At 69.6% G+C, this 56350-nt stretch carries 55 protein-coding genes and 1 pseudogene (1 of these 56 cut by a window edge); 28 read left to right on the top strand and 28 right to left on the bottom strand.

The genetic code is table 11. The features are described from left to right. From EJC77_RS07715 to purH, 3 genes are all read right to left on the bottom strand, one after another. On the bottom strand, window positions 1–1099 hold the 5' end (the start) of the coding sequence (locus tag EJC77_RS07715; protein ID WP_125611290.1) for an NADP-dependent isocitrate dehydrogenase. 1124 nt of this gene lie to the left of the window's left edge; the window shows 1099 of its 2223 coding nt (coding positions 1–1099); the start codon lies at window positions 1097–1099; the stop codon falls past the left edge of the window. Between the two features lie 192 nt (window positions 1100–1291). After that, complete coding sequence (locus EJC77_RS07710; protein WP_240629923.1) at window positions 1292–2224, bottom strand: hypothetical protein; 933 nt, start codon at window positions 2222–2224, stop codon at window positions 1292–1294. 186 nt (window positions 2225–2410) lie between these two features. Next, complete coding sequence (gene purH, locus EJC77_RS07705; RefSeq protein WP_125611288.1) at window positions 2411–4135, bottom strand: bifunctional phosphoribosylaminoimidazolecarboxamide formyltransferase/IMP cyclohydrolase; 1725 nt, start codon at window positions 4133–4135, stop codon at window positions 2411–2413. 17 nt (window positions 4136–4152) lie between these two features. Here purH and EJC77_RS07700 point away from each other — a divergent pair, with 17 nt between their 5' ends. From EJC77_RS07700 to EJC77_RS07690, 3 genes are read left to right on the top strand one after another with little or no spacing between them, the layout of a single operon-like run. After that, window positions 4153–5742 (top strand): glycoside hydrolase family 3 N-terminal domain-containing protein, encoded by a 1590-nt coding sequence (locus tag EJC77_RS07700; RefSeq protein WP_125611286.1) that lies wholly within the window; start codon window positions 4153–4155, stop codon window positions 5740–5742. Window positions 5743–5767: 25 nt separating this feature from the next. After that, window positions 5768–6718: an N-acetylmuramic acid 6-phosphate etherase gene (gene murQ / locus EJC77_RS07695; protein ID WP_125611284.1), complete on the top strand. Its 951-nt coding sequence runs from the start codon at window positions 5768–5770 to the stop codon at window positions 6716–6718. After that, entirely contained in the window at window positions 6715–7839 is a 1125-nt protein-coding gene (locus EJC77_RS07690; protein WP_125611282.1) for a serine hydrolase domain-containing protein, read from the top strand. Before murQ ends, EJC77_RS07690 begins: the two co-directional genes overlap by 4 nt. On the opposite strand, the gene EJC77_RS07685 is transcribed toward EJC77_RS07690, so the two are convergent. Continuing rightward, the gene (locus EJC77_RS07685; RefSeq protein WP_125611280.1) at window positions 7811–8275 is read right to left on the bottom strand and encodes a hypothetical protein; all 465 of its coding nucleotides are present in this window, start codon (window positions 8273–8275) and stop codon (window positions 7811–7813) included. The genes EJC77_RS07690 and EJC77_RS07685 overlap by 29 nt on opposite strands. A gap of 105 nt (window positions 8276–8380) precedes the next feature. Here EJC77_RS07685 and EJC77_RS07680 point away from each other — a divergent pair, with 105 nt between their 5' ends. Then, a complete protein-coding gene (locus tag EJC77_RS07680; protein ID WP_125611278.1) occupies window positions 8381–8683 on the top strand; it encodes a hypothetical protein in 303 nt (100 codons plus the stop codon). A 194-nt stretch (window positions 8684–8877) separates the two neighbouring features. On the opposite strand, the gene purN is transcribed toward EJC77_RS07680, so the two are convergent. The 4 genes from purN to EJC77_RS07660 form a co-directional block, all read right to left on the bottom strand. After that, window positions 8878–9450, bottom strand: a complete 573-nt coding sequence (gene purN, locus EJC77_RS07675; RefSeq protein ID WP_125611276.1) for a phosphoribosylglycinamide formyltransferase — start codon at window positions 9448–9450, stop codon at window positions 8878–8880. Between the two features lie 33 nt (window positions 9451–9483). After that, window positions 9484–10785: a cell division protein PerM gene (locus tag EJC77_RS07670; RefSeq protein WP_125611274.1), complete on the bottom strand. Its 1302-nt coding sequence runs from the start codon at window positions 10783–10785 to the stop codon at window positions 9484–9486. A 148-nt stretch (window positions 10786–10933) separates the two neighbouring features. Next, window positions 10934–11137, bottom strand: a complete 204-nt coding sequence (locus tag EJC77_RS07665; protein ID WP_038467205.1) for a cold-shock protein — start codon at window positions 11135–11137, stop codon at window positions 10934–10936. Window positions 11138–11470: 333 nt separating this feature from the next. After that, complete coding sequence (locus EJC77_RS07660; RefSeq protein ID WP_125611272.1) at window positions 11471–13114, bottom strand: acyl-CoA dehydrogenase family protein; 1644 nt, start codon at window positions 13112–13114, stop codon at window positions 11471–11473. Window positions 13115–13224: 110 nt separating this feature from the next. On the opposite strand from EJC77_RS07660, the gene EJC77_RS07655 reads away from it, so the two are divergent. The 3 genes from EJC77_RS07655 to EJC77_RS21330 all read left to right on the top strand — a co-directional run bounded on the left by EJC77_RS07655 (window position 13225) and on the right by EJC77_RS21330 (window position 18923). Beyond that, entirely contained in the window at window positions 13225–13710 is a 486-nt protein-coding gene (locus EJC77_RS07655) for a hypothetical protein (RefSeq protein WP_125611270.1), read from the top strand. Between the two features lie 27 nt (window positions 13711–13737). After that, the gene (locus EJC77_RS07650) at window positions 13738–16413 is read left to right on the top strand and encodes a M56 family metallopeptidase (protein WP_125611269.1); all 2676 of its coding nucleotides are present in this window, start codon (window positions 13738–13740) and stop codon (window positions 16411–16413) included. Between the two features lie 98 nt (window positions 16414–16511). Then, complete coding sequence (locus EJC77_RS21330) at window positions 16512–18923, top strand: DEAD/DEAH box helicase (RefSeq protein ID WP_276309053.1); 2412 nt, start codon at window positions 16512–16514, stop codon at window positions 18921–18923. Window positions 18924–18942: 19 nt separating this feature from the next. Here EJC77_RS21330 and EJC77_RS07640 read toward each other — a convergent pair whose 3' ends face one another. Beyond that, entirely contained in the window at window positions 18943–19455 is a 513-nt protein-coding gene (locus tag EJC77_RS07640; protein WP_205786981.1) for a cupin domain-containing protein, read from the bottom strand. 144 nt (window positions 19456–19599) lie between these two features. On the opposite strand from EJC77_RS07640, the gene EJC77_RS07635 reads away from it, so the two are divergent. Next, window positions 19600–20160, top strand: a complete 561-nt coding sequence (locus tag EJC77_RS07635) for a Dps family protein (RefSeq protein WP_125611265.1) — start codon at window positions 19600–19602, stop codon at window positions 20158–20160. A gap of 51 nt (window positions 20161–20211) precedes the next feature. On the opposite strand, the gene EJC77_RS07630 is transcribed toward EJC77_RS07635, so the two are convergent. Then, window positions 20212–20655: a DUF1810 domain-containing protein gene (locus tag EJC77_RS07630; protein WP_125611263.1), complete on the bottom strand. Its 444-nt coding sequence runs from the start codon at window positions 20653–20655 to the stop codon at window positions 20212–20214. Window positions 20656–20742: 87 nt separating this feature from the next. Between EJC77_RS07630 and EJC77_RS07625 the strand changes: the two genes are divergently transcribed. The 3 genes from EJC77_RS07625 to EJC77_RS07615 all read left to right on the top strand — a co-directional run bounded on the left by EJC77_RS07625 (window position 20743) and on the right by EJC77_RS07615 (window position 24095). Then, the gene (locus tag EJC77_RS07625; protein WP_125611261.1) at window positions 20743–22140 is read left to right on the top strand and encodes a mycothione reductase; all 1398 of its coding nucleotides are present in this window, start codon (window positions 20743–20745) and stop codon (window positions 22138–22140) included. Window positions 22141–22424: 284 nt separating this feature from the next. Beyond that, the gene (locus EJC77_RS07620; RefSeq protein ID WP_125611258.1) at window positions 22425–22838 is read left to right on the top strand and encodes a YciI family protein; all 414 of its coding nucleotides are present in this window, start codon (window positions 22425–22427) and stop codon (window positions 22836–22838) included. A gap of 15 nt (window positions 22839–22853) precedes the next feature. Continuing rightward, the gene (locus tag EJC77_RS07615; protein WP_125611257.1) at window positions 22854–24095 is read left to right on the top strand and encodes an RNA polymerase sigma factor; all 1242 of its coding nucleotides are present in this window, start codon (window positions 22854–22856) and stop codon (window positions 24093–24095) included. 234 nt (window positions 24096–24329) lie between these two features. On the opposite strand, the gene EJC77_RS07610 is transcribed toward EJC77_RS07615, so the two are convergent. Then, window positions 24330–24794 (bottom strand): GNAT family N-acetyltransferase, encoded by a 465-nt coding sequence (locus tag EJC77_RS07610; RefSeq protein WP_125611255.1) that lies wholly within the window; start codon window positions 24792–24794, stop codon window positions 24330–24332. Between the two features lie 115 nt (window positions 24795–24909). Beyond that, complete coding sequence (locus tag EJC77_RS07605; protein ID WP_125611253.1) at window positions 24910–25551, bottom strand: NADPH-dependent F420 reductase; 642 nt, start codon at window positions 25549–25551, stop codon at window positions 24910–24912. A 131-nt stretch (window positions 25552–25682) separates the two neighbouring features. Here EJC77_RS07605 and EJC77_RS07600 point away from each other — a divergent pair, with 131 nt between their 5' ends. Further along, on the top strand, window positions 25683–26111 hold the full coding sequence (locus tag EJC77_RS07600; protein ID WP_125611251.1) for a protein-tyrosine phosphatase family protein: 429 nt from the start codon (window positions 25683–25685) through the stop codon (window positions 26109–26111). Between the two features lie 53 nt (window positions 26112–26164). Here EJC77_RS07600 and EJC77_RS07595 read toward each other — a convergent pair whose 3' ends face one another. The 5 genes from EJC77_RS07595 to EJC77_RS07575 all read right to left on the bottom strand — a co-directional run bounded on the left by EJC77_RS07595 (window position 26165) and on the right by EJC77_RS07575 (window position 30819). Then, the gene (locus tag EJC77_RS07595) at window positions 26165–26389 is read right to left on the bottom strand and encodes a hypothetical protein (protein WP_125611249.1); all 225 of its coding nucleotides are present in this window, start codon (window positions 26387–26389) and stop codon (window positions 26165–26167) included. Continuing rightward, a complete protein-coding gene (locus tag EJC77_RS07590) occupies window positions 26376–26690 on the bottom strand; it encodes a hypothetical protein (protein ID WP_125611247.1) in 315 nt (104 codons plus the stop codon). Before EJC77_RS07590 ends, EJC77_RS07595 begins: the two co-directional genes overlap by 14 nt. 144 nt (window positions 26691–26834) lie before the next feature. After that, window positions 26835–27365 (bottom strand): hypothetical protein, encoded by a 531-nt coding sequence (locus EJC77_RS07585; protein ID WP_125611245.1) that lies wholly within the window; start codon window positions 27363–27365, stop codon window positions 26835–26837. Window positions 27366–27966: 601 nt separating this feature from the next. After that, complete coding sequence (locus tag EJC77_RS07580) at window positions 27967–29160, bottom strand: MFS transporter (RefSeq protein WP_125611242.1); 1194 nt, start codon at window positions 29158–29160, stop codon at window positions 27967–27969. A gap of 12 nt (window positions 29161–29172) precedes the next feature. Further along, entirely contained in the window at window positions 29173–30819 is a 1647-nt protein-coding gene (locus EJC77_RS07575) for an amidohydrolase (RefSeq protein WP_125611240.1), read from the bottom strand. Between the two features lie 389 nt (window positions 30820–31208). Here EJC77_RS07575 and EJC77_RS07570 point away from each other — a divergent pair, with 389 nt between their 5' ends. The 8 genes from EJC77_RS07570 to EJC77_RS07540 all read left to right on the top strand — a co-directional run bounded on the left by EJC77_RS07570 (window position 31209) and on the right by EJC77_RS07540 (window position 37351). Beyond that, complete coding sequence (locus EJC77_RS07570; protein ID WP_240629921.1) at window positions 31209–31604, top strand: YjgN family protein; 396 nt, start codon at window positions 31209–31211, stop codon at window positions 31602–31604. 82 nt (window positions 31605–31686) lie between these two features. Continuing rightward, a complete protein-coding gene (locus EJC77_RS07565; protein WP_125611238.1) occupies window positions 31687–31830 on the top strand; it encodes a sigma factor-like helix-turn-helix DNA-binding protein in 144 nt (47 codons plus the stop codon). Window positions 31831–31885: 55 nt separating this feature from the next. Continuing rightward, complete coding sequence (locus tag EJC77_RS20330) at window positions 31886–32041, top strand: hypothetical protein (protein WP_164520346.1); 156 nt, start codon at window positions 31886–31888, stop codon at window positions 32039–32041. 282 nt (window positions 32042–32323) lie between these two features. After that, window positions 32324–33673 (top strand): MFS transporter, encoded by a 1350-nt coding sequence (locus EJC77_RS07560; protein ID WP_125611236.1) that lies wholly within the window; start codon window positions 32324–32326, stop codon window positions 33671–33673. Window positions 33674–33739: 66 nt separating this feature from the next. After that, a complete protein-coding gene (locus EJC77_RS07555; protein ID WP_125611234.1) occupies window positions 33740–34423 on the top strand; it encodes a GntR family transcriptional regulator in 684 nt (227 codons plus the stop codon). Then, window positions 34420–35184, top strand: coding sequence for an aspartate/glutamate racemase family protein (locus EJC77_RS07550; protein WP_125611231.1), 765 nt, complete (start codon window positions 34420–34422; stop codon window positions 35182–35184). The genes EJC77_RS07555 and EJC77_RS07550 overlap by 4 nt, the downstream gene beginning before the upstream one ends. Window positions 35185–35193: 9 nt before the next feature. Next, window positions 35194–36615, top strand: coding sequence for an amidohydrolase family protein (locus EJC77_RS07545; protein ID WP_125611229.1), 1422 nt, complete (start codon window positions 35194–35196; stop codon window positions 36613–36615). 10 nt (window positions 36616–36625) lie between these two features. Then, on the top strand, window positions 36626–37351 hold the full coding sequence (locus EJC77_RS07540; protein ID WP_125611227.1) for a maleate cis-trans isomerase family protein: 726 nt from the start codon (window positions 36626–36628) through the stop codon (window positions 37349–37351). Here the strand turns inward: EJC77_RS07540 and EJC77_RS07535 are convergent. From EJC77_RS07535 to EJC77_RS07520, 4 genes are read right to left on the bottom strand one after another with little or no spacing between them, the layout of a single operon-like run. Then, window positions 37348–38193, bottom strand: a complete 846-nt coding sequence (locus tag EJC77_RS07535) for an ABC transporter permease (RefSeq protein ID WP_125611225.1) — start codon at window positions 38191–38193, stop codon at window positions 37348–37350. The genes EJC77_RS07540 and EJC77_RS07535 overlap by 4 nt on opposite strands. A gap of 10 nt (window positions 38194–38203) precedes the next feature. Beyond that, window positions 38204–39142, bottom strand: a complete 939-nt coding sequence (locus EJC77_RS07530) for an ABC transporter permease (protein ID WP_125611223.1) — start codon at window positions 39140–39142, stop codon at window positions 38204–38206. Window positions 39143–39173: 31 nt separating this feature from the next. Next, on the bottom strand, window positions 39174–40358 hold the full coding sequence (locus EJC77_RS07525) for an ABC transporter substrate-binding protein (RefSeq protein WP_125611221.1): 1185 nt from the start codon (window positions 40356–40358) through the stop codon (window positions 39174–39176). 44 nt (window positions 40359–40402) lie between these two features. Then, window positions 40403–41485: an ABC transporter ATP-binding protein gene (locus EJC77_RS07520; protein ID WP_125611219.1), complete on the bottom strand. Its 1083-nt coding sequence runs from the start codon at window positions 41483–41485 to the stop codon at window positions 40403–40405. 208 nt (window positions 41486–41693) lie between these two features. Between EJC77_RS07520 and EJC77_RS07515 the strand changes: the two genes are divergently transcribed. The 3 genes from EJC77_RS07515 (at window position 41694) to EJC77_RS07505 (ending at window position 45054) form a co-directional block, all read left to right on the top strand. After that, window positions 41694–42485, top strand: a complete 792-nt coding sequence (locus EJC77_RS07515; RefSeq protein WP_125611217.1) for a FadR/GntR family transcriptional regulator — start codon at window positions 41694–41696, stop codon at window positions 42483–42485. Continuing rightward, window positions 42482–43168: a cache domain-containing protein gene (locus tag EJC77_RS07510; protein ID WP_125611215.1), complete on the top strand. Its 687-nt coding sequence runs from the start codon at window positions 42482–42484 to the stop codon at window positions 43166–43168. The genes EJC77_RS07515 and EJC77_RS07510 overlap by 4 nt, the downstream gene beginning before the upstream one ends. Before the next feature lie 89 nt (window positions 43169–43257). Then, window positions 43258–45054: a hypothetical protein gene (locus EJC77_RS07505; protein WP_125611213.1), complete on the top strand. Its 1797-nt coding sequence runs from the start codon at window positions 43258–43260 to the stop codon at window positions 45052–45054. 90 nt (window positions 45055–45144) lie between these two features. On the opposite strand, the gene EJC77_RS07500 is transcribed toward EJC77_RS07505, so the two are convergent. Continuing rightward, a complete protein-coding gene (locus tag EJC77_RS07500; RefSeq protein ID WP_125611211.1) occupies window positions 45145–45960 on the bottom strand; it encodes an SDR family NAD(P)-dependent oxidoreductase in 816 nt (271 codons plus the stop codon). A 189-nt stretch (window positions 45961–46149) separates the two neighbouring features. Here EJC77_RS07500 and EJC77_RS20325 point away from each other — a divergent pair, with 189 nt between their 5' ends. Then, window positions 46150–46314, top strand: coding sequence for a hypothetical protein (locus EJC77_RS20325; RefSeq protein ID WP_164520345.1), 165 nt, complete (start codon window positions 46150–46152; stop codon window positions 46312–46314). Between the two features lie 300 nt (window positions 46315–46614). Here the strand turns inward: EJC77_RS20325 and EJC77_RS07495 are convergent, their stop codons facing one another. From EJC77_RS07495 to EJC77_RS07480, 4 genes are all read right to left on the bottom strand, one after another. After that, window positions 46615–49539, bottom strand: a complete 2925-nt coding sequence (locus EJC77_RS07495) for a glycoside hydrolase family 2 TIM barrel-domain containing protein (RefSeq protein WP_420820305.1) — start codon at window positions 49537–49539, stop codon at window positions 46615–46617. 42 nt (window positions 49540–49581) lie between these two features. Next, window positions 49582–50259: a hypothetical protein gene (locus EJC77_RS07490; protein ID WP_125611207.1), complete on the bottom strand. Its 678-nt coding sequence runs from the start codon at window positions 50257–50259 to the stop codon at window positions 49582–49584. 165 nt (window positions 50260–50424) lie between these two features. Beyond that, entirely contained in the window at window positions 50425–50625 is a 201-nt protein-coding gene (locus tag EJC77_RS07485; RefSeq protein WP_125611205.1) for a DUF6186 family protein, read from the bottom strand. Further along, on the bottom strand, window positions 50622–51395 hold the full coding sequence (locus tag EJC77_RS07480; protein ID WP_125611203.1) for a hypothetical protein: 774 nt from the start codon (window positions 51393–51395) through the stop codon (window positions 50622–50624). The genes EJC77_RS07485 and EJC77_RS07480 overlap by 4 nt, the downstream gene beginning before the upstream one ends. Window positions 51396–51625: 230 nt before the next feature. On the opposite strand from EJC77_RS07480, the gene EJC77_RS07475 reads away from it, so the two are divergent. Continuing rightward, window positions 51626–52195, top strand: a complete 570-nt coding sequence (locus EJC77_RS07475; protein ID WP_125611201.1) for an NADPH-dependent FMN reductase — start codon at window positions 51626–51628, stop codon at window positions 52193–52195. 61 nt (window positions 52196–52256) lie between these two features. Here EJC77_RS07475 and EJC77_RS07470 read toward each other — a convergent pair whose 3' ends face one another. Then, complete coding sequence (locus EJC77_RS07470) at window positions 52257–53297, bottom strand: class I SAM-dependent methyltransferase (protein ID WP_205786970.1); 1041 nt, start codon at window positions 53295–53297, stop codon at window positions 52257–52259. Between the two features lie 197 nt (window positions 53298–53494). On the opposite strand from EJC77_RS07470, the gene EJC77_RS07465 reads away from it, so the two are divergent. After that, window positions 53495–54481, top strand: coding sequence for a hypothetical protein (locus EJC77_RS07465; protein ID WP_125611197.1), 987 nt, complete (start codon window positions 53495–53497; stop codon window positions 54479–54481). Here EJC77_RS07465 and EJC77_RS07460 read toward each other — a convergent pair. Then, window positions 54466–55164, bottom strand: coding sequence for an FMN reductase (locus EJC77_RS07460; protein WP_125611195.1), 699 nt, complete (start codon window positions 55162–55164; stop codon window positions 54466–54468). The genes EJC77_RS07465 and EJC77_RS07460 overlap by 16 nt on opposite strands. Window positions 55165–55269: 105 nt before the next feature. Here EJC77_RS07460 and EJC77_RS21325 point away from each other — a divergent pair. Together EJC77_RS21325 and EJC77_RS20650 are read left to right on the top strand one after the other, a co-directional pair. Further along, window positions 55270–56054: pseudogene (locus tag EJC77_RS21325) on the top strand (DUF6318 family protein). 8 nt (window positions 56055–56062) lie between these two features. Then, a partial coding sequence (locus EJC77_RS20650) for a hypothetical protein (RefSeq protein WP_205786968.1) occupies window positions 56063–56350 on the top strand: 288 nt, incomplete at its 3' end.

Genomic DNA, 56350 nt, shown 5'->3' with positions numbered 1-56350 from the left:
TGCCGTCCCGGCCCCACATGTGCCCGGAGGTGCGGATCATGGCCGGCATGGACGCGTCGACGATGACGTCGGAGGGGACGTGCAGGTTCGTGATGCCCTTGGCGGAGTCGACCATGGCCAGGGCCGGGCCCTCGTCGTAGCCCTTCTTGATGGCGGCCTCGACGCCTTCCTGAACATCCTTGGGCAGCGAGTCCAGGCCGTTGAGGATGGAGGCCAGGCCGTTGGCCGGGCTCAGGCCGGCGGCGGCCAGCTGGTCGCCATACCGGGCGAACAGGTCGGGGAAGTATGCCCTGACCACGTGGCCGAAGATTACCGGGTCGGAGACCTTCATCATGGTGGCCTTCAGGTGGGCCGAGAACAGGATGCCCTCCTCCTTGGCCCGGGCCACCTGGGCCTTGAGGAATTCGTCGAGGGCGGCGGCGCGCATGACCGTGCCGTCCACGACCTCGCCGGCAAGCACCGGGAACGCGTCCTTCAGGACGGTGACGGTGCCGTCCTCGGCGACGAACCGAATGCTGACCAAGTCGTCGGCGGCCAGGACGACGGACTTCTCATTGTGGCGGAAGTCGTCAGCGCCCATGGTGGCGACGTTGGTCTTGGACTCGGGGCTCCAGGCGCCCATGGTGTGCGGGTTCTTGCGGGCGTAGTTCTTCACGCTCAGCGGCGCCCGGCGGTCCGAGTTGCCTTCGCGCAGGACCGGGTTGACGGCGCTGCCCTTGATCTTGTCGTAGCGGGCGCGGATGTCCTTTTCCTCGTCCGTGGACGGATCGTCCGGGTAGTTCGGCAAGTCGTAGCCCTTGGCCTGCAATTCGGCGATGGCGGCCTTCAGCTGCGGGATCGAGGCGCTGATGTTCGGGAGCTTGATGATGTTGGCTTCCGGCTTCTTGGCCAGTGCGCCCAGTTCGGCAAGGGTGTCGGGGACCCGCTGCTCTTCGGTGAGGTAGTCGTTGAAGACGGCGATGATGCGCCCGGAGAGTGAGATGTCACGGGTTTCCACGTCCACACCGGCGGTCGAGGCGAACGCCTCGACGATCGGCAAGAGCGAGTACGTCGCCAGCATCGGCGCTTCGTCGGTGTGGGTATAGATAATCTTTGCCATGGGTGAGGCGTCTCCTACGAAAAGTCGATGGATGGCTGTGGATCTTTCCGGATTTCAGCAGTCCCAGCTTACCCGAGGCGGGATTGGGGGCTCACACGCGATTCCCCAGATAATTCAGGTTTCGGGCCGGGAAACGTGCANCCGGATACGCACTACGTGCATTATCTGGGGAAACTCGGCACTGGGCGGCGCTCAGGGGCGCCAGCCGCGCGACCAGAGTGCCTGTTCAAAATGCGCGGCCACCCATGCGTCGCCATTGCGCATGTCATCCGCATAGATTTTCACCTGCCGCCATCCGCGTTCGGCCGTCAACCGGTCACGGAGACGGTCCGATGACTGTTTCTCCGGCGTGAGGTGGCGCCAGCCTTCGTATTCCCCGCAGACCTTGAACGCCTGGCACCCCAGGTCCGTCCAGACCGGGGCTTCCCCGGGTTCGCCCTCGATGGGGAAATTGGGCGTGAACTCGGGCAATCCGGCCCGGACAAGGATGAGGCGGAGATGGGTTTCCCGGACGGAGTCCACCCCCACGCGCATGAGCCGCACGGCTTCCCTGGCCAGCGGCAATCCCCGGACACGTGACTGGGCCAGGACATACGCCCTCAAATCCGCCGCCGACACCCGGGCGATGCGCGGCCGGCCAAAGTGGCGATGATGCTCGGAGACGAGGTGGTCCGCCGCCGCGACAAGGTCGTCGAGCCGCAGGATTGAGGCCAGGTCCAGCCACGTCCGGGCCAGCGAGGTGACGGGAACTCCGCCCACCAGGACCACCTCCGGTGGTTTGAGCCGGCATTCATGGCCGATCACGCCGCGCCGGCGCGGCGCCTTGGCCGCCGCCGGCCGACTCAGGTGGATGAACGGCTCGGTTTCATGCTGGCGCGGCAGGGGGATGCCGTGCAACAGGGCCGCCGTCGTGTGGCTGGCGCACGCCCCGGGCGTCAGTTCGGTGTAGGGGCGCACCCGATCGAGCAGCGACTGGTCCGCACCTTTGGGGATCCGAACCATCCGGCTGGGCGTCCACAGGTCGCCGGCCCGCAACCGGTTGGGTTCCACACCCAACCGTGCGGATTCGACCGTGGTGAACGACGCCCTCGCAAGGGGTCCGGGCAGGGCTGGACGCTTGACCATGGACCCATGGTCCCCGCCTTCCGGATTTCCCGCAGAAGTTATCCACAGGCTACGCGAGGGCGTCCCGGAAGGCCCGGCCCCAAAGCGCGATTCCCCAGATAATGCAGGTTTCGGGCCGGGAAACGTGCAATATCTGGGGAAGCGCGCTCGAAGCTCCGACGTCGCAGGGAAAACGCGCTAGTGGAACTAGTGGAAGAAGTGCCGCGACCCGGTGAAGTACATGGTGACGCCGGCGGCGTTGGCCGCGGCCACCACCTCGTCATCGCGGACCGAGCCGCCGGGCTGCACGACGGCGCGGACGCCGGCGTCGATGAGGATCTGCAGGCCGTCGGCGAACGGGAAGAACGCGTCGGAAGCGGCCACGGACCCGCGGGCCCGCTCCGGGGCGCCGGTCACGTCGCCACCGGCCGCACCACCGGCGGCGTCGACATCCGACGAAACCGCCACGCCCAGGGTGTTGGCGCGCTCCACGGCCAGGCGGCAGGAATCCACCCGGTTGACCTGGCCCATGCCGATGCCGACGGCGGCACCGTTGGCGGCGAGCAGGATCGCGTTGGACTTCGCCGCCCGCACGGAACGCCACGCGAACGCCAGGTCGGCCAGCGTGGCCTCGTCCGCGGCGGTGCCGGCGGCGAGCGTCCAGTTCGCGGGGTTGTCGCCGTCGGCGTCAATGCGGTCGCCCATCTGGACGAGCATGCCGCCGGAGACCTGACGCGCCTCGGCCGGGTAGCGGTCGTAGCCCTCGGGCAGCGCGAGCAGGCGGATGTTCTTCTTCGCGGAGAGGATCTCCACGGCCTCCGGTTCGAAGTCGGGGGCGACGACGACCTCGGTGAAGATGCCCTTGACGGTGCGGGCCATGCCGGCCGTGACGGTGCGGTTGGCGGCGATCACTCCCCCATAGGCGGACACCGGGTCTGTGGCGTGCGCCTTCGCGTGGGCGTCGGCGATCGGGTCGGCCGCGCCCGGGCTGGCCACGGCGATGCCGCAGGGGTTGGCGTGCTTGATCACGGCGACGGCGGGCTCCGCGAAGTCGAACGCGGCGCGCAGGGCGGCGTCGGCATCGACGAAGTTGTTGTAGCTCATGGGCTTGCCGTGCAGCTGGTCGGCCTGGGCGATGCCGGCCGGGGCGGCCTGGTCAACGTACAGCGCGGCCTGCTGGTGCGGATTCTCGCCATAGCGCAGCACCTCGGAGCGTTCCAGCGCGAAGCCGGCGTAGGCGGGCCAGTGGATGGCGCCGTCACCGTCCTCATCCGTGAACTGCGCGGCGGTCCAGCCGGCGACGGCGGTGTCGTAGGCGGCCGTGTGGGCAAAGGCCGTGGCGGCCAGGCGCTGGCGGGCCACCAGGGTGAAGCCGCCCCCGGCGGCGGCGGTGACGACGTCGCCGTAGCGGGCCGGGTCGACGACGACGGCCACGGACGGGTGGTTCTTGGCGGCGGCGCGGACCATGGACGGTCCGCCGATGTCGATCTGCTCGACGACGGCATCCTGGCCGGCGCCGGACTTCACGGTCTCCACGAACGGGTACAGGTTGACCACCACCAGGTCGAACGGCTCGACGTGCAGGTCGGCGAGCTGCCGGACGTGGTCGGGCAGGCGGCGGTCGGCCAGGATGCCGGCGTGCACCATCGGGTGCAGCGTCTTGACACGCCCGTCCAGGCATTCGGGGAAGCCGGTCAGTTCGGAGACCTCGGTGACGGGGACCCCGGCGGCGGCGATCTTCGCCGCGGTGGACCCGGTGGAGACGATCTTGACGCCCGCGGCGTGCAGCCCCGTGGCCAGCTCCTCCAGCCCCGTCTTGTCGTAAACCGAGATCAGGGCCCGGCGGATGGGAACACGGTCAAGTGGGCTGGTCACAGAATTTCTCCCGGGGTTGGTCGATGATGGCGACACGTCAAGTTTAGGCCACCCCATGTGGGTAGGCTGTCCCCATGAGTGACCGTGACGTGCGCCACGCCCGCAACGATTCCACGCCCGGGACCGACGAGGTCCCGGCCGACGCCGCGCAGGTGCGCCGGCTCGCGAACGCCGTCATCTGGCCGGGTTTCGTCGGCACAAGCGCCCCGGCCTGGCTGTGCGACGCGCTGGCGGACGGATTGGCCGGCGCCGTGTACTTCGCGCACAACATCGACCCGGACGCGCCGGGCCAGGTGGCGGCGTTGTCCGCGCAGATCCGCGCCGCGAACCCGGCCGCCGTGATCGGCGTCGACGAGGAGGGCGGCAACGTCACCAGGTTGCAGGCGCGTGAGGGCTCGGGCATCCCGGGCGCGGCGGTGCTGGGCGCCCTGGATGATCGGACGACGACGGCTGCCGCGGGACGCGCGATAGGTCGCCTGTGCCGGGCGGCGGGGATCAACCTGGCCATCGCCCCGGTGGCGGATGTGAACACGAACCCGCGCAATCCGGTGATCGGCGTGCGCGCGTTCGGGGCCGAGGCGCCGCTGGTCGGCACGCACGCGGCCGCCGCCATCGAGGGCATCCAGTCGATGCGGGTGGGTGCGTGCGCCAAGCACTTCCCCGGGCACGGCGACACGGTCGCGGACTCGCACCTGTCCGCCGCACGCGTCGAGCTGTCCCTGGACCAGCTCACGGCCGAGCACCTGCCGCCGTTCCGGGCGGCCGTGAACGCCGGCGTGACCGCCGTGATGACCGCGCACATCATCGTCCCGGAACTGGGGGAGGCACCGGCGACGCTGAATCCGCGGGCCATGGGGCTGCTGCGCGGCATGGGGTTCGACGGGCTGCTGGTCACCGACGCGCTGGACATGGCGGCCGTCCGGGAGAGTGTGGGCGCCGGCGAGGGCGCCGTGCTCGCCTTGTTGGCCGGCGCCGACCTGCTGTGCGTCGGCAATCCCCTCAATGCGTACACGACCGGCCGCGATGACGAGGACTGCTATCGGGAGGTGCGCGACGCCCTGGTCGCCGCCGTCGACTCCGGCCGGCTGCCGCTCGACGTGCTGCGCCGGGCCGGGGCCCGGATCGCCGCGTTCGCCGCCTGGTCGGGCCAGGCTCCCACCGAACCGGCGGGCCAGGCGGCAGCGGACGCGCGGATCGACTGGGTCGATGTGGCCGCCCGCGGCTGTTCCATCGACAGGGCCCTCGGGTTCGCCTGGCTGGGGTTGAAGGACAATTTCACCATCGTGGCGGACGCCCGCACGGGACACAACATGGCCGCCGGACCCACGGCGAACTTCCTGGCCACGGCGCTGGAGGTATACCGGGGCGTCCAGACGTTTGCGGCCGCCGGTCTGGCCGGCGACGCATTGGCGGAGTTCGCGGACGAGCTGGCCGAGCGCGTCGAACACGGCGACCAGGTGCTCGTCCTGGTCGATTCGCTGGCCGACCCCGGCCAGCAGGCCGTGCTGTCTGCCGTCGCGGAACTGGTGCCGACGGCGCTATGCATCAACGCCGGCGTCGAACCGGCCAACGGCGCCGGCAGTCCGCTGACCACGGTGCACTGCCACGGTTTCAGCCGCGTCACGGCCGAGGCCGTGGCCCGGCTGCTGGCGGTCGGCTGCTGAGCCGCCGGAGCATGTTGGGAACACCATGACAGACCCGACCGCCCCGATCCGGGGCGAATTGGACGTGCTCGTCACCGAGGCGGCGAACCCGGCCTATCCGGACCTGGCCGCCCTGGCGACCGTGGAACTGGTGGCGGCCATGAACGCCGAGGACGCCCGGGTGCCGCGCGCCATCGAGGCCGCGCTGCCCGTGATCGCCGGGATCATCGACGAGGTCGCCGCCCGGATGGGCCGCGGCGGCCGGCTCATCTACGTGGGCGCCGGCACGCCCGGCCGGCTGGGCGTGCTGGACGCCAGCGAGTGCCCGCCCACGTTCGGCACCGACCCGTCGCTGGTCGTGGGCGTCATGGCGGGCGGCGCGTCGGCGATAACCCAGGCCGTCGAGAACGCCGAGGACAACACGGCGGCGGGTGCCGCCGACATGGCCGCCCTCGCCCTGGCGCCGGACGATTCGGTGATCGGCATCGCCGCCTCCGGGCGCACCCCGTACGTGCTGGGGGCCATCGGGGCGGCGCGGGCGGCCGGCGCGTTCACGGTCGGCTTCGCGTGCAACACCGGCTCCCGGATCGGCGCCGCGGCCGACGCGGCGCTGGAGATCGTGGTGGGCCCGGAGGTGCTGACGGGGTCCACGCGGCTGAAGTCCGGCACGGCGCAAAAACTGGTGCTGAACATGATCAGTACCATCACGATGGTCCGGCTCGGCAAGACCTACAAGAGTTTCATGGTGGACCTGCGCGCGACCAACGCGAAGCTGCGGGCGCGCAGCGAGCGCACGCTCATGCGCGCCACCGGGTGCGACGCCGGCACGGCGGCCACGGCGCTGGCGGCGGCCGGCGGTCACGTCAAGACGGCCATCCTGTCCATCCTGACGGGGCTTCCGGCCGATCGTGCCGCGGCGCTGCTCACGGAACAACACGGCTTCCTGCCCGCCGCGCTCGCGTCGGTGCCGGCGGACGACGGCGGCACCCGCCAATGAGCCCGGCCCGCCCGGGTGCGGGGTACCGGCCCGGGACCCGGGATCCGCTGGTGCGGGCCGTCCAGGCGGTGCTGGATGCCGCCGTCGGGGACGGGGTGGCGCCGTCGGCAACCTGTGCCATCGCCGTCAACGGCGACGCGTTGCCCGTGCTCCACGCCGGTGACGGCACGCCCGGCACGTTCTACGACCTGGCGTCCGTCACGAAGCTGTTCAGCACGGTCACGGCGCTGGCGCTCGTGGATGCTGGCCGGCTGACGCTGGACGAGCCCGTGGCCCGCTGGTTGCCGGAGTATGCGCAGGGGGCGAAGGCTGCCGTGACGCTGCGGCACCTGCTCACGCACACGTCCGGGCTGCCCTCCGAGTGGCGGGGCTGGCACCGGGCCCTGTCCGAGGGGCTGCCGTTCGACCGGGATGCGCTGGTCACCGACCTGCTCGCCACGGCGCTGGAGGCGGCGCCGGGCACCCGGTTCGCGTATTCGTGCGCCGGGTTCAACACGGTCATGGCGCTGACCGAACGCGTCACCGGCGAACCGTGGGCGCGGCTGGTCACGGATCTGGTGCTGGAGCCTCTGGGCCTTGAGGATGCCGTCAGGGGCAACCCGCCAGCACACCTGTGCGCGCCGACGGAATTCCAACCGGAGCTGGGTCGCGGCGTGGTGCGGGGCATCGTGCATGACGAGGCCGCGTGGTCGCTGGGCGGGGTCAGCGGCAACGCCGGCCTGTTCGCCACGGCGCCGGGCCTGCGGCGATTCGGCGAGGCGCTGCGCGCCGGGCTCGGCGGCGTACTCTCGCCAGCGCTGGCCGCGGACATGTGGCGCAGCCAGTTGCCGGAGGTGTTGGGCGGTCATTTCGATCCCGCCGCCCCGGGTTTCGGGCACGGCCTGGGCCTGCGCATCAACCAGCAGCCGTGGATGGGCGTGCAGGGAACGTTGGCGCGCGGGCACGGCGGCTTCACCGGCACGTCGCTGCTCGTGGACCGGCACGCCGGGATCACGATCGCCCTGCTCACGAACAGGATCCACCCGCGCCGGGACGGCAATGACGCGACCGAACTGCGCAGGGCCGTGTCCGACGTCGTCCGGGCCGGGGCAACTACAGGTCGCTGCGCGCCAGATCCTTGATCCAGGCTTCGGTGGCCTCGCCACGCAGGTGGTCGGTGGTGACCTGCAGCCGGGCGGCGCGAATACGCACCCGCTGCTCGTCGGGCGGCACGGCGGCGGGTGCCACGCCGGCGACCGGGCGGGTCGCATCCAGTTCACGGATGGCGGCGACCGCCAGGATCTCGGCCTCCTCGGGACCGGCCAGCCGGCTGTGCGCCAGGACGTCCAGGACGCCCAGGCCCACTTCCCGGCTGGCCACGTCCGTGGACAGCGATGCCGACAGGGCCCACTGGGCCCGGTCCCACCATGCGGAGCGGCGGTCGGCGGCACGTTGTTCACGGTAGGCCACCCACGCCACGACGGCCGCGATCAGGGCCGCCAGCAGTATCGTCAGCGGACCCAGCGCGCCGATCACCGTCGCCCACGGGACCTGATCCGATGCTTCCGCCACGTCCATGAGTCGAATTGTACGACCCTTTGACGCAAGCGCACCCTCCCAGCGAGCGTCCACCAATCGGGCTTAGGCTGGGCACGTTCCAGCACGCCAACCCCAGGAGTCGTCATGAGTTCCCTGCTTCCCACCGCCGCAAGCACCGCCGGCCTGATCGGCGGCTACCAGGCCGCCCGACTCACCGGGATCCGGCCGCTGGGCGGGGCCGTCCTCGCCGTGGCCGGCGCGGCGGCCTTCGCCGGCTGGAAGAGGAACGCGGGCACCGCCGCCGCGATCGGGCTCACGGCCACGTACCTCGGCGCGTTCGGTGCGTCGCACCCGCTGGCCAAAAAGATGGGTGCCTGGCCGTCCGTCCTGGCCGTGACCGGCGCGGTGGCCGTGGCCTCACTGGTGTTCGGCCGGAAGCGGAAGTAACCCGAGGCGGCCCCGGCCCGCCCCTGACGCAACTGGTGGGCAGTAGATGTCGAAAATCCGGGCAAAACGAGCATCTACTGCCCACTCGTTCGCGAGACGCCGCCACCCTGCTCCCAGGCGACGGCCGCCGTACATTCACCCAGTCAGCACCAAGCCCCGACTGGCACGATCCCCAACCCGGCCAACCTTTACGGTCACAGCACTGAGCCGGCCGCCAGCTTGCCCAGGACCTCGATGAGCAGCGCCCGCTCGGCCACCTTGATGCGTTCGTGCAGCGTGTCCTCGGTGTCGTCGTCGAGCACGGCCACGGGGGCCTGGGCGATGATGGGTCCGGTGTCCACGCCCGCGTCGGCGAAGTGCACGGTGCAGCCGGTGACCTTGACACCGTAGGCCAGGGCGTCGCGCACGCCGTGGGCGCCGGGGAACGACGGGAGCAGGGCCGGGTGCGTGTTGACGTAGCGGCCGGGGAACGCGTCGATGAAGCCGGGCGCCACGATGCGCATGAAGCCGCTGGAGACGACGTAGTCGGGTTCGTAGGCGGCGACGGCGGTCAGCAGCGCGGCGTCCCAGTCGGCCCGCGTGGCATAGTCCCTGAAGTTGACGACGAACGTTTCCAGGCCGGCGGCGGCGGAGCGCTCGAGCCCCAACGTGCCGGGCCGGTCCGCACCGACGGCCGCGATTTCGACGGGCAGGTCACCGGACTGGACGGCGTCGATGACGGCCTGCAGGTTCGAGCCGGCGCCGGAGACGAGGACAACTATGCGCATGGTTTCACTGTAGGTCAGCGACGCCGGATGACCCTATTCGGCCGCCTTGCGGGCGGCCGGCTCACGCTCCAGCCACGGCCCCAGCACTGACCCGGCGACGACGCCGACGCCCACCTCGGCCCCCACCCAGGCCGCCGTCGTCAACGGGTCCGGGCCCAACGTCGTCAACCGGCCCAGCCCGACGGAACCGTGCGCCAGCCAGGCCGCGACAAAGGTGGGGATGGCGGCGCACACGCCGGTGACGGCACCCAGGAACAGCGTGGACAACGGAAGCGAGAGCCATCTGGACGGGAGCTTGATCGACAGCCACTCGTCCACGTGGTTCTCGCCCGTCCGGACGAACCACCAGCCGGCCAGGATGCCGGCGAGGACGGGCAACGCCAGGGCGGCGAGGGCCCACTGGTTGTCGCCGGTGGGGATGGCGGCGAGCACCGGGATGGGCGGCACGGGCGCCACCGTGGTGGCCAGCGGGGTGACGGTGGATCCGGCCCCGAGCGCGAACCCGGCGCCGCTGGCCCAGGCCAGCGCCCAGACGGCCAGGTTGGGCAGGTAGCCGAGCTGGGCGATGGTGAGCACGGAACCGCCCACGACACCGGGCTGGAGGCCCTGGTACACGGAGACGATGTCGGCCCAACGCACGGCCAGGTTCACGGACAGCAGGACGGCGGCCAGTGCCATCGAGGCAAGGAATCCGACGAAGCCGCCGCGCACCACCGCCCAGGCGTAGGACCCGGCCCAGCGCTGCTGCTGGCTGGCCTTGGTGATCCAGCCGGCGGCGTTCACGCCGATCAACCGACCCCAGGACCCCGCCTCGCGACGGGCGCCGATGACCAGGCCGAGTCCGGCGGGGATGAGTGGCACCAGGGTTCCGGCGAGCAGCGGGATGCCCACGCCGGGCACGCTGCAGACGAAGGCGGTCGCCAGGCCGGCGCCGGCGTAGACCACCAGCGCGCCAAGCAGCGGCTGCCACAGCTGGTCCGTGTAGGAGGCGCGGGCCAGCCGGCGCCCGGCACGCCACGCGAGGAGGAAGGGGATGAGGGTCAGCCCGTACGGGACCAGGTGGAGGATCCCGGTCTGGACGGAGGCGGAGCTGGGGCCGTCCGTGACCGTGAGCGTCAGGGGAACGCCGTGGACGACCATCCAGGCCTGGCCGGAAAGGGTCGCCAGGGCGGCGATGCTCTTGTCGGCGAACCCGCCGGTGGCCCACACGCCGAAGAGCGGGACGACGACCACGACGGCGGACATGACCATGATCTGGGCCGATTCAAACGCGCCTTGCAGCCAGAGCGGCATGGGCCATCCGTCACGTTGGCCCCGGGCCGCTTGCTTGTTCATCGTGTTCCATCGTGCCACGAGTCGCGGTCCCGGTCGGGGTGCAACGCCGGGATTGGACGCTGCGCTTAAACACCACAGCGCCTAAACACCACGGGGCTTAAACACCACAGGACCGGGAAAATCCCGGTCCTGTGGTAGATATCCGAACCTAGATGGCCTGGATGTTCACTGCCTGGGGACCCTTCGGGCCCTGCTCGACATCGAAGGAGACCTTCTGGTTCTCTTCGAGGGAGCGGTAGCCGGAGGAGTTGATCGCGGAGTAGTGCGCGAAAACGTCCTGGCTCTGGTCATCCGGGGAGATGAAGCCGAAGCCCTTTTCAGCGTTGAACCACTTGACGGTACCTGTTGCCATTGTTTCTTTTCATTCCTTCTGAAGTTTGGAGATTCCGCCCGACCGTCGGGCCTCCAGTTACGGTGTTCGCCCGCTTCTCCAGAAAAGCGGCGTCTCCCTTTCGGGGCGGCGCCGCTTCCACTACAAAATGCGCAACACTACAACTACGTCCCAGTATACATAGGCTCGGGCGGAATGCCAGCCAAAAATGAGAGGTGCGTCACGCGGCGTGCCGGACAGGCCCCCGGTCTGCGGCGATTCCCCGTGAATATGGGCTCTCGGACGTGACGCGAAGCATGCCGTTTCCCCCATTTTCGGCTGGAATCAATGTGCCGCCGCCCGTAACCCGGATGGTCACGCCCGCGCCAGGATCCCGGCGAAATCGCACGACGACGGCAGGTTGCCGTAGTTGAAGCGGCGGTCCGGTCCCAGCCGGGAGACGACGAACGCGTCGGACACCGCCGGCGGCGCGTACCGGAGGAGCAGTGACGCCTGCAGGGCCAGCGCCAGCGTCTCGACGAGGTTGCGGGCCTGGTCCGCGAAGTCCCGTGGCGCGCGCCGCACCGGGTCGACGTGGCCCTCCAGCCCGGCCAGGAAGTCGTCATAGACGGCATTGGCCCCGCGGGCGAGCCCGAGTTCCGCCAGGAACGCGTCGATCGATCCCGGGTCGGTCCCCAGCGCGCGCAACACGTCGAGCGCGATGACGTTCCCGGTCCCCTCCCAAATCGCCATCACCGGTTGCTCCCGGTAACGCATGGCCAGCGGGAAATCCTCGGTGTACCCGTTGCCGCCCAGGCATTCCATCGCCTCGTAGGCGTGGTTGGGCCCCCGCTTGCACACCCAGAACTTGGCCACGGCCGTCGCCAGGCGACGGAACGAGTGTTCGGTGGCGTCGCCGTCGTCGTACGCGCGCGCCAACCGCAGGCCGACGGCGGTGGCCGCCTCCGCTTCCAGCGCCAGGTCGGCGAGCACATTGGTCATGGCCGGCTGGTCGGCGAGCAGCCCGCCGAACGCGGTGCGGTGCCGGGCGTGCCAGAGCGCCTCGGCGACGCCCTGGCGCATGCCCGCCGCCGTGCCGAGCACGCAGTCGAGCCGGGTCCGGGCCACCATGCCCATGATGGCGCGCACGCCCCGGCCGGGCTCGCCGACACGCCAGCCGGCCGTGCCCGCGAACTCGATCTCGGCGGAGGCATTGGACCTGTTGCCGACCTTGTCCTTCAGCCGCTGGATCAGGAACGGGTTGCGGCCGCCGTCGGGCAGCACCCGCGGCACGAGGAAGCAGCCCGGGCCCTCGCCGTCCTGGGCCAGGACCAGGAACGCGTCGGACATGGGCGCCGAACAGAACCACTTGTGCCCGGTGAGCAGGTACCGGTCGCCATCGGGCACGGCCCGCGTGGTGTTGGCGCGCACGTCCGAGCCGCCCTGCTTCTCGGTCATGGCCATCCCGACAAGGGCACCGGGCTTGCCCGGCGCCAGGGCGGGATCGTAGCTGCGCGAGTACAGCCGCGGCAGCCACTCCCCCGCCAGCTGCGGGTTCAGCCGGATTGGTTCGACGGCCGCGTGCGACATGGAAATCGGGCACGCGTGCCCGGGCTCCACCTGCGCAAACAGCATGAAGGCGGCCGCGCGGGCCGCGTTGGCGCCGGATGCGGGGCTCGCCCACGCCGAGGTGTGCGCGCCGGCGGCCACGGCCTGGCCCAGGATGCGGTGATACGAGGGGTGGTATTCGACCTCGTCGATCCGTTGGCCGTACCTGCTGTGCGTGTGGAGGACCGGCGGGTTCGCGTGCGCCAGCCGCGCGTCGTGCTGGAATTGGGCTGAGCCGACGACGGCGCCCATCGCCTCAAGCGGTCCGGTGGCGGTTGAGCTCACCCCGCCGATCGTCAGCAGGTAGTCCGTCAGCGGGATGTTGGCCGCGAACTCGTTGACGTCGACGCGCGGCGGCGGCTGGTTGAAGACGTCATGCGTTGCATCGGTTCCGGCGGCAATGGCGGTCATGCTCAGATGCTACGCCCCCGTGCCTTACGGACCGTGGACGCGCGCGTGGACACTCCCGTGGGCCGGTGGGACAATCGAACCAATCGGATCGGGTCTGGAAGTGGACTGCCATGGACGATGTTTCGGCTGCCCGTGACGCTCCGGAGGAGCGCGAATTAAGCACGGCCCTGGCGCGTCTGGTGGTCGAACGCATCGCGCCGGAGGAATTGGTGGTCTTCGACGAGACCGCGGAAGAGTACTTTGACGATCCGCGGAAGGCGCTGGGCGCGGGGCTGCGCGACGAACCGCTCGGCTTTGGCCTGGACCTCGCCCTGCTGACGCCTTTCGCCCTCGCGGTCGCGGGACAGGTCGTGCAGTTCATCACCGACCTCGTCGCCGGAGCGGTCAAGGACGAGGCCAAGCCGGTCGTTGCGTCGTTGCTGCGGAGACTGCTGCACAGGCCGGCCGAAGCCTCGACCAACGTTCCGCTGACGGTGGAACAGTCACGGCGGGTTCACGAAATCGCGGTCAGCGAAGGCCGACGATTGGGCCTGGCCGAACCGACGACGGCACTGCTGGGCGATGCCATAGTCGGCGCACTCGCGCTGGCCACCTGAGCGGGCGAGCTCCTCAACGAGCCGGTCATGACCGAGCAGCAGCTTCCGCAGCACCTCAGGGTGCACGTCCTGGCCTATCCTGCCCCGACCACGGGCCGTTTCCTCATCTTCGTGCTGGCCCTGCTCACGGCGGGCCTGTTCGTCGGGGACTGGCTGCACAATCAATCGCTCGGCGCCGCCTGGACGCGCACGGTGTACGAATGCGAGTCGGCCGCCGCGGGTTCGGGGGCCGGCCTTCCTCCAGGGGAGGCGCTGTTGACGCGCACGGCCGCGGCCCAGCGATGCGAGGCGCCGGCGGAACAGGGTCGCGCCCTGTGGTCGCTCGGGGGTGCGGCCGGTGCCGCCGCGGCGGGGATTGCCGTCATGTACATCGCCCCGCAGGTGATCCGGCGCCGCCGCCGGCTGGCACCACCGCGTCCCGGGCTGGCCGCCATGGCCCGGCACTTTGATGAACTGTCCGACCAGGCGGGGATGCGCCACCATCCGGCCCTGGCCATCGGTCCTGCCGGCCAGCGGGACGCCTTCTGCTTCGGCGTACCGGGGCGCTACGTGGTGGCCCTGCCCAAGGGTGCCGCCGTGCGCTGGCGGGACCCGACGGTGTTCGACGCACTGGTGCGCCACGAACTGGCGCACGTCCGCCACCACGACGTCGCGCTCTCCTGGCTTGCGCGCAGCATCTGGTACGTCCTTGGCCCCGTGCTCCTGCTGCCGGTGGTGCGGGGCCTGGTCTTCGGCGACCTGTCATTGTTCCCGGACTATGCGTGGCGGGCGGCCCTGCTGGCCGTGGCCGTCGAACTCACGGCGGCGGCCCTGCTGCGCACCCGGGAACATGATGCCGATCTCGCGGCAGCGCGGGGCGGCCAAAACCTCGCCGACCTGCGGACCTGCCTCGGCCGCCTTCCCGCCACCAGACCAACCCATGGATGGAACCGGATGCGGGCCCGGCACCCGTCGGCACAGCGACGGCGGGACGTCGTCGAGGCCCCCGAGATGGCGGCCCGGCTGAGGTTTCTTGACGCGGCCACGGCGGCCTTCCTGGCAGCCCTGTCCGTTCCCTTGGTCGTCGCGGCCCTTGTCCCGCTCCTGGCCGGCACGGGCGGCACCTCCTTCGCGGATCTGGCAGCCGCCCTGTTGACCGGACCGCTGATCGGCACCGCCGTGGGCTTGGCCCTGTGGCGCTCGGCCGCCATGACCCGGGCGGCGGGCGGACAGGCGGGTGTCCGGGACCGCACCGCCGCGCGGGCGGCGGCCGGGGTCGGCGTCGGCTTCGCGATCGGTCATGTCGCCTCACTCGGCCAGATCGGCTCCCAACCGGCCGACGTGCTACTGGACCCCTGGATTGTGGTCGCCATGGTCCTCGGCGCCGGTACGGTCGTCTTAAGCGCGGGCTTGGGGGACGTCTGGGCCGACGCCCTCCGCGGCCTGCGGCATCCGTGGCAGGCCTGGGGGACGGCGTTGGCCGCCAACATGGTGCTCTTCACGGCGGCGGCCTGGATTTGGGGCCGCATCCAGCTCAGTCTCGAGGACTTGGGCTGGGTCGCGGCCCGGATCTGGTTGGTCACCGGGCTTGCCGAACCGGTGCTCGTCAGCGCCATCGCCGTCGTGGCCGGTGTCGCCGCCGTCGGCCTGCTCCGCCGTTCGAGAAATGCGGCGCGACCGTTGCCGTCCTGGTTGTTCGACGGGCCCGCGATCGTGCCGTCCGCCGGTGTCCGGCCCGCCGTCCGATCCATCCGGTTTGCGGAAAGCAGCCGGGCCGCAATCGCCTGCGGCCTTGCCTGCGGCACCCTCACGACCGCCGTCCTGGTGGCGCGGCGCGTCCTGGCCGGACCGGCGGACACCGATGCGGTCCGTGAAGATCGGCTCTGGACCAGCATCTGGGTCTGCGCGGCGGCCTGGTGCGCGGTGTCGATCGCCGCCATGCTGTCCAGATCCCGGGCCGGCGCGGCCACCTCAGTAGTCGGTGGGTTTATTGCGGCAGCCACCGGCGTCGCGGGGTTCGTGGCCCTGAACACGGCCCTCGGCGGGTCGCTGACGTGGCAGTTCGTCGGGTTCGTCCTGTGGCCGGCGATCGGCCTTGGTTTTGTTCTCGCCCTGATCGCCGGCGCCCTGGCCGCGGCGCTTCCACCCCCGTGGCGTCCACGGGCCGGACGGGGACTGGCCCTGACCGTGGTGGCGGGAGCGGCGGCCCTCGTGCTGGGCACGGTGGTTGTCATCGCCGGCCGCTCGTTCACGGGCTCGTTTGCCGAGGCCATCGGCAGTGCGGCGGGCCAGGTCGCGGGCTCGACCGCCGCGGTCGACGACGCTGCCGAGGCGCAGTGGTACACCACCCAACTCGCGCCCGCGGTCATCGATGCCTATTCCGGCGTGTTGGCGCAGGTTCAGACGGCGGAGGGCATGGTCGGCCAGGACCCCGCCGGTGCCATGACCATCCTGCAGCTGGAGGTCATCCCGGCCCTCTCCGATCTTGAGACCGCGGCACGGGCATTCGTCCCGACGTCCAAGGCGGTCAGCACCGTCCACGCCGACCTGCTGGCGGCGATCCCGCTCACCAGGGAAGAATTCACTCAAGTCGCCAACGCCATCACGAATGGGGACCGTGCCGCGGCCGACCTCGCGCTGCAACTTCGGGCCCAGGAACGGCAGTTGTGGAAACGATGGCTGGACGGGGTCGAGCGGTTGAAGAGCGCGGCCGCGGCTTCCTGAGGCGGAACGGTTCACTGCTGTCTTGTTCACTGCGGTTATGCTCACTGCGGTTATGTTCACTGCGCGGTTTTGACGGTGCGGCGGAACACAATGGACATGTGAGTGACTACGCATCCGGCAACGATGGGCAAGCGGCCCTGCCCGGCCTCTCCGAGGAGGCCGATGCGGCCCTGCTCCGTGAGCTCGAGGAACTGCGTCTCGACAACGCCCGGTTGCGCAAACTCCTGGACCTCAGTGCGGCCGAAGCGCGGGCCGCCGTCCGTGACCAACCCATGCTGGCCGCCGTCGCCCCTGTGGGTCCGGTGACCATGGACTCGCCGCCGGAAACCAAGGTCCGGCTCTTCCAGGATCTCTTCCGTGCCCGCCAGGACATCTACGCGCTCCGTTGGGAGAACGTCACCGACGGCCGTTCCGGCTGGGTCCCGGCCGTGGCCGGCGGGTGGCGGAAGGGCCTGGACAGGGCGCACGCCAGCTTCCTGCCGCTGACACCGGCCGTCGTGGCCGATCACCTGCGCGGGCAACAGCACATTGGCCTGTACCCGCTCACGGAGGAGGACACGTGCTGGTGGGTCGCCGCGGACTTCGACGGCAACGCGGCCATGTTGGACGCCCTGGCCTACGTCAAGGCCGCCCGGTTCCGCGGCATCCCGGCGGCGCTGGAGGTCTCCCAGTCCGGCCGCGGCGCGCACGTATGGATCTTCTTCACCGCCGCGATCGACGCGTCCCTGGCCCGGCAGCTCGGCACCGGGCTGATCCATGAGGCCATGGGGCTGCGGGGCAGCATGAGCCTGGCCAGTTACGACAGGCTGTTCCCGTCCCAGGACACGCATTCCGGCAGGGGCATGGGCAACCTGATCGCCGCACCCCTGAACGGCAGGCGCCGCAAGCACGGGACCACGCTGTTCGTGGACACCACCACGCTGGAACCCTACGAGGACCAGTGGGCGTACCTGTCCAGCCTGGACCGGCTCTCCCCCGGCCGGGTCGCCACCCACGCGCGCCGGCTCCCGGCCGTCCGACTGGGCGCGGACGTCCGCCGGCTGGAGCTGCCCGAATCGTCGAAGATCGTCCCCCGCCCGGCCCTGGTCGTCCGGGCGGCCTTCGCTGCCCGGCTGACGGTCCGGGCCGCCGAACTGGGACCGGCCATGATCTCCGCCGTCAAGCACGCCGCGTCGCTGCCCAACCCCGAGTTCTACGAGCGCCAACGCCAGCGCCGCTCCACCTGGAACATCCCGCGTTTCCTGCGCAGCTATGACGAGACGCTCGAGGGCGACCTGATCCTGCCGCGTGGCCTTCTCCCCTTGTTGCGCCAACTGGTCGAGTCGGCCGGCAGCACGCTGCGCATCGAGGATCATCGCGACACGGGCACGCCGCAGGAATTCGGTTTCGCGGGGCGCCTGCACCCCGACCAACAGGACGCCCTGGAAGAACTGTCAGGGACGGAACAGGGCATCCTGGTCGCCCCGCCGGGGACCGGCAAGACCGTCATCGCGTGTGCGGCCATCGCCCGGCGCGGGGTGTCCACGCTCATCCTCGTCGACCGGAAGGCGCTGGCGGACCAGTGGCGCACCCGCGTGCGGGAACTCCTGGACGAAAAGTGCGGCCAGCTCGGCGGCGGCCGCGCCACGACGACCGGACGCATCGACGTCGCCCTGTTGCCGACCCTGGCCCGGCGCGAGAATGCCGCCGAGCTGACGGCCGGCTATGGCCTGGTGGTCGCCGACGAATGCCACCACGTCCCGGCCACGGCGTTCACCCACGTCATGAACCAGATCCCGGCCAGGTACTGGTTGGGACTGACCGCCACGCCCTACCGTCGGGACAAGCTGGACGCGCTCATGTACCACCAGCTCGGGCCGGTCGCGCACACCATGGCCGCGGCCGCGCCGGCGCAGCTGCCGCGGTATCCGAGCGAGATCCCGGCGCCAGCCTTGGAGCTGGTGGTCCACCCGACCGGGTACGTGTACGCGGGCGACGCCGACCCGTCCGAACCGGGCGGCATCGCCGCCATCTACAAGGACCTGGTCGCCGATGACGCGCGGTTTGAACAGATCCACGACGACGTCATGGCGGCTTACGCCGCCAACTCGCGGATCCTCCTGCTCACCACCTGGAAGGCCCACCTGGAGCGGTTCCGGGAACGCTTCGAGGCGGCGGGCATCCGGCCGGTCGTGTTCACCGGTGCGATGACGGCGAGCGCCCGGCAGGCCGCCGTCGAACTTCTCGACGACTCGGGCGACGACGAGCCGCTGCTGGTGTTGGGGACGGGGTCGTACATCGGGGAGGGCTTCGACTGTCCGAAGCTGGACACCCTGTTCCTGGCCGCGCCGATCTCGTTCAAGGGCCGGCTGGTCCAGTACGCCGGCCGCGTGACCCGCCCGTACCCCAACAAGGAGGTCTCCACGGTCCACGACTACCACGACGCGCTGACGCCGGTGCTGGCCGCGTCGTTGAACAAGCGGGCGCCGGGATATGTGCAGCTCGGCTTCCCGGATCCGCGGAAGCTGTGATGGAATCGGCCCGCCGGATTCACGGATGCGGGTGCAGGGGATCCACCCAAAAGACTTCCTCCGGCGGCTCGGCGGCCTCGATGTCCAGGTTGACGGCAATCGGATCCTGACCGCTGCGGACAAGCACGCAACTGAGAACCTCGGTCTGGTTCGCGTTGATCTCCTGGTGGGGTGTGAACGGCGGAACATAGATGAAATCCCCGGGCCCGGCCTCGGCGACAAACTCCAGGTTGTCACCCCATCGCATGCGGGCGCGGCCGCTCACGACGTAGATGACGCTTTCCAATTCGCCATGGTGGTGGGCCCCCGTTTTGGCGTTGGCGTCGATGGTGACCGTGCCCGCCCACAGTTTGGTGGCCCCCGCCCGGGCATGGGTGATGGCGGCCGCTCGCGTCATGCCAGGGGTTTGCGGCGTGTTGGGATCGAGTTGCGAGCCCGGAATGATCTTCACACCGTGATCGCGCCAATTCGGCTTTGACTCGGACCTCATGGAAACCCTCCAACAGACACCGCCAAGGGGCGTGTAGGCCATTTTCCTCCCGGGGCGCCATTGCCGCCATGGTGGTGCGCTTGCTTTCTATGCGTCAACGCGGAGGGTGGACCCGGCACGGGTCCCCGGATACCGTGGGAATCGTCGGCCGCCGGCACGCGGCGTCCGTCCTGAAGGAGGTTTTTGATGGCCACCCGAAAGAATTCACACGCCGGCTTCACCGTCCCCGGCCTCACCCTGACGAACGGCCACAAGGTCGGCGAGATCCTGCAACTGCGCCTGCACGCGCTCAACGACCTGCAACTCACGCTCAAGCACGCGCATTGGAATGTGGTGGGACGCAACTTCATCGCCGTCCACGAAATGCTGGACCCGGAGGTCGATGAGGTCCGCGGCATGGTGGATGAAACGGCGGAGCGCATGGCCACCCTGGGTGTCTCCCCCAACGGCCTGCCCGGCGAACTCGTCAAGTCCCGCAGCTGGGACGACTACTCGATCGGCCGGGCCGGCACCGGTGAGCATATTGCAGCCCTGGACCTGGTCTACAAGGGCGTGGTGGCCAGCCACCGGCAGGCCATCGGGGAGGTGGGCCCGCTGGACCCGATCACCGAGGACATGTTGATCGGCCAGACCGCGAAGCTGGAACACTTCCAATGGTTCCTGCGCTCGCACCTGGAGGACGGGGCCGGGAACCTGGCCGACGCCGCCGCGCACACCGAGAAGGCGGCCGCGGCCGCGGCAAAGTAGGCGCGGCAAAGTAGGCGCTGCGAAGTAGCCGGCGCGGCACCGGCTCGGCCTTCACCGAACGGTGGCCAGGATCCGGTCCGTGGCGGCATCCGGGCCGCCGGCATAGTAGGCGTCGAGTACCCGCTGGAACACGTCCCCGCGCCCGGGTGTCGCCGCCCGCAGGAACAACGTCATCGACGAATGCAGCTTCCGCGCGTCAATGGGTCCCAGGATGTCCACGGCGGTGCGGCCGTGCACGCCGAGCACGGCCTCGGCGCACTCCCGAAGCCGGGGGCCGAGCACCGGGTGCGCCAAATAGGCCTCGGCCTCGTCGACCGATCCGAGCGCGTACCGCCGGGCCATGAAGCTCATGCCCAGGCCGGCGACCTGCGGGAACACGAACCACATCCAGTGGCTCGTCTTCGCCCCGGCCCGCAACTCGGCCAGCGCCGCGTCGTACGTGCCGCCCTGGTCCTGGGCTGCCACGAATCGGTCCAAGTCATAGGGGTCGGTCATCACCCCACGGTACGCCCGTACTAGGCTCGGCATACAGGCGCCGACACGATGCGGACGCCACGGCCCAGCGACAGGAAGCAGGCGGGCGTGCCCCATTTCGACCTGGCCATCATCGGCACCGGCTCCGGGAATTCCATCCCCGGCCCCGAATTCGACCACTGGAACATCGCCATCGTCGAGGACGGCCTGTTCGGCGGGACCTGCCTGAACGTCGGCTGCATCCCCACGAAGATGTTCGTCCACCCGGCCGAGCTGGCCGAGGCGTCCCGGCACGGGCGCCCGCTCGGCGTCGACCTGACCCTGGACGCCGTCGATTGGCCGGGTATCCGGGACCGCATCTTCGGCCGCATCGACGCGATCGAGGCCGGCGGCCGGGCCTACCGGCAGGGGCCGGAGTGCCCCAACATCGCCGTGTTCGCCGGTCGCGGCACCTTCACCGCGCCGAAGGCGCTGACCGTGGAAATGCACGACGGCGGGACCGTCCAGATCACGGCCGACCGGTTTGTGCTGGCGGCCGGGTCGCACGCCGTGGTTCCCGATGTCCCGGGGCTGGCGGACGGCGGCGTGCCGTTCCACACGTCGGACACCATCATGCGCCTGGATGAGCTGCCGGCCAGCATCGTCATCCTCGGTGGCGGGTACATCGCCGCCGAGTTCGCCCACGTGTTTTCGGCGTTCGGCGTGGACGTCACCCAGATCGCGCGCGGGCCGCGGCTGCTGCGCTCCCAGGACACGGACATCTCCGTGCAGTTCACGAAGGAAGTGTCCGCCCGGTACCGGGTCCTGTTGGACACGACCGTCCGGTGCGTGACAGGGTCCGGCGCCGGCGTGACCCTCGCTGCGCAGACACCGGAGGGACCGCTGTCCATCGAAGCGGAGGTGCTGCTGGTCGCCACAGGACGCCGGCCCAATGGCGAGCGTCTGGGGGTAACGCGAGCCGGGGTCCAACTGGACGGGCACGGCCGCGTGGTCGTGGACGACTTCCAGCAGACCAACGTGGAGGGCGTCTACGCGCTCGGGGACGTGTCCTCGCACCACCAGCTCAAGCATGTGGCCAACCATGAGGCGAGGGTGGTCAAGCACAACCTGGCCCATCCGGACGCCCGTGTGCGGGCGGACCACCGGTTCGTCCCGGCGGCGGTGTTCGCCGATCCGCAGATCGCGTCGGTCGGCATCACCGAACGGCATGCCCGCAAGCACAACATCCCCTACCTGGTGGCCACCCAGGCCTATGCGGACATTGCGGCCGGGTGGGCCCGGGAGGACACGGGTCACTTCCTCAAGGTGTTGGCCGATCCCAGTACCGGCCTGCTGCTGGGCGCCCACGTGATCGGGCCCGAGGCGGCCACGGTCATCCAGCCGCTGATCCAGGCCATGTCCTTCGGGCAGTCCGCGCAGGAGGTGGCCCGCGGCCAGTACTGGATCCACCCGGCGCTCTCGGAGCTGGTGGAGAACGCGCTGCTCGGGCTGGCCGTCCCGGAATAGCTCGTCGCCGGTGGTTGAGCTTGTCAAACCACCTTGGTCTCGAGGCTCACAGATTGTCACCGAAGCTTGTCTGGGCGCCCCTTGCATGTGAACTTGATCGCTCAGTGGCGGCGACTCTTCATCGCGACCTCGCACGCCTGCAGAACCTACCGAACATCCCGGGCGGAGAAATTTCTCGATGGCGATGTCGAAACCGCGGCTTGCCATTCGACGTAGGGGTGAGTCAGGGTTGAGACGGTCCGCGAACGGTGGGTCGGCCCCGGCGACGACGAAGGAGCAACATCATGCGAGTCATGGTTCTGGTGAAGGCGACCGAGGACACCGAGCGCGGAGTCCTGCCCACCACCGAGGAGTTCGCCGCGATGGGGGCGTTCAATGAGGAGCTGGTCAAGGCCGGCGTGATGCTGGCCGGTGACGGCCTGAAGCCGAGCTCGGCCGGCAAGCGGGTGGCCTTCGACGAGAAGGGCGGCTCGTCGGTGCTCGACGGGCCATTCGCCGAAACCAAGGAGCTGGTCGCCGGCTACTGGATCTGGGAGGTGTCCTCGCTCGACGAGGCGCTCCAGTGGGTCCGCCGCGCCCCGTTCCGCAACGGGGTCGTCGAGGTGCGGCCGTTCTACACTGCCGAGGACTTCGGCGAGGCGCTGACGCCCGAGCTGCGCGAGGCCGGGGTCCGGCTGCGTAGGGCGACCGGCCTGTAGGGCCGAGGGCATCGGGTGACCAGTGCGACCCAGCGGACCGTGGAGGCGGTCTGGCGGATCGAGTCGGCGCGGTTGACCGCCTCCCTGGCGCGAACCGTGAACGATCTGGGCCTGGCCGAGGACCTGGCCCAGGATGCGCTGCTCGCGGCGCTGGAGCAGTGGCCGGAGTCGGGCGTCCCGGACAAGCCGGGCGCCTGGCTCCTGGCCGTCGCCCGCCGGCGTGCGGTCGACACCATCCGCCGCCAGGTGACCCTGGAGCGCAAGCTCGCATTGATCGCCCGGGAGACGCCCGAGGGCGACGATCCGATGGACGCGATCGAATTCGACAGGCACGTCGGCGACGACGTCCTCCGGCTGATGTTCACCGCCTGCCACCCGGTGCTCGGCCGCGACGCACGGGTGGCGCTCACGCTCAAGACGGTGGCGGGACTGTCCACGGACGAGATAGCCCGCGCCTTCCTGATCCCGTCCACCACGCTCGGCCAGCGGATCTCGCGGGCGAAGAAGACGTTGTCGAACGCGGAGGTCCCGTTCGAGGTCCCCGTCGGCGACGAGCTGACCGCGCGGTTGGCCTCGGTGCTCGAGGTCGTCTACCTCGTCTTCAACGAGGGATACGCCGCCACCAGCGGCGATTCCTGGATGCGTGCCGAGCTGTGCGCGGAGGCCATGCGGCTCGGTCGGATGCTCGCCGCGCTCGCACCCGACGAACCGGAGCCCCACGGACTGGTGGCGCTGATGGAGTTCCAGGCGTCCAGGCTCCGGGCCCGAACGGACGCCGACGGCCGGCCGGTGCCGCTCGACCGTCAGGACCGGACCCGCTGGGACCGGCTGCTCATCACACACGCCGAGGGTGCGCTGCGGCGGGCCGACCATCTCGGCGGGCGCGGGTCGTACGTGCTGCAGGCCTCGATCGCCGCCCGCCATGCCCGCGCGACGAGCACAGCCGGCACCGACTGGCACAGCATCGCCGAGCTCTATGACGAACTCAGCGCACTCACCGGCTCGCCGGTGGTCGAGCTGAACCGGGCCGTCGCGGTCTCGATGGCCGACGGACCCACACCCGCGCTGTCCATCGTCGACAAGCTGTCCGAGATCACCGCCCTGCGCGGCTACCACCTGCTGCCGGCCGTCCGGGGTGACCTGCTGCTCAAGCTCGAACGCCGCGACGAGGCACGCTCGGAGTTCGAACGGGCCGCGGCGATGACCGGCAACGAGGCCGAGCGGACGCTGCTGCTCGACCGGGCCGCGTCCTGCTGAACCGGCCGCGACGACGGATGGCAGGGTGGAAGCGGCGACCGGGAACCTGATCGCGGCAGGCCGGACTGCCGACGTCGTCGACGACGGGCCGACGCTGGCCGATAAACTCGCCGAGCGGCCGTGGCGCACCCGCCATACCGATATCACAGCAGGTCAGCGCCCCAAACGCCTACTTTGCCGGGGCCTGGATCCGTCGGTGCACCATGGGCGCCGGGTCGGGCACGCTCCAGCCGTTTATCCCAGGAACAGTGAATAGTGCAGGAAGACCTCGTCGCGCACCCAACCCAGCGATTCATACACTGATTGAGCCTTCACATTGGTCTTCGCGGTAGACAGGTCCATCCGTGTGGCGCCCTTGGCGCGCCCGAATTCTTCGGCCTGGGTCAAAAGCGCCCGGCCTACCCCGTGCTGGCGCGAATCGGGCGCGACGTACAGGTCGTAAAGAACGAAGATCGGACTCGCCTCGACGGAACAAAACGTTGGATACAACTGCGTAAACCCTATGGCCTCGCCGCTGCCGGACCACGCGACGAAGACGATGGAGTCTGCCTGTCCGATGCGGCTGGTCAAGTAATCGCGTGCGAGCTGAAGATCGGCCGGGCAGTCATAGAACTGCCGGTAGGCGTCGAAAAGCGGGGCAACCGCATCAACATCCTCGGTCCCTGCTCGACGGATAGAAATCCCCGCGGACAGATCCATAATCAGGCCCTTCCCCTCAGTGCGCGGCAAAGTCGGACTCTCACACTACCCCCGAGCATCGGGACGCGCACAACACTGGCTTGGCTTCTGTGGCACCAGCCCAATCCGCAGGGTTTCATATGGTGCGCGGGGCCCGGGCCAGGTTCGCGGCCAATTCCGCCGCGTTCTGCCGCACCACGTAGGCGGGACGGTCACGTTCGACGCGCCAGCTCTCGGACAGCGGGCCGATGTTCACCGTGTCGAAGCCGAACTCGTCGTAGAGTCGGGCGACCAGGGCGCTGGCCTCGGAATGATCACTCGCCGTGGCGAGAGCCCGGCGGTTCGGGGTCCCGGCCGGCGTGCCGTCGGCGGTGATCTGCGCCGCATAGATGTGGTTGAAGCCCTTGGCGACCATCGCGCCCGGCAGGTGCTCCTGCAGCAGGCCGGACGTCGTGGCCTCGCCTCTGTCCAAGGCGGGGACGTGCCCGTCGCGTTCCCAGTAGTAATTGTTGGTGTCGATGACGACCTTGCCGGCCAGCGGCTCGGCCGGAATCTGCCGGTAGCTCTTGAACGGGACGGTCACGACGACGACATCGCCGGCCGCTGCCGCCTCGGCCGCCGTTGCGGCCCGGCTTCGCGGCCCGAGTTCGGCGACGAGGTCGGCCAGGGTCTCGGGCCCGCGTGAATTGCTGATGACCACGTCATAGCCCAGTTGCACCGCTTTGCGGGCGATCTGGCTGCCAATGTGTCCTGCCCCGATGATTCCCAGTGTTGTCATATCGGGACAACGGCGTCGGCCGTCACGGATATTCCGGAAGGGTAGCGAAGCCGTGCGTGTTCCGACGCACCGGGCACGTCACGTCGCGACATCGAGCCGACGGACAGTGCTGCCCGGACTACGCTAGGCCCATGGCCGGTACCTGGGACTCCGATGCGGCGGGCGTGCTGCGGCTTCCGTCCGGCCGGCTGGTGCGGGGACGGGCGCTGTTGCGTCCGGTCCCGCCGGGTCCGGCGCCGGACTTCGCCCTGTACCTGCTGGGACACCGGCCGCCGCGGGTGGCGTGGGAGAGCCGGTGGGTGCGGTGGCACGATTTCTGGTTGCCCGCCGACCGGGGCTCGACGTTCGAGGCACTTCACGAGGCCTGGTCACGTGCCCCGGCGGAACGCGTGGAGGTCGCCTGCATGGGCGGTCACGGGCGCACCGGGACGGCCCTGGCCTGCTTGGCCGTGCTCGACGGGGTGCCGGCCGAACAGGCCGTGGGTTACGTGCGCGAACACTACAACCGGCGCGCGGTAGAGACGCCATGGCAGCGGCAGTTCGTGGAAGGGTTCGCATAGAGCAGGCCGGGTCCATCATGCTCCTGCAGTTGGGCGAGCGGGTTGGCGTCGTCTCAACGGGCCTTGCTGGTGGCGATGAATTCCTCGATGAGTTCCAGAAGTCGGACGTCATCCCGCGTTTTTACGACGTAGGTCTTGCCACCCTTGGACGGAAGCGTCACCTCGTAGCCGCCCTGCTTCAAGTCCGAAACAGGCTGCGCTGGCGCGCTCGACGACTTCCGGGCATCCCGTTTGCTGTTCTTGAGCGCCGACCCGGCTCGCAAACTAGTCTGCATCATGCGTCCCACGGGATGATTCACCTCCACTCGCGTCGTCACGTCCATTTTCCTGTAGTTCGGGCGGCTCGTCCAACACCTCGTCACGAATCAGCTCGACGATGCCGACAAGCAAGGCCTTGTCCCGCCGAGTCGAGAGCTTGTTGTCCCAAAGCGACATGAGCACGACGACGCCCAACTGCTGCATTTTCCGATCCGTATCGTCTGTGGCCGCTTCGATGGCCCATTGCGCGCGCGTCCACCACTGCGCCCGCTTGTCCGCCGTGACCTTCTGAAGATAGGCGATGAACGCCACGATGACCACGCCGAACGTACCGAGTGGCCCTACAACGGGTATCCACGTCCTCAGCCATTCGCCGACGGAGTATAGAAACGTTCCCCACCCATCCGTCGCCTCAGGCTACGGGGCATCTCCGACACCAGCGCGGGAACGCCACCTACCCCATCCTCAGCATCGCCAACGGCTTGCCACTCCACGACACCGCCAGCCCGTCCCGCGCTCTGGTCGCCGCCACCTGCAGCAGCGATCGTTCCCGAAGCAGCGCATCGCCTTCTCCGCCTGCGCCAAGTACTTCAGCTGGCCTGAAACGAACAGCCGGTTCTCGGACAGACCGAACAGCACCGCCCGGGGGAACCCCATGCCCTTTGACCGGTGCATGATCAACACGGCGCGCATTCCGGGCTTCTCCAGTGAGTCAACCAGCCGCGCGTCCACACCGCGCTCCGCCAACCCGCTGACCACCTGCCTGGCCTGGTTGCTCACTGGAACCAGGATGCCCATGGTCGCCAGTGCCACGCCCTCGTCCCGCATTCGCGTCAGGTAGGCGGCCAAGTTGTCCAGCTCGTCAGTGAACGACGAAGCTGCCGACACCTCCGGCGAGGGTCCCACACGCGACGACGTGTACCCGACCTGGCTTTCGTCCTCACCTTCGATGTCCGTCACGTGCGCGCCGTGCAGCAGTCCGACGACATCGATCATGTTCGGCTGCGTCCTGCGGTAGTTGAACGTGAGTCGGCGCGAGCGTCCCACGATCGCAATGCCGAAAGGTGACAACGGCACCTTCTGCCCGCAATCCGTTGGTGGGAATCCTCCGCGATGAACAAGTCACCCGGCCCCACGTCGACCAGCTCCCACAGGAACAGCCCGCGCCCGCCGTGCAGGTCCTGCCCCTCGTCCACCAGGACGGGGCGGCCAACCGGGGTTGATCAGCAACGGTGCGCTTACGCAGCAACAGCGCGGCAAGATGGGCCGCCTCTGAAAGGACGCGTTCATCTGGACGCAGTGGCGGTATCGGTAGGCCTCGACCAGCTTCCAGAACGGCCGTCGCTTCGTCCGGTTCAGGGCCGTGCCGCGCCTGGTCCGGGGAGCCGTACTCACGATTGGCACCTTGCCTACCCGTGTGATGGCGATAGCCCCCAGTCGTCAAGAGCGGCGTCCAACGTGGCCGGGAGATTAGGCCCGCGACACCGCATCATGCACTGTCCTCATGATCGATTCATTGTGCAAAATGGGCTGAACGCCCCAAGCGAACGGCGGCCCCACCCACCCGGGTCGGGCCGCCGTCGTCGTCCATCAGGAATCATCGCATGGAACGACGTCGCTGGATCACCATGGCACACACGAGTGACGCCAGCACGCCCACCAGCCCCAGGACGAGCATGCCAGTGAACCCGCCGGACGACTCGATCAGGTTGCCGGACACGATCGGGCCGATCGCGAACCCGGTGCCGATCATCAGGTTGGTCGTGTTCATGACGTGCCCGTTGCTGCTCAGGTCGGACAGGCTGGAGAGCAGGTACGGCAGGATGAACGTCCACGCAAACTTGAAGATCACCGCGGCCACGGCGAACCGCACCAGACCCGGCCCGCCGAACAGCAGCCCGACGCTCACGGCCATGCCCAAATAACCCAGCAGCAGGAACGCCTTGCGTCGCGGCGAATCGCCCAGCACGGTGGCCACCAGGGCCGAAACGATGCCGGCCACCGTCGCCGCCGACAGCACCACACTCGTGGCCGACAGGCTGGTGCCCGAGCCCGTCGAGATCGCCGCCATGAACGACCAGATCCCACTCAGCGCGATGTAGAACATCAGCACGCCGGCCAGGCCCACCACGAACTTGCCCACCGGGATACGTGCGGAGGAAGGTACGACGGCGGCGCTCGCCTCCGAGCGCGGCTCACCGGAGCCGGAGCGCAACGCCTCGCCGTCGATGCACCGGACGAAGAACAGGCACACCACCGCCAGCCCGGCCAGCGTCCAGTAGATCGCCGCGACGCCGGTGTTCGCATACAGGGCCGGGAACACGGCCAGGATGATTGCACCCATGACCAGCTGGAACACCACGAAGAAGCCGAATGCGCGGCTCGGGTTCGCGGTCTTGCCGCTCAGCGACAGGATGATGACGGTGATCGAGCCGGCCGCCAGCGACGTGATCACGCGGGCCACGATCAACAGCGCGTAGCTGTCCACGAACCCGGACACCACGTTGCCGGCGATGACAATGCCCGTGAACAGGTAGGACGCCGTGCGCAGGTTGAGCTTCGTCAGCCACAGGTATGCCGGCACGGTCGCCAGGCTGAACGCGCCCAACTCGGCGGAGAACAGCAACCCCAGCTGCGACGGAGTCAGGTGGAACTGGGCGGTCAGTTTCCCGCCGATCACGGGGGCGATCAGCAGCACGGTGTACAGCACGGCGCTGAAGACGGCGATGTAGGTGTACGTGCCGCGGTCGCTCGCGGCACGGGTGGCCGGGGCCCGGAGAAGAGTTGCCATGGGTGTGTGTCCTTACGCCTCGTACACCCGCTGCCCGGCGAACCAGGTCTGCCGGGCGGTGATGTGCCGGACCTGGTCGATGTCGATCGCGTGCGGGTTGTCGCTGAGCACGACGAAGTCGGCCGACTTGCCGGGCGCCAGCGACCCCGTCACGTCGTCCAGCCCCATCGCCTCGGCCGAGGCGGTGGTGTAGACGGCGATGGCCTCCTCCAGCGTGATCGCCTGCTCGGGCCACAGGGTGCCAGGGAATTCACCGGTCGGGTCCGCCCGCGTGACCAGCCCGTAGATGCCCTCCCATGCGTTCGGTGAGACGCTCACCGGCCAGTCCGACCCGCCCGCGATGCGGGCCCCTGCATCCAGCAGCGCCCTGTTCGGCTGCATGTGCTGCGCCCGCTCCGCCGGCAGCACCGTGGCTATCGCCTCGGAGATCACGCCCGGGAACCACAGCGACGGGGAGATGTCGGCCGTCACGTCCAACTGCGCGAACCGGGGAATGTCGTCCGGGTGCACGAACTGGCCGTGCGCGATGTGGTACTTCGGCGCCGTGAACCCGGCCGCGCGGACCTTGGCCACGGTGTCCAGGACCAGGCGCACGGATGCGTCGCCGGTGCAGTGGATCTTGGCGGAGATGCCGCGTTCGGCCGTGCCCAGCAGCCAGCGCTCCAGCTCGGCCGGGTCCATGGTGGTGGTGCCGCAGTGGCACTCCGGGAAGCCGACGCCGTCGAGGTACGGCTCGATGAACGCGCCGGTGCCCGCCGGCGGCACCCCGTCCAGGAAGATCTTGATGAAGTCCGGCCGGTGGTGCGGGCTGCGCGTCTCCTCGCGGTGCGCGATGATGTCCTCCCCCAGCGGCGTGGTGCCGAAGATGAAGTCGTTGGCCTGCATGGACGTGACCACCCAGGCGCGCAGCGCGCCGTCGTCGTCCAGCGTCTTCAGCGCGCGCATCAGCTGCAGCGACGCGGCCGCGTCCTGGAAGCCGGTCACGCCGTACGAGTGCAGGATCTCCATGCCGCGCGCGGCCGCCCTGGCCAGGTCCGCCGTGTCCACAGGCTGCAGCGCGGCGAGCGTCTTCTCCACCAGCACGCCGCCCGCCTCGATCAGCACGCCGGTGGGGCGCCCGTCGTCGTCCTTGAGGATCTGCCCGCCGTCCGGCTCGGCCGTGGCGGCGTCGATGCCGGCCAGCTCCATGGCGCGCGTGTTCGCCCACCGGTTGTGCTTGCTGTCGTCCTTGAGCAGCGCGGGGCGCCCGCCCGTGGCCGCGTCCAGCCGCGCCAGCGCCTCGGCCGTGTTCAGGGCGGCCATCAGCCCCGAGCCCCAGCTGCCGCCCACGATCCACGCGTCCGGCTCCAGCCCCGCCGCGTAGTCCGCGACCGCCGTCAGGAACTCGTCCAGGCCCAGCGTGGGCGGCACGTCGAGTTCAAACAGGTCCATCTGCCCGGCGAGCATGTGGTGGTTGTGCACGTCGAGCAGACCGGGCATCACGTAGGCGCCGTGAAGATCGACGACGGCGGTGTCGGCTCCGCGGGCCAGCTCGGCTTCGCTGCCGGTCGCCAACACCTTCCCGTCCTTCACGGCGAGCGCGCCGGTGGTCCCGGAGCCGGGATCGAGCGTGTCGATGACCCCGTTGACGAGCAGCAGATCGGCGCGCAGTTCTGGCATGACGGAGTCCCTTCGTCGACAACAGGTCACTTCACACTATGGTGCACGCCACAGCTTGCCCTTGTCATTGCGCGCACGGGGGTTGTCGTTGGGGGAACCTTCCCCCGAGAAGGGACCCGCCCCCCGTTCAAGGCCGTCGACGGCACCGAATGGCCGAGTGCCGGCGCCCTCAGTTCCCCAGATAATGCAGGTTTCGGGCCGGGAAACGTGCAATATCTGGGGAATCAACGGGGAACCGGGGATGGGTGCCGGGCCCGACCCGCAATTCCGCATGGTGCACGGACTTCATCGTGGACTCCTTACTCCCTATATTCCCTGGCCGACAGGAACACGTGGGCCTCGGCCCATCCGGCCAGGCCCACTCGCACCCAACCAATTGAGGAGAACTCATGACCATTGACCAATCACCGCCCTTGCCGCCCGCTCCGCCGGCGGCCATCGCGCCACTGCCGGGCAACCCGCTCCACGTCATTCCCGCCGGTGTCCAGATCCACGAGTTCCGTGGTGGCGCGGCCACCTGGTTCGGCACCCAAATCCTCGGAGTGCTCGTCACGGTATTCACGCTGGGCATCTGCTACCCGTTTGCCGTGGTCTTGGTGGAACGTTGGAGGGCCAAGAACACCTACCTGTATGGCCGGCAGCTCGCCTTCATCGGCACCGGATGGGGCATCTTCGGCCTCTGGGTCAAGTGGCTGCTGCTGATCGTCATCACCCTCGGCATCTACTCCTTCTGGGTCTACCCGCGGATGACCAAGTGGCAGTTGGAGAAGACGGTCTTCGCGTAAAACCCGTCGAAGGTGGGTTCCGCACGGCGCGGCGAGCACCGCCGACGACTACGGCTTCCTTTACCCGTGGCAGCAGGAGGCGCTGGCCGACGGCCGGGTCCACACGCTCGACGAGATCGGCCGCGTGTTCGCCGTCACCCGGGAACGGATCCGCCAGGTCGAGAAGCAGACCATGACGATGCTGCGGGAATTCGATGCCGCCGAATCGCTGCGGGAATTCCCGTGATTGCAATGCGGACAAGGCCGTTCCCTGCCGCGAAGGACCGGCCTACGCTGGATCCATGAGCACCATGCCAGAACCGCGTGACGAGGACATCGAGGACGACGACGTCGAGGACTCCCCCGAGGACGACTTCGAGGACGTCGACGACCCCGACCTGGTGGACCACGACGACTACGAGCCGGCCGACTTCGACGACGAGGACCTCGAGCGGTAGGAACGCCGCGCGAATCGTGCGATTGTCCTGCTGGAATACCAGCCGGCTCGCTTTGGCATGAAATTTCAGCCCAACATATGCCTTGACTGTGGCGTGCGCCACTTCTAGATTTGTATTTGGGATCCCAAACCGGGATCCCAAAAGAAGCTTCTCCGGCTCCCGCAGCCCTGGTCCTCTCGTGATCCCGGGCCGTGGGCTGTCGGGGTCATGATCCCAGCCGCCACAGGCCACGGCGGCACGCGCACGACCACCCCTCATCAATTTCCATGTGAAGGAGTAGCCATGTCTCTCCCAGGTACTGAAACGACCGACTCATCAATCCAGGACTCGCCACGGACGGGCGCCAGGGACGGCGTGCAACGACGCACCAACGTCCGGTGGAAGCTCTTCATCCTGTTGCTCATCCTGGTGACCGTCAACTACCTCGACCGCGGTTCCATCTCGGTTGCCCTGCCCATCATCCAGAAGGACTTCCACCTGCCGCCCGAATTGGTCGGCCTGCTGCTCTCGGCGTTCTTCTGGACCTACGCCCTGATGCAGATCCCCGTCGGCTGGCTCATTGACAAGTTCGGCCCCCGCAAGATCATCACCGCCTCCTGCTTCGGCTGGGGCGCGGCCACGGCCGCCTCGGGCCTGGCCGGTGGATTCCTCAGCATGTTCATCGCGCGCCTCGGCATCGGCGTCACCGAGGCCGGTGTCATGCCCTCCGGCGGCAAGCTCAACGCCATCTGGATGCACTCCAAGGAGCGCGGCCGCGGCGCCACCATTCTCGACGCCGGTGCACCCTTGGGCGCAGGCGTCGGCGGCCTGGTCATTGCCGGGCTCATCGCGGCGACCGGCAGCTGGCGCTGGTCGTTCATCATCGCCGGCGCCGCCACCGTCCTCATGGGCCTGGCCGTCTACTGGTATGTCCGCGACACCCCGCGCCAGCACCCCGGCGTCAACGAGGCCGAGGCCGCCTACATCGAGGCATCGCACGCGGCAGAGGATGCCGCCGCCGAACGCGCCGGCAGCCGGGGCCGCCGCGGCTTGCTCCCCTACCTGAAGTTCCGTTCCTTCTGGGCCATGTGCCTCGGTTGGCTCGGCTTCAACGGCGTCTTCTACGGCCTGCTGACCTGGGGTCCGCTGTACCTGTCCGAGGCCAAGCACTTCAACCTGAGCACCATCGGCTGGTCCACGTTCGTCATCTTCGGCGCCGGCTTCGTCGGGGAAATCCTCGGCGGCACCCTCGCCGACAAGTGGATCAGCAGGGGCGCCTCGGCCAACAAGGTCATGCGAACCCTGCTCGGCACGTCCAGCGTCATCGTCGTCGCCGGGCTCGTCGGGGTGACCCTCGTCGCGGACCCGCTGACCGCCGTCGTCCTCCTGTCCGTGGTGCTGTTCTTCCTGCGCTGGGTCGGGCTGTTCTGGGGTGTCCCGGCGACCCTGGGCGGGCGCACCAACGCCGGCATCCTGGGCGGCGCCATGAACTTCAGCGGCAACATCTCCGGCTTCGTCACCCCCATCGTCGTCGGCCTGATCGTCGGCGCCACCGGGTCGTTCACGTGGGCCTTGCTTTACTTTGTCGGTGCGGCCATCATCATGGGTGTTTCGGTCCTTGTCCTGAACTACAACAAGCGCCTCCCCGTCTGAACCCCACCCACCACATGCCGCCGCCGGCGGCATGGTCGCCACCAACTACCCGAACGGACACACATCATGCAGACTCCCCAGGAAACGCGGGCCAAGGAACCACCGCTTCGCGAGACCGTCCGCGATGTGGTTCGCACCCGGATCTTTGAAGGCCACTATGCCCCCGGCACCCGGCTCGTGGAACGGGACCTGGCCGCCGAATTCAACGTCTCCCGGCTGCCGGTGCGCGAGGCGTTGCGGATGCTGCGCCAGGAAGGCGTCATCAGCGACCGGAACGGCCGCGGCGCCGAGGTCAGCTCGCTCAGCGCGAAGGACGTCGAGGACCTGTTCGACGTCCGGAACTCCCTGGAGGTGCTCGCCTGCCGCTTGGCGGCGGCCCGGGCCACCGCCGCCGACCTCCGGGAGCTCGCCCGGCTCCTGGACGAGGCCGAGGAATTCCTGGCGAAGGGATCGCTGGTGGACACGTTCCGGGCCAACAGCGACTTCCACGACGCCATCACCCGGATCGCCGACAACGGCTTCCTGCGCTCCGCGCTGGAACCACTGCAAGGCCGCATGCACTGGCTTTTCCGGCATGTCAGCGACCTGCCCGAACTCGTCCAGGAACACCGTGCCCTCTACCTGGCGATCGCCAGCGGCGATCCGGAGAAGGCGGCGGCCCAGTCGGCCTGCCACATCGACAAATACCGGACCCAGTTCCCGGACAACTCCGGCCCCATCGACCTGGGCCAGCAACGGAAGAAACCATGAAACTGCTTGTCATCAACCCGAACATCAGCGACGACGTCACGGGCCTCATCGAGGTGGAGTCCCGGCGCGCCGCATCCCCCGGCACCGAACTGGTGGTGCGCACCGCCGCTCACGGCGTCGAGTACATCGAGACACGCTTCGAGTCCCTCCTCGCCGCCGGCGCCGTCGCCGAGATCATCGCCGAACACCACGGAAAGGTCGACGGCGTGGTCGTGGCCGCGTTCGGCGACCCGGGCATGCCGGCCCTGAAGGAACTGGCCGACGTCCCGGTCATCGGCATCACCGAGGCCGCCCTCTGCGCCGCCGCGCTGCAGGGCCAGAAATTCTCCATCATCGCCATCTCCGCCCGCATCACCGCCTGGTACCGGGACTGCGTGGACCGCTTCGGATTCTCCGGCCGGCTGGCGTCCATCCGCTCGATCAACGAAACGCTCACCGGCATCGGCTCCGTGCAGTCGGATTTCCGGGACACCCTGCTGGCGCTGAGCCTGCGGGCGGTCGCGGAGGACGGGGCCGACGTCGTCATACTCGCCGGCGCGCCGCTGGCCGGACTCGCCCGCGACCTGGAGGGACAGATCCCCGTCCCCGTGGTGGACGGCATTTCCGCCGGCATCCGCCTGGCCGAGGCCGTCGTCGGCCTGGCGTCCGGGACGCACCGGGCCGGATCCTTCGCCCCGCCGCCACGCAAACCCCGCAAGAACCTGTCCCCGACCCTCGAATCCGCCCTCACCGACGTCCAGTCGGCCGCGGCAGCACGTTAGGAAACGCCCATGGCCCCGCTACCCGAACTCGTCATCGCCAACGGCACCGTCGTCAACGCCGACGGCCGGCGGCACGCGCACGTCGTCATCGCCGACGGCCGCATCGACGCCGTGGTCGACGCGGCCCTGCCCGTGCCGGCCGCCGCGCGGACCGTGGACGCCGCGGGGAAGCTGGTGATCCCCGGCGGCGTCGACGGCCACTGCCACGTGGCCCAGGTGACCGGCGGCTACGCCACGCTCGACGACTATGCGACGACGTCGACGGCGGCGCTCTGGGGCGGGACGACCACGATCCTGGACTTCGGCATCCCCCGCGACGGCACCGAAACACCGCTGGCGGCGGCCCGCAACAAGAAGGCCCTGGCGCGGCAGTCCCGGTGCGATGTGGCGCTGCACGCCGCGGTCGTGACCTGGGACGAGACCGTCCCCCGGCAGCTGGAGCAGCTGGCCGCCGAGGGCGTGCGGTCGGTGAAGATGTACACCACCAACCGCGGGTCCACCATGGCCGACGGCGACACCATCCTGAAGGTCATGCGGGAAATGGTGCGCCTGGACGGGCTGACATACATCCACGCCGAGCACGACCCGATCATCGCCGACTGCACGGCGGCGCACGCGGACTCCGGCCGGATCGGGATCGAGCATCTGCACCGCACCCGGCCCGAGCTGGCCGAGGAGGCATCCGTCCGCGAGGTGCTGGCCATGGCCGAGTACACGGGCGCGCCGGTGTACTTCGTGCACCAATCCACGCCCGGCGCCGTCGACCTGGTCACCGGGGCCCGCGAGCGCGGACAGCACGCGTTCTCCGAGACGTGCCCGCACTACCTGACGCTGGACGAGTCAGTCTACGGCGACAGGTTCCCGGAGTGGTACGCCTGCTGCCCGCCGATGCGCAGCGCCGAGACCGTCGCCGCCCTGCGGGACCGCCTGGCCGACGGCGCCATCCACACCGTCGCGTCGGATCACTCCTGCTACGACCTGACGCAAAAGCGTGCCCGCATGGACGACATCCGGGCCATGCCGCACGGGCTGCCCGGCGTCGAGACGCGCATGCCGGTCGTGTTCACGGCCCTGATGGAACGCCCCGGCGCGCGCGTGGAGGACTTCGTCCAGGTTTTCTCCACCGGGCCGGCGCGGATCAACGCCATTCCCGGCAAGGGCGTCGTCGCCGCCGGGTACGACGCCGACCTGGTGATCTTCGACCCGGCGGAGCGGCGCACCGTCGACGGGTCCCGGCTGCACATGGGCACCGACTTCTCCCCCTTCGACGGCAGGGTGTTGGCCGGCTGGCCGTCGTCGGTCATCTCGGCCGGCCGCGTCGTGGTCCATGACGGCGCCTTCACCGATCCCGGCCCCGTTGGCCGGTTCATCCATCGCACCGGCTTCTCCGCACGCGAGAGAGCCACCACCGCCGAATTCGCCCGAGCCTAGGAGCACTGAGATGTCCACCCCCACCCGCACCAAACGCATCGGCATGATCGTGCCGTCCTCCAACACCTGCCTGGAACCGCAAACCTACCGGATCCTGGGCGGGCGGGACGACGTGACCATCCACTTCACCCGCATCCCGGTGACACGCATCGCCCTCGACGATTCCTCCGACAACCAGTTCGGGCGCTCCGTCATGCGCGAGGCCGCGCAACTGCTGGCGACGGCGGACGTCGACGTCATTGCCTGGAACGGGACGTCCGGCTCCTGGCTGGGCGTCGACCACGACCGCGAGCTGGCCGCGGAGATCACGGCTGCCACGGGTGTGCCGGCAACGACGTCAACGCTCGCCTACCTGGCAGCGTTCGCCGCGTTCGACCTGGCACGGATTGCGCTCCTGACGCCGTACACGGCCGACGTCAACGCCGCGATCGCATCCTGCTACGCGGAGAACGGGATCAAGGTGGTCGCCGACCAAGGCCTGGGCCTGAGCGACAACGAGTCGTTTGCCCGCGTGACCGAGGACGAGCTGCGGCCCGGGTCCCTCGAGCTTGCGGCCGCCCGCCCGGACGCCCTGGTATACCTGTGCACCAACCTGTACGGCGCCGGACTGGCGGCCGAAGTCGAAAAACGGACGGACGTTCCGGTCCTCGACTCGGTGGCCGTCACCTTGTGGCACTGCCTGCGGTTGACCGGCGCGCCGCTGCTGGCCCCGACGTGGGGGCGGTTGCTCGGCTAGCCAGCCGTGGCCTTCGCGGCCCGCCCGGCACCGTCCCGCCCGGCACCCACGCCAACGGAATCGGCGGACAGCCGCTGCGCCAGCCAGATCGGCACGATCGAGACCAGGATCAGCACCACGGCGACCACGTTGACCACCGGGGCCTGGTTCGGGCGGAACAGGTTCTGCAGGATCCAGATCGGCAGCGTCGTCTCGCCCGCCCCGATCGTGAACGTGGTCACGATGATCTCGTCGAAGCTCAGCGCGAACGCCAGCAGGCCACCGGCCAGCAGGGCCGAGCGCAGCTGCGGGAACGTCACGAGCCGGAACGTCGTGAACACGCCGGCACCCAAATCGAAGGAGGCCTCCTCCAACCCGCCGTTCATGCGCCGCAGCCGGGCGATCACGTTGTTGAACACGGTCACCATGCAGAACGTGGCATGGGCGATGATCACCGTCCACATGCTCAACGACACGCCCAGGATGGTGGTGAACATGTTGTTCAGCGCGATGCCGGTGACGATGCCGGGCAAGGCGATCGGCAGGATCACCAGCAGGTTCACCACGTCCCGGCCAAAGAACTTGTAGCGTTGCAGCGCCAGGGACAGCAACGTTCCCAGCACCAGCGACACCGCCGTGGACACGACCGCCACCCCCAGGGACGCCATGAGCGCCTGCCGCACGCCCTCGGATTCGAACGCCCGCCCCCACCACTCGAGCGTGAACCCCTTCGGCGGCCAGCCGAACGTGCGGTCGGCGTTGAACGAGTTCACCACCACGAGCAGCAGCGGCCCGTAGATGAACAGCAGGACCAGGGCCGTCAAGACGCCGAGGACGGATTTTGCGCTTCGCGAGAGTCTCACGTCGAACCTCCTACAGGTTTTCCAGGGCGCCGGTGCGGCGGACGACGAACAGGTAGATCATGACGATCGCGATCGGGATCAGCGACACGGCCGAGGCGAACGGCAGGTTGTTCGCGGCCCCGACGTTCGCGTACACCACGGTGCCGAGCATCTGCGTGGTGCCGCCGACGATCTGCGCCGTGATGTAGTCGCCCAGCGACAGCGAGAACGTGAAGATCGTGCCGGCGATGATGGACGGCACCAGGATCGGCAGCATGACCAGGCGCATCGTCGTCCACGGCTTGGCGCCCAGGTCCCCGGAGGCCTCCAGCAGCGAATCGGGCACGCGCTCGAAGCCGGCGTGGATGGGCAGGATCATGTACGGCAGCCAGATGTAGGACAACGTCAGGATCACCGCCGTCTCCGAATACCCCGGGCTGTGCAGGCCCAGCGGCGTGCCCAGCCATTCCAGCAGCCCACCCTCCGCCAGCACATTCCGCCACGCGTACGCCTTGACCAGGTAGCTGGCCCACAACGGCATGAGCACGGCCACGACCAGCAGCTTCTGCCAGCGCTCGGTGGCCACCTTGGCAATGAAGAAGGAGATCGGCAGGGCGATGACCATGTCGATGACCGTGACGGCCAGCGCGATCCACAGCGTGCGCAGCGTGATGATCTGGTACACCGGGTCGGTGACGACCTGGACGACGTTCGCCAGCGTCCACGACTGGGTGACCTTGCCGGTGAACGTGTCAACGGTCCACAGCGCCGTGATGAGCAGTGCGGCGAGCGCGGCCACGTACACCAGCACCAGCCACCCGGCGGGGGCGGTCAGCAGCCCGGCGAGCCGCAGCCGCGGATGCCGGTGGAGCAGCGCGGAGAACGTGTTGGTGCGGGCACGGGGCACGACGGCGGTGCCCGGCGCGGTGCCCCGGCCCGGCCGGGTGCCGGGCTGAGTCTGTAGTGCCATGTCCTTGAATACCTTCGTCTAAAGGTGGTTGCTAGCCCTTGATCTCCGTCCAGGCCTTGGTCCACTCGGAGTAGTCGGTGCAGGTGGTGTCCTTGCGGCCGTCCAGGCAGGTGGCCACGGGCGTGGTCCAGTACCAGATCTTGTCCGCGTAGGATGCGTCGCCGGAGTGGTACGTCGCGCAGTGGTTCTTGTCCTCGGTCAGCGCGCAGGCCAACGGGTTCGCCGGCGACTCGCCGAAGTACTCGGCCACCTGGGCGTTGGCCTTGGGGCTGGCAATGTAGTCCAGCCACTTGTAGGAGCAGTTCGGGTTCTTGGTCTTCGCGCCGATCATCCACGTGTCAGACCAGCCCGTGGCCCCTTCCTCGGGCAGCACGGTCTCGACCTTCGCGCCGTCGGCCTTGGCGATGTTCGCCCCGACCTGCCAGGTGGTGCCGATGACGGTGCCGCCGGAGGCGAACGACTGCACGGACTTCACGACGTCGTTCCAGTATTCGCCCACGTTCTTGCGCTGGTCCTTGAGCAGCGACACGGCCGCGGCGAGCTGGTCCTTGTCCAGCGCGTACGGGTTCTTGATGCCCAGCTCCGGCTTGTGCTTCATCAGGTACAGCGCCGCGTCGGCGATGTAGATCGGCGAGTCGTAGGCGGTGACCTTGCCGGCGTTCTTGCCCGCGTCGGTGAACACGGAACTCCACGACGTCGGTGCCGGGCTGACCTTGTCCGTGCGGTACATGAGCACGTTGGCGCCCCAGCCGTGCGGCATGCCGTAGTTCTTGCCGTCCACGGTGTTCCACGCCTTGTCCTTCAGGAACGGGTACACGTCGGCGTAGTTTTTCAGCAGGCCCACGTTGACCGGCTGCACGTCGCCGCCGGCGATCAGGCGCAGCGACGCGTCGCCGGAGGCGGAGATGACGTCGTACTGGCCCGTGCGCATGAGCGTCACGGCCTCATCGGAGGTGCCGAACGGCTTGAAACTGACCTTGCAGCCCGTCTGTTCCTCGAACGGCTTGACCCAGTTGACCTTGGGGTCGTTGCTGCCGTCCTCGACGTAGCCGGGCCACGCCAGGATCGACACCTGCCCCTCCCCGTCCCCGATCGAGGTCTTCGCGACGGCGTTGCCGCCGCCGGAGGTGCCGCCGCCGGAGGTGCCGCAGGCGGACAGGGCCAGGGCCGCGACGGCCAGCGCCCCGGCCACTTTCAGCGATTTCTTGGGTCCCATGGTTCGTGCCTTTCGTAATGTGCGAATGATGATGGAAACGTGGTTCAGGCCGCGTCGGGCAGCCAGACGGCGTCCCGGTCGGCCCAGGAGACGGCGACGGAACGGCCAAGCAGGTCGTCGTCCGCGCCGGGCAGGTCCGCGCCCACCAGAACGACGACGGCGGGGCCGCCTTCCAGCGCCACGTGGACCTGGGTGGCGTGCCCCACGTAGACGACGGAGGCGACCGTCCCGCGGACGGCGGTGACGCCGTCGTCCGATGGCGTGGCGCCGTCCCAACCGATGGCGAGCCGCTCCGGGCGGACCACGAACTGGCCGCCGCGGCCGTACAGCCGGCCGGCGGCGTCGGCGCCGAACAGGTTCGAGGTGCCGACGAAGTTGGCGACGAACGGACCGGTGGGGCGCCGGTAGATCTCGTGCGCGGTGCCGGTCTGGGCGATCTTGCCGTTGTTGAACACGCCGATGCGGTCGCTCATGGTCAGCGCCTCCTCCTGGTCGTGCGTAACGAAGATGAAGGTGATGCCGAGCGAGCGCTGCAGCTCCTTCAACTCGAGCTGCATCTGCTGGCGCAGCTTCAGGTCGAGCGCGCCGAGCGGTTCGTCCAGCAGCAGCACCTTGGGCTCGACCACCAGGGCACGGGCCAGCGCGACGCGTTGGCGCTGGCCGCCGGAGAGCTGGGCGGGGCGGCGGGTCACGAACTTGCCGAGCTGGACGCGGTCCAGGGCCTCGACGGCGCGCTCGCGGCGCTCCTGCTTGGCCATGCCGCGCACGCGCAGCCCGTACGCGACGTTGTCCAGCAGCGACATGTGCGGGAACAGCGCGTAATCCTGGAACACGGTGTTGACATCGCGCTGGAACGGGGCCATGCCACTGACGTCCCTGCCCTCCAGCTCGATGGTGCCGGAGGTGGGCAGGTCGAACCCGGCGATCAGGCGCAGCACGGTGGTCTTGCCGGAGCCGGACGGGCCGAGCATGGAGAAGAACTCGCCCTGCCGGATGTCCAGGTCGACGCCGTCGACGGCGGCCGTCTCGCCGAATCGCTTGACGAGGTTGCGCAGGCGGATGGCGGGGACCTCGGCGGTGCCGGACGGTGTGGCTGCGCGGTCGCCGCCCAGGACGGTCTGGCTCATGGTGCGCCTTTCGTGAGGCGGGCCGACGGGGTCGACTCGCGTGTTTCTGAAGCGACGCCCCCGGCACGTGATGCAGGGCACATCGGGTTGACGATCACAAACACTATTACATAGGAGGATTTATGTATAGACCTGGTCATAAACTTCTGGTTACGATTGCTGCACGGCGCACCGAGCGCCGCCAGGCACCACCCGGGGAGGGAACCGCATGTCGCTGTCACCCCTGGGCGCGTCGCGCAGCCTGGCCGCCGTGTTCCTGCCCATCAAGTCGGGCGGACTCGTGGACGAGGTGTGCCGGCGCATCGAGCTGGCCGTGGAGACCGGGCTGCTCACCAGCGGGCAGCGGCTGCCGAACGAGATCGAACTGGCCGGGGCACTGGGCGTCTCCGCCGTCACCACCCGCGAGGCGCTGTCCCAATTGCGCGGCCAGGGCCTGATCCGCACCGTGCGCGGGCGCAGCGGCGGCAGCTTCATCGCCGACGACGCGCTGCCCTCCCCCGAGCGGGCCCGGGCCCGGTTGCTGGACCTGACCAGGCTGCAGATCAGCGACCTGGGGCTGCACTGGCGGGCCATCGCCGCCACGTGCGCGGGGGTTGCGGCCCGGCGCTCGGACGCGGCGGACATTGCCTCGCTGCGCGGCTACATCCGCCCCGCCGCCGGGGACGGGCAAGGGGCGACGGCCCTGGCCTGGCGACTGTCGGCGTCGGAATTCATGCTGGAGGTCGCGGCCGTGGCCCGCTCCGCCCGGCTGGCCAGGGAAATCCTGCGCCTGCAGGCGGATATGGGAACATTGACGCTGCTGCCGTTCGGCGACCCGGCGTTTTGCGAACACATCGCGGAATTGAGCGAGGCGGTGACGGCGGCCATCGAATCACACGATTCCGGCGCAGCCGAGGCCCGCACGCGCGAACTGATCCAGACCACCACCAATTGGCTGCTGGCCGAACACGCGGCCGGCCAGGCACACACCCCCGGAACCACCGAGGAAGAGGCTTCATGAACGGCAACGACGCCGCGCCGGCCACGGCCGAGCTGCGCACCCTCGTCGAGGGCATTGAAGGGCGCATCGACGACTGGGCCGCCGCCACCACGCGATGGCTCAACGACGCGGGGAAGCTTTCGGGTTCGGCCATCGACAAGTTTGTCCGCCCCACGGTCTCCGACATGTTGCTGGCGCCCGGGTCGAACGTGACGGGCGCGGGCTTCATCGCTTCGGCCGGCCTGCTCGGCCCGGACCGCAGCTACATCGCCTGGTGGCAGGGCGAGGACCTGGAACGTGTGGACGCGCTGGCGAACTTCAGCCCGCAGTCGATGAGCCGGTACGTGGGGGCCGAATGGTTCAAGGTCCCCGTGGCCACCCGGCGCCCGCATGTCACCGGACCGTACATCGACCTGCTGTGCACGGACGAATACGTGCTCACGTTCACCCATCCGGTGTTCCGCGGCGACGCCGTGGCCGGGATCGTGGGCCTGGATGTCACCGCCCAGACACTGGAGCGGCGCGCCCTGCCACTGTTGCGCCGGATCGGCCCCCGAGCGGCGCTGGTCAGCGCCGGCGGCCGAACCATCGTCTGCGCGGCACCGGATGTGGACGCCGGGGATGTGATCGGCCCGGCGGAGGGCGCCGCCGCGACGCCCATCGGGCGCAGCTTCACGCTGCTGGCCGCGGCGGCCGTGGCGTAGGCAGGCCCGCTCCGGCGTTTTGCAGGGGTGTCACGGTATGTTAACAGCTCAACCATCGGCAACCCTGGTGCGGCGGGAGGAGGTGGCCCATGCCGGCACGGAAACGGCGCAAGGCGCCGGCGGCGCCGATCACCTCCGTCGCGCCCGTCGCCCGGGTCCGGCGGATCCCGGTCGCCGACCTCGCCGCCCACCTGCTCGACCCCGGGCGTGACCGGACCGCCGTCGTCATCTCGCACAAGCGCCAGGACCCGCTCCATTTCGACGCGGACCGCATAGCCGGCATCCTGGGCGACGCCGTCGACGTCTTCGAGGTCGTCGACGGCGCGGACACCCGGGCCTTCGAGAAACTCATGCCGGCGCAGACCCACGTGTTCGGCGTCGCCGCCCGCGTCTACGCACCGGACGCGTCATGGCAGACACACCCGCACCGGAGCGTCCTGCGCCTCCCGCACACCGCGGAGGACGTGGAACGCCTCACCGAGAAGCTGCGCCATGACGTCAGTGCCACCGCGTGGCATGCCCAGGACACCGCCGCCCTGCCGGTGATCCGCCCGGACGCCACGCGCGCGACGGCGCGGGGCCCGGCCCGCGTCACGGCGTCGGTGAAGGAGTTCAACGCGAACGGGACCACCGCCGTCGTCGTCCTCGTCGACGGCGGCGGCTCGGCCGAAATCCACGCCGACGACCTCTTCCCGTCCATCCCGCTCGACTGGATTCTGTCGGTCGGGCAGGTGCTGACCGGCACGCACAACCCGGCCGACGGCACGTTCGACGTCTCCGCCCTGGCCCACGGGCGGCCCACGTTCACGGCCGTCTACCGGGACGGGCAGCTGGCCCTGGCCCGCGTCGTCGCCGTCCGCCCGGCCGAGGCCCGGTTGCAGTTCTGGCCCGGGACCGAGTTCACGATCGGCATCGGGCAGATCTCGTCGAACGAACTCGACTCCGCCCAGGACCTGCTCACCGAGGGCGAGGTGGTGTGCGTGCGCGTGCAATACGTCGCCGGCGAGGTGGCCTTGAGCATGCTGGACGTGGACGACGACGAACCGGTCGTCCCAGCCCCGGCGCTGGTCCCCGGCGGACCGCCCTGGCTGGCGCTCGACCGCCCGTATGCGAGCCTTTTCGCCCCGGCCGCCCGCCGGCCGGACCCCGCCCCGGTGCTCTCCGCCGCCGAACGGAAGACGGCGTTGCAGACCACCCAGCGGCAGTTGGCCACGGCCCAACAGGCCATCGCCGCGCTGCAACTGCAACTGGACAAGCGCGGCGCCACCGATGAGGTCGCCGCCGCGCTGCAACGCCAGCTCGAGGCGGAGCGGTCCAAGAACGACGACCTGGCCCGCCTATACAATGACGCCGTGCACCGGGTCGACGAGCTGAAACGCGAATTGGCGTCCTCGAAGTCGACGATCGTGGACCTGCGCAAGAAGCGCCGCACGGCCAGCTCGCGCTCGGATGCGGCGCCCGCGCCCGCGTTCACGGACCCGGCCGACCAGTTCCGGCACGAGGTGTACCTGGCGTGGGCGGACCAGGTGCCGGCCGTCGACAAGGACGCCGAAACCCTGGGCGTCCACGCGTTGGGCAACTATTCGCTCGGCGACGGCTTCCTGTCCAGCATCGCCGCGCTTCCCGCCCCGCGCCGCGCGAAGGTGCTGCGCGCCGTCGTCGACCTCGTCGCGAACCGGGACGGTCCGCTGCACAACCGCGAACCGCACTGGCTGCGGCAAAACGAGGGCGCCCACGCACCCGCCGTGCAGCGCGGCGGGGACGTGTGCTGGCGGCTGTACGTCGAGCAGAAGGCCCCGGCCGCGCTGCGCCTGCACTACTGGAAGCTCAAGGACGGCGGCATCGAGCTGTCCCGCGTGGTGCTGCATGACGATCTGAAACCGTAGCCCGCCGTCCTAAACTGGTGTGGGTCTCGACGAGCTCGACCACCGGTGGTCGAGCTCGTCGACCGGTGGTCGAGCTCGTCGAGACCCGGCTCAACCGACCATCGCGGCGCTGCGCTCCCACAGCCGCCGGGCCAGGTCCGGATCGCTCGCCGCCGGGGACGACTTGGCGATGCGGCGCTTGGCGTAGTACTCGCCCGGCACCCAGTCGACGCCCGGCACGGTCGAAGCCAGCCACACCAGCGTGTCCGCACCCTGTTCCGGGGTCAACAGGAACCGCTTCGCCATCGGCATCTGGGCCATGCGCATGGAGCTGGTGGATCCGTGCGCGAAGCTGGTGGCCACCGTGCCCGGGTGGAACGCCGCCGCCGCAATCCCGTGGTCCCCGAACCGGCGCTGCAGTTCCCGGGTGAACAGGATGACGGCCACCTTGGCGTTGCCGTACGCCGCGTTCGTCGCATACTTGCGCTCCGCGTCCAGGTCGTCGATGTCGAAGCGGCCGAAAACCCTGTGCGCCCTACTAGAGGTGTTGATGACAGTGGCCCTGCTCTCCACCAACCGGTCCATCAGCAGCGTGGTCAGCAGGAACGGCGCCAGGTGGTTGACCTGGAACGTCTTCTCGTGCCCGTCCACGGTCACCTCCCGGCGCCCCATGACGCCGCCGGCGTTGTTGGCGAGCACGTCGATGCGGGGGTAGGCCGCGGCCAGCTTCCCGGCCAGCTCGCGCACCTGGGCCAGGTCGGCGAAGTCGGCCGTGAACGAGTCCGCCTCCAGCTGCTGCGCCACGGCCGCCGTCTTTGCCGGGGACCGGCCCACCAGCACCAGGGTGTCCGACGGATGCGCCAGCATGCGGGCAGCGGCCGCGCCGATCCCATCACTGGCGCCGGTGATCACAACGGTTCGATTCATCAGGGCTTCCTTGCCTGTCGAGGGTCCTTGCGCCGAACGCTAACGCCCCCGCATGTGTTCCCGCTGTGAATGCTGGACACAACACGACCCATCTAAAACCATTGAGTTGCACATGAAGTCAACCCGGGAGCCTCCCATGAACACCGTCAGCGACACCATCGAACGCCAGATAGACATCGACGCCACCGCATGGAGCAGCGAAACGGCGTGACGGTGGTGCACGACGACGCCCACGGCTCATTCCCGATCCGCACCGTTGCGCCGCGCGAACCGGACTACGCGTCGTACCGCTGGGACCCGGTCGGCCAGCCGGCCGACGCCGAGTCCGACTGGCCGGCCACCGCGACGCTGTGAGCGGGACCGGGCAGGCCGCCCGGCCGGGTTCCGACCACGGCCGCGGCCAGGACCGCGGCCGCACGCCGCTGGGACGCGCGCTTGGCGGAATCGCCGGTGATTGAGCCTGCCGGTGATTGAGCCCGTCGAAATCACCCCCGGGTCTCGACAAGCTCGACCACCGTCTCGGTGATTGAGCTTGTCGAAATCCCCGGCCTCGACAAGCTCGACCACCGTCTCGGTGATTGAGCCTGCCGAAATCCCCGGCCTCGACAAGCTCGACCACCAGGGGCCTCGACAAGCTCGACCACCGGACCCGCCCTACCGGATGACCACCCGGAACTCCGCCTCCTGCGGTGCCAGCCGGTACCGCGGCAGCACGCCCGGCCCGCAGGACGCGGTGCCGATGCCGTGCACCAACGCGTCGAGCGTCAGGTGCACGAACCCGTCCGGCACCAAATCGGGCGTGTGGTTCGCGGCCGCGAGGGCGGCCTGCGACCACGGCCGGGCCGTGAACCCGAAGTCCTCGCCGCGGAACTCCAGTCCGCCGGCGGGACCGCGCAGTGCCAGCGCCGTGACGCCGGCCCGCAGCCCGTTCTCCTGCGGCCGCACGTAGGGCACCTGCAACTCGTCCAGATCGGCCGTGAACCAGCCCAGCCGCTGGGCGTACCCCGTGTCCGGGTACCTCGGCCCGGGCCCGAACCCGGTCCACGATACGTCCCGGAGAGCACCTGGGAGCCGGAGGTCAAACCCGACCCGCGCCCAGGTCCGGCCCCACCCCTCGGACGGGAGCACGTGCGCCCGCAGCGACAGCGCGTCCCCGTCGCTCAGCCACGTATACGTGACGTCCACGTGCTGCCGGTCCACCGGCACGCCGTAGCGGACGCGCACGACGAGCGCCCCGCCGTCGTCCCTCATCGACACCAGCCGGCCGTGCAGCAGCGGCAGCCGGCTCGCCGCCCACCCTTCGTGGTCCCGCGCTCCCTCGTTGAACCAGTCCTTGCCCATGTCGTTGTCGGTGGGCGCGCGCCACAGGTTCAGCCGCGGCCCGTCGATGGCCAGGCCCCTGAATTCCGCCAGTTCCCCGGTGGCGCGGCTGAACGCGGCCGGGCCCAGCCGCACCAGCGCGCCGTCGAGCACGGGCGCGGCGTCGCCCGTCACCTCCGGCACGGGGGCGGCGGGCGACCCCTGCTGGCACCATGCGATCTCGTGCCCGGCCGGCGCCCAGGCCTGGTCGCCGGCCAGCACGGCCGCGACGGTCAGCACCCGCTCCGGCGCGCGCAGCGCCGTCGCCTCCTCGGGAAGTCCGACGGCGGCCCGCTCCCCTGCCGCCGTGGCCGGCACCTCCACGGGGCCGGATCCCAGCACGCCGCCGGGCCCCGTGACCGTCCAGGTGAACGCGAGCTGCGACAGGTCCGCGAACGTGTACGCGTTGCGGACCTCGAGCACGGCCCAGGCCTCGTCCACGGCCAGCTTCACGGGGGCGATCACGGCCTTGAGGTCGAGCAGGCCCGGGCGCGGCTCCAGGTCGGCGGAGACCAGGCCGTCGATGACGAAGTTGCCGTCGTGGACCGTTTCGCCGAAGTCGCCGCCGTACGCGAAGTAGGACACGCCGTCCGGGGTCTGTCGGCGGATGCCGTGCTCGATCCACTCCCACACGAAGCCGCCCTGCAGCCGCGGGTACGTCTCGAACAGGTCTTGGTAGTCCCGCAGGCCGCCGGGGCCGTTGCCCATGGCGTGCGCATACTCGCACAGGATGAACGGCAGTCCGCGGCGGTGCGCGTCCTGGGCGGGGTCGGCCAACGGTTCCTCCTGCCGGCGTCCGATCAGCTCCACCTCGGCCGGGGACGGGTACATGCGCGAATACACGTCCACGTACGTGGACGCCCAGTCACCCTCATAGTGGATGGGGCGGTCCGGGTCCCGCCGCCGGCTCCATTCGGCCATGGCGGCCAGGTTCTCGCCCCGGCCGGACTCGTTGCCCAGTGACCAGATGAGCACGCTGGGGTGGTTCTTGTCCCGCTCCACGGTGCGCGCCATCCGGTCCAGCAGGGCGTCTCGGTGGGCCGGATCGGCGCTCGGGTTGCCCTCCCAGCCGGCCTCCTCGAACCCGTGGGACTCGTAGTCGCATTCGTCGATGAGGTAGAAGCCGAGCTCGTCCGCCAGGTCCAGCAGGTCCGGGTGCGGCGGGTAGTGCGAGGTGCGGATCGCATTGATGTTGTGCCGCTTCATCAGGTGCAGTTCACGGACCAGGCGCTCGTGCGGGACGGCACGGCCCAGGTCCGGGTGGTGCTCGTGCCGGTTGACGCCCTGGAACAGCAGCGGCCGGCCGTTGAGCCTGAGCTGGCCCGCGGCGACCGTCACCGTGCGGAAGCCCACGCGCAGGCGCACCGTTTGCACCGCCGTCGTGATTTCCAGGCCATACAGCCGCGGCGACTCCGCGCTCCATGGCGCCACCGGGCCCACATTGACGGCCGGCCCGCCGGCGGCCAGGTCCGCGGCGAACCCCAGCTCCGCAACGGTCACCCGCGCCCAGGGCAGGGGCGGATCGAGCTCCACGCGCAGCGCCCCCTGCCCGTCCGCCGTGTAGCCGGCGTGGACGAACACGTCCCGCACGGCGCCCTCCGGGTGGGCCAGCAACGTGACGTCGCGGAAGATGCCCGGCAGCCACCACTCGTCCTGGTCCTCCAGGTAGCTGGCGGCGCAGAACTGGGCCACCCGGACCACCAGCACGTTGGCCGTGGCGCGCAGCACGCCGGTGACGTCGAATTCGTGCGGCAGCTTGGCCCCGCGGGTGGTGCCCAGCAGCGTGCCGTTCAGCCAGACGGTGCCGGCCGAGTCGATGCCGTCGAAGCGCAGCAACGCCCCGGCCAGGAAGTCGGGGGACGCGTCGAAGTCCAGCCGGTGGTCGCCGATCTGGTTCGCGTCGGGGGCGTGCGGCGGGTCGAGCGGGAACGGGAACACCACATTCGTGTAGGCGGGCCGGCCGTGCCCGTGCAGGTTCCAGTTGGACGGCACGGGCAGGTCCGCCCAGGCCGCGTCGTCGAAGTCCTCGGCCTCGATGCCCTCGGGCGCGCCCGCCAGCGACGCGGCCAGGTGGAACCGCCACGTCCCGTTGAGCGACCGCGCGGGCAGTCCCGAGTCGAAACGGGCGCGGGGCCGGATGCTGCCCGTATCGGGGCCCGGCGACGCAAGGTCGACGACGGTGTTGTAGCGGCTGGCGGAGAGGTCGGTCGAAACTTCCACGGGCATGTCCTTGCTCTGGTTTCGGTGGGGGGACGGTCCTTGCTACTGTTGGCCGATCATCCTGGCGACCTTCTCCTCGAGCGAGGCGATGGTCACGTCGGGCAGCACGATCAGGCCCTCGAGTTCGCGGCGGGCGCGCTTGTAGGCCGTCTGCCGTTCGGCCGGCGACGCCGCTTCGTCCTCGGCCAGCGTGACGAGCTTGCGGGCCGTGGCCAGCCGTTGCCGTTCGGGCTCGTCGAACCCGGTGTCCCGGATGCGCTTGGCCTCCCGTTCGGCCACGTCGAACGCCACCTCGAAGTCGGTCACGGCCTTGCGGTACTCCTCCAACCGGGTGCGCGTGGCCACCTCGGCCGGGTCCGCGGGTCGCACGCGGTCCGCCTCCCGCTTGGCGCGCAGGAACGCCACGGTCAGGGGCTCGCGCACATCGGTCATCATGGGGAAGTCGATCAGCTTGGCGACGTCCAGTTCGTAGTCGAGCCACCGCCGGTTGACGGCGTCGTGGTCGGCCAGCAGCTTCTCGACTTCACCGGGCGCCACGTCCGGCACGGGGGCCGGCGACGGCGTGACAGGCTGCGGGTGCTTGAGCCGGTACATCTCCATCCGGTGCTGGTGCCGGCGTTCGTTCGCACGAGACACCGCTTTGGCCCACCCGCCCGCCATGCCGGCGAGGGGGAAGACCAGCCACCAGAAATGACCCGCGAAGTTCCAGAAGTCCTGCACGTCTTCATCCTGCCACCCCGGGGCGCTCCGTGCGACGATGTCAGGCCGGTGGGCCCACGGTCCCGAGGGCCCCGGAGCGAGGGCCCACGGTCCCGAGGGTCCCGGAGCGAGCTTGCGAGCTCTGGGAGGGACCGGGGACTTGCGAGCTCTGGGAGGGACCGGGGATCACGTCGTGACGAGGAAGTGCCAGCCCAGCCACCACACGAACACGAGCAGCGTGATGCGTGCCGCCCGCGGCGCCAGCACGTGGGTGAGCAGTTCGCCGAGCCCGGCCAGCCGGTCGGGGCGCAGCCGGGCGGCGATCACCAGGGCCACGCCCATGACGGGCACCAGCACGTATCCGGCGACGACCATGGCATGGATCATGGGACTGGTCCGCCCTGGCGACCTGCCCGCACCATGGCCGCGCACGCCACGAGCCACAGCGCCGTCATGAACCAGCGGCTGGAATCGGCGGCGAACAGCGGCCCGAGCAGGTCCGACAACTGCGGATACGTCACCTCGCCGTCGGGCACGAAACGGTCGATGAAGTAGGTGCCCAGCTCCCAGATGCACAGGAAAAGCACGACGCCGGACCACAGGTACGCGGCCCGGCGCACCCGCCGCCGTGGTTGGCTCCCGGCGGTGGCCGGGCCAGGCGGTGGCGCGGCCCGTAGCGATGGCGGTGATTGCGCTGCCGGGATGTTTTGCGGCCACGCCAGGACCAGCATGACCAGCCCGGCCAACGGGACGACGAACGGTATGCCCGTTCCGGCGGCCGGCTCCCAGACGACGACGGCCCACACGACGGCGGCCACGAATGCGGCGGCGCCGGCCACCACCCACCGGGACACGCGGTACGGGGCCGTGACGGGCGTGGCATGCCGGGTCGCGGCGCGGGTGCCCCGGCGCCGGGCCCGGCCGAAGGCCCGATCGAGTGCCAGGTCGAGTGCCAGCAGCACGCCGACCACCAGGTAGATCCACCCGTCGGCCGGAACACCCCGGTAAAAATGGAACACGGCGGTCAGGAACAGGACCGCAATCCACGGCGCGGAAGCCCACGGCGAGGCCCGGCGCGCCCCGGCGGCCGGTCCGGCCCGGCGGGTCTGGCGCCGGTGGTTCGATTCCGCGTGGTTCGATTCGGCCCTGCCAACCATGGAGCCAGTTCACCACGGCCCCGCGGCCCGCGCCACCCACGCGGGCGGGCGTCACTCGCCGCGAGCGCGGCCGCGGCCGCGCACCCAGGCGGGCACCGGCGTCGTACATTTCCGTCCGCGACGCAACGGTGGACGGAGGCGGGAGCCGGGGCTACATTGGGAACCGCGCGCACCGAACAAGGAAATCCCCCCGGGGATTCCAGCTGGTCCACAACAGCGAAGGACTCAAAATGTCGTACAAGGTTGGCGTTTTTGTCGGTGGCCTGTCCAAGGATTCCATCAACCGCAAACTGGCAAAGGCGCTGTACAAGCTGGCGCCCGGCACCCTCGAACTCGTGGAGATCCCGATCCGCGACCTCCCGCTGTACAACCGGGACTACGACGCCGACTACCCGCCGGAGGGCCGGGCGCTGAAGGACGCGATCGCCGGCGTGGACGCGCTCATGTTCGTCACGCCCGAGTACAACCGGTCCATTCCGGGGGCGCTGAAGAACGCCATCGACTGGGGGTCGCGGCCGTGGGGGCAGAACTCGTTTGCGAAGAAGCCGTCGGCCGTGATCGGCACCTCGCCGGGGCAGATCAGCACGGCCGTGGCGCAGCAACACCTGCGCAGCATCCTGTCCTTCGTGAATTCACCCGAGATCGCGCAGCCGGAGGCATACATCCACTTCACCGAGGGCCTCATCACCGACGACGGCGACGTGACCGTGGCGTCCACGGAGGAGTTCTTGCGCAACTGGCTCAACGAGTTCCACATCTTCATCACGAAGGTCGTGGGCGCGCAGAAGATCGTGCCGTAGCGGGCTCCTCGGTGATTGAGCCTGTCGAAATCCCCGGTCTCGACAAGCTCGACCACCGGAGCTACGTTTCGGGTCCTCGATGCCTGCCGCGGCCCTGGGCCGGCACGATCGCCGTGGCGAAGCCGGCGAACGCGGGCCGGCCGGGCGCCTCGGCGCCAAAGATGTGGTGCACGCCCAACGTCAGCCCGCAGTCGGCCAGAAACGCCCGAACCTCCTCCCGGGCCGGCACACTGCCGCCGAGGGCGAACCGCATCGGTTCGCCGGCTGCGGCCAGCGCGGCCCGCGAGTACCTGTACACGGCCGAATCGCTGCCGAGCATGCGCGGCGAGAGGTAGTCGAAGGCCACCGTGGTCCCGGCGGCGCCGGCCGCGATCCGTCGCAGCGTCGCGGTCACGGCCTCGCGGTCCAGGTACATGGTCACGCCCTCCCACACGAAGAATGTGCGGACGGACGGGTCGAACCCGGCGGCGACGAGCCCCTCCAGCCAGTCCTCGTGCAGGAAGTCGGTGCTGACGAACGTCACGTGGCCGGAGGCGACGCCGAGCGAGTCGAGCATGCGGCGCTTGAGTGCCTGCGTGGCCGGTGCGTCCACCTCGAAGCAGCGCGGCGGCGCCCCGTCGGGCAGTCCGTAGCAGCGGGTGTCGTTTCCGGCGCCGAGGATGACCAGTTGTTCCGTGGCATTCCGCCCCGCGTCCAAGGTCTCGTCCAGCGCCTCGTCGATGTACGTGGTGCGTGCGGTTGCCTCGTGCCGCATGGAGGGGTGTTCCTGGCCGGGGCGCACCCGGTATGGGTACGCGTAGACCTGGGGCACATGCCCGGTCACTTTGTGCCCGAGCAGCGTCGCCGCCGAAGCCAGCCGCAGGGCCGGCCGGGACACGTTGGGCAGGTTCGTCATCAGGCCGGAGGCCGTCACGTCGCGCCGGACGCCCAGCTGGTGCTGCATGTACCGCGTGTACAGGGAGGCCAGTGCCGTGGCCGATTCGCCGGTCCGGCGCGCGTGCACCAGCGCCTTGCCGATGAGCCAGGCCATGCCGACCGCCGTCAGCGGCAGGTACACCGCCTGGATGGCCCGGAACCACCACCGCCGCCACGAAGCGTCCATGGGCACGAGCGTACTCCCCCGACGCCGCGGCCACTCCGGGCTTGCCGCGGCTACTCCGGGCTTGCCGCGGCTACTCCGGGCTTGCCGCGGCCCGCGGCGTGGCAGAATGAAAGCGAACCGCCATGGCAGTGAACACGAACAGACCCGCGCCGACGGCATCGCCCGGCCTCGATCAGGCGTCCCCCACGAAAAGGCCCGTGGCTCGCACACCCAAGGGCCCCACGTGGCCGTCCCGGCGCGTGTTCCTGTCGGTGGCGGGCGCCGCGGCCGTCACCGCGTTCCGCGCCAACATCGCCGGCGACTACGTGCTCACGGACCGCACCAAATTCCGCGTCACCACCCCGGACAATGCGGGCAACACGGCGGCCGCGGCGCTGTTCCCGGGCACCGCCTGGTACCTGCTGGGCGGGTTCCGGGTCGGCTATCGGCAGGCCGTGGACAAATTGGCCGCCCTGCAGCCGGCCATGAACCTGCGGGCGCCGGCCTCGGTGATCAGCTACTCCAACGACGGTATCGACGTGGCGCAGCTGTTCATCGCCATCCAGCGCGACGCGTTCGCCCGCAAGATCACCAAGGCGTACCTGTACGGCGACAGTTTCGGCGGCATGGTCGCGGCCGTGCTGGCGCCGTTGCTGGAACAGAACGGCATCCACGTGAAGCTGATCGTCATGGGCTCGAGCCCCAGCAGTGTCGCGGACGTCCTGGATCCGGGCAAGGAGTACATCTCGCTGGCCGGGGCCGTGGTGCCGTACCTGGGGCTGGTGGGCCGGTTGGCCGCCGGCGTGTGGAGCGGGCTGGCCAACCCGAACGGGCAGGACATGTACGACGCCGCGCGTGCGGGGGTGCGCCGGTCGTTCGACCCGAACAACAACTCCCTGATGCTGAGCACCAGCCAGGGCACGTTCCTGGATGCGTTTCCGGCCCAGTTCGACGGCGGCATCTCACACACCACCGGCATCGGGCTGCTGTACGATCCCGAGGATTTCATCGTCAACGCGGCCCAGGCGATGCGCGGTTGGCGGCGTTTGCTGCCGGACAACCAATTCTTCGAGTACGACCTGCCGCACACCGGACACGCCAGCCCCGAGTTCCACCCGGAGCTGTACCGGACCGGGCTGGGCGTGCTGCAGGACATTCTCGACCCGCTGCCGCGCCCGGCCCCGCCGGTTCAGCCGATCTTCTGACCGGCCTGCACCTGGGCAAGGAGCTGTTCGAAGGGCAGCGATTCCATGGCCGCCGCGTCCCGGGCTGCACGCGTCTCCTTGTGCCCCGCACCCATGGCGGAGCCGAAAGCGCCGGTGCCCGCCGCCGTCGTGCTTCCACCAATACCGGCGGTGAGGACGGTGGCGAGTTCGCCGGCGGCCTGGGCGATGCGGTGGTCGAGGCCGCCGCCGTCGGAGCCGCCCCAATCCTCGGGCGAGGCGTATACGGCCGTGGGCATGGTGCGGGCGCGCAGGTAGCTGAACAGCGGGCGGATGGCCATGTCGAGCACCAGCGAGTGGCGTGCGCTGCCGCCGGTGGCGCCGAACAGGACGGGCATGCCGTCGAGGAATTTGGGGTTGAGCACGTCGAAGAACGACTTGAACAGGCCGCTGTAGGACGCGCTGAACGTGGGCGTCACGGCGATCATGGCGTCGGCGGCGCCCACGCGGGCGATGACGTCGGCCAGCGCGGGGCCGGCATAGCCGGTGACCAGGTTGTTGGCGATGTCGCCGGCGTAGTCGCGAAGTTCGACGACGTCGAGCACGGCTTCGGCGCCCAGCTCGCCCAGTTGGGCGGAGACGGCGGCGGCGAGCTGGTCCGCGAGCATGCGCGTCGAGGACGGGGAGCCGAGGCCGGCCGAGATGACGACGATGGTGCGCTGCATGGTGTTTCCTTACTTCCGTGTTCTTGCATGGGTTCGACGACCCTCGCCGACTCATGCGTTTGCATCTAGTTTGCTCAACGGGCTCGCCTTCGGGGATATTCCCGCATGGTGTTCGGCTCTGTTGTGGATAACTTCTGGCACGTCGGCGCGTTCTGGGCTAGGTTGGGGACCAACTCAGCCGGGGCCCGCGACGAGGCGGCCCGCACTGGAATCCTGATGGGGGCTTCCATGACGAACACGGGGACACTGGTCCGCGCTCGACGTTCTGTTGGCCTACGGAGCGTGCGGCGATACTCGCTGGCCGTGGCGGCATTGGCCGCCGCCACCCTGGCACTGGCCGGGTGCGCCGCCGGTGGCGATCCGGGTGGAGTTTCCGGCGGCACGGCCGGGGCCAGCGCGAGCAGGACAGCCGCGCCCCCACCACCTTCCCCCACACCCACGCCGGCACCGGTGTACAGGCCGGCCTCGGCCAGCGGCCCGGCCCAGAACGTCCCGGTCCCGGTGCTGCCGGCCGCGNCCGCCACTGGTACGCCACCCTCGGCTACGCGTACGAGACCGGCGACATGACACCCATGATGGCCATCACCGTGCCCGAGTGCGTGACGTGTGCACGCGTGAAGGAATCGGTTGTCGGCTGGCACTCGAAGGGCCGCTGGATCGTCGGGGGCAAAATGGCTGTCAAGAGTTCCCAATCGACGTTTACGCGCACTCCGGACAATCAGTACCAGGCGATAGTCATGGTCCAACAGGAGGAAACCTCGTTCTACCGCGCCGATGGTACGAAAAAATCGACCTACCCGGTCAAACCCGCCCGTGGTGACATCGTCGTAGCAAAGTACGAATCAGGCCGATGGACCGCACTCACGGCGGAACACCTGAGCAAGGACTGACTTCGAAAATGCGCCGGCCAATTCTTCCAGTGGTTCTTGTTTCGGTACTTGTCTTCTGCTTGGCTTCCCCCAATGAACCTGCCACTGCTGGCACCGACTCCGAGGATCCCATCGAGGCCGTTTGGGAGAGTGGCGGCATCGACACCAGTGGCTGGCAGCAGTTGCCTGGCAGCGACGGTATGTGGGGCCAGCCACCTGTACCCGCGGCGGGGAACGACCCCTATGTCTACAAGTACGAGACGGCGTGCCTGGCCGGGGACAATGCGATCTACCCGGCCTGTGCGGCCGCGCTGCCG

This window comes from Specibacter cremeus, from assembly GCF_003946885.1.
Taxonomy (GTDB): Bacteria; Actinomycetota; Actinomycetes; order Actinomycetales; family Micrococcaceae; genus Specibacter; species Specibacter cremeus.
The sequence above is the reverse complement of the archived record's forward strand: the minus strand, read 5'-3'. Positions and strand labels throughout refer to the sequence as shown.

Bases quoted from the DNA above. Each gene is read 5' to 3' on its own strand.
- EJC77_RS07710 (WP_240629923.1), bottom strand. From the start codon at position 2,224: ATGGTCAAGCGTCCAGCCCTGCCCGGACCCCTTGCGAGGGCGTCGTTC.
- purH (WP_125611288.1), bottom strand. From the start codon at position 4,135: ATGGGGTGGCCTAAACTTGACGTGTCGCCATCATCGACCAACCCCGGG.
- EJC77_RS07700 (WP_125611286.1), top strand. From the start codon at position 4,153: ATGAGTGACCGTGACGTGCGCCACGCCCGCAACGATTCCACGCCCGGG.
- murQ (WP_125611284.1), top strand. From the start codon at position 5,768: ATGACAGACCCGACCGCCCCGATCCGGGGCGAATTGGACGTGCTCGTC.
- EJC77_RS07690 (WP_125611282.1), top strand. From the start codon at position 6,715: ATGAGCCCGGCCCGCCCGGGTGCGGGGTACCGGCCCGGGACCCGGGAT.
- EJC77_RS07685 (WP_125611280.1), bottom strand. From the start codon at position 8,275: ATGGACGTGGCGGAAGCATCGGATCAGGTCCCGTGGGCGACGGTGATC.
- EJC77_RS07680 (WP_125611278.1), top strand. From the start codon at position 8,381: ATGAGTTCCCTGCTTCCCACCGCCGCAAGCACCGCCGGCCTGATCGGC.
- purN (WP_125611276.1), bottom strand. From the start codon at position 9,450: ATGCGCATAGTTGTCCTCGTCTCCGGCGCCGGCTCGAACCTGCAGGCC.
- EJC77_RS07670 (WP_125611274.1), bottom strand. From the start codon at position 10,785: ATGAACAAGCAAGCGGCCCGGGGCCAACGTGACGGATGGCCCATGCCG.
- EJC77_RS07665 (WP_038467205.1), bottom strand. From the start codon at position 11,137: ATGGCAACAGGTACCGTCAAGTGGTTCAACGCTGAAAAGGGCTTCGGC.
- EJC77_RS07660 (WP_125611272.1), bottom strand. From the start codon at position 13,114: ATGACCGCCATTGCCGCCGGAACCGATGCAACGCATGACGTCTTCAAC.
- EJC77_RS07655 (WP_125611270.1), top strand. From the start codon at position 13,225: ATGGACGATGTTTCGGCTGCCCGTGACGCTCCGGAGGAGCGCGAATTA.
- EJC77_RS07650 (WP_125611269.1), top strand. From the start codon at position 13,738: ATGACCGAGCAGCAGCTTCCGCAGCACCTCAGGGTGCACGTCCTGGCC.
- EJC77_RS07640 (WP_205786981.1), bottom strand. From the start codon at position 19,455: ATGGCCTACACGCCCCTTGGCGGTGTCTGTTGGAGGGTTTCCATGAGG.
- EJC77_RS07635 (WP_125611265.1), top strand. From the start codon at position 19,600: ATGGCCACCCGAAAGAATTCACACGCCGGCTTCACCGTCCCCGGCCTC.
- EJC77_RS07630 (WP_125611263.1), bottom strand. From the start codon at position 20,655: ATGACCGACCCCTATGACTTGGACCGATTCGTGGCAGCCCAGGACCAG.
- EJC77_RS07620 (WP_125611258.1), top strand. From the start codon at position 22,425: ATGCGAGTCATGGTTCTGGTGAAGGCGACCGAGGACACCGAGCGCGGA.
- EJC77_RS07610 (WP_125611255.1), bottom strand. From the start codon at position 24,794: ATGGATCTGTCCGCGGGGATTTCTATCCGTCGAGCAGGGACCGAGGAT.
- EJC77_RS07605 (WP_125611253.1), bottom strand. From the start codon at position 25,551: ATGACAACACTGGGAATCATCGGGGCAGGACACATTGGCAGCCAGATC.
- EJC77_RS07600 (WP_125611251.1), top strand. From the start codon at position 25,683: ATGGCCGGTACCTGGGACTCCGATGCGGCGGGCGTGCTGCGGCTTCCG.
- EJC77_RS07595 (WP_125611249.1), bottom strand. From the start codon at position 26,389: ATGATGCAGACTAGTTTGCGAGCCGGGTCGGCGCTCAAGAACAGCAAA.
- EJC77_RS07585 (WP_125611245.1), bottom strand. From the start codon at position 27,365: ATGATCGATGTCGTCGGACTGCTGCACGGCGCGCACGTGACGGACATC.
- EJC77_RS07580 (WP_125611242.1), bottom strand. From the start codon at position 29,160: ATGGCAACTCTTCTCCGGGCCCCGGCCACCCGTGCCGCGAGCGACCGC.
- EJC77_RS07575 (WP_125611240.1), bottom strand. From the start codon at position 30,819: ATGCCAGAACTGCGCGCCGATCTGCTGCTCGTCAACGGGGTCATCGAC.
- EJC77_RS07570 (WP_240629921.1), top strand. From the start codon at position 31,209: ATGACCATTGACCAATCACCGCCCTTGCCGCCCGCTCCGCCGGCGGCC.
- EJC77_RS20330 (WP_164520346.1), top strand. From the start codon at position 31,886: ATGAGCACCATGCCAGAACCGCGTGACGAGGACATCGAGGACGACGAC.
- EJC77_RS07560 (WP_125611236.1), top strand. From the start codon at position 32,324: ATGTCTCTCCCAGGTACTGAAACGACCGACTCATCAATCCAGGACTCG.
- EJC77_RS07555 (WP_125611234.1), top strand. From the start codon at position 33,740: ATGCAGACTCCCCAGGAAACGCGGGCCAAGGAACCACCGCTTCGCGAG.
- EJC77_RS07550 (WP_125611231.1), top strand. From the start codon at position 34,420: ATGAAACTGCTTGTCATCAACCCGAACATCAGCGACGACGTCACGGGC.
- EJC77_RS07545 (WP_125611229.1), top strand. From the start codon at position 35,194: ATGGCCCCGCTACCCGAACTCGTCATCGCCAACGGCACCGTCGTCAAC.
- EJC77_RS07540 (WP_125611227.1), top strand. From the start codon at position 36,626: ATGTCCACCCCCACCCGCACCAAACGCATCGGCATGATCGTGCCGTCC.
- EJC77_RS07530 (WP_125611223.1), bottom strand. From the start codon at position 39,142: ATGGCACTACAGACTCAGCCCGGCACCCGGCCGGGCCGGGGCACCGCG.
- EJC77_RS07525 (WP_125611221.1), bottom strand. From the start codon at position 40,358: ATGGGACCCAAGAAATCGCTGAAAGTGGCCGGGGCGCTGGCCGTCGCG.
- EJC77_RS07520 (WP_125611219.1), bottom strand. From the start codon at position 41,485: ATGAGCCAGACCGTCCTGGGCGGCGACCGCGCAGCCACACCGTCCGGC.
- EJC77_RS07515 (WP_125611217.1), top strand. From the start codon at position 41,694: ATGTCGCTGTCACCCCTGGGCGCGTCGCGCAGCCTGGCCGCCGTGTTC.
- EJC77_RS07510 (WP_125611215.1), top strand. From the start codon at position 42,482: ATGAACGGCAACGACGCCGCGCCGGCCACGGCCGAGCTGCGCACCCTC.
- EJC77_RS07505 (WP_125611213.1), top strand. From the start codon at position 43,258: ATGCCGGCACGGAAACGGCGCAAGGCGCCGGCGGCGCCGATCACCTCC.
- EJC77_RS07500 (WP_125611211.1), bottom strand. From the start codon at position 45,960: ATGAATCGAACCGTTGTGATCACCGGCGCCAGTGATGGGATCGGCGCG.
- EJC77_RS20325 (WP_164520345.1), top strand. From the start codon at position 46,150: ATGGAGCAGCGAAACGGCGTGACGGTGGTGCACGACGACGCCCACGGC.
- EJC77_RS07485 (WP_125611205.1), bottom strand. From the start codon at position 50,625: ATGATCCATGCCATGGTCGTCGCCGGATACGTGCTGGTGCCCGTCATG.
- EJC77_RS07480 (WP_125611203.1), bottom strand. From the start codon at position 51,395: ATGGTTGGCAGGGCCGAATCGAACCACGCGGAATCGAACCACCGGCGC.
- EJC77_RS07475 (WP_125611201.1), top strand. From the start codon at position 51,626: ATGTCGTACAAGGTTGGCGTTTTTGTCGGTGGCCTGTCCAAGGATTCC.
- EJC77_RS07470 (WP_205786970.1), bottom strand. From the start codon at position 53,297: ATGGACGCTTCGTGGCGGCGGTGGTGGTTCCGGGCCATCCAGGCGGTG.
- EJC77_RS07460 (WP_125611195.1), bottom strand. From the start codon at position 55,164: ATGCAGCGCACCATCGTCGTCATCTCGGCCGGCCTCGGCTCCCCGTCC.